This window comes from Helicobacter pylori, assembly GCF_014496485.1.
Taxonomy (GTDB): Bacteria; Campylobacterota; Campylobacteria; order Campylobacterales; family Helicobacteraceae; genus Helicobacter; species Helicobacter pylori_DD.
Genome location: NZ_JACTAX010000012.1, coordinates 1 through 48,388, shown reverse-complemented (window position 1 = coordinate 48,388; position 48,388 = coordinate 1). Strand labels below are relative to the sequence as shown.

The following is a 48,388-nucleotide window of genomic DNA, read 5'->3' as shown; positions in this document are numbered from 1 at the left end:
GCTTAGTTTTCAAAGATCGTTTGCTTTTAAACAGCTATCCTTGTAAGGTATCAAGCGGCTTTTTAAAAGCCCTTGCTGAAACAAGGAAATGAAAGTATAGTCATAGAAAGCTTAAGGTTTGCTTAAACTATAAAAATTTTTGACAGAGTAAGTTAAAATTTTAAAACGATTGGGTTTTGAGAAATCTAAATACCGCCAAAAACACGCACACATTCCCCATAAAACCACTACTATAAGCGCTAATTTATCTCCGTTTTCAAAAATCACTCCATAGTAGAGCAAAAAATGAAATCATGGATTAGAAAAATCCGCTTAAGCTAACCCTTTTAAATTGGGTGCTTTTTTGTCCCCTTGGTGGGGGGATCGTGTTAGTTCTTCTTAAAGAGTTGGTCTTTAAATGGGTTGTTAAAAGGCTCTTTGGGGGGAAAGTTCTTTTTCTTGGAGGTGTACTGATTTTTTGGCAAGTTATCTACAATGTCAGCGACACTGCGTTCTCTCACATTGCAAGACTTCTTCAAGTCTGAAGGGACAGAATTGGGGCTTTCTTGAATGTTGGCGATGAATACTTCAAAGCCTTTCTCCCAAGTGGCTTCTAACACAGGCACAAAATCGGTATCCCTGCTGAACAGCAAAATACACCCTCCTTGTTTGGTGCAATATAGCCTAGTAATATCGTGTGCCAACAGTGCATCAACTTGTTTTTGACGCAACTTTAAGTAAGGTATGAAAATCTTGGCTTCTAGACCATTATAGACTTCTTTGTCTTCGAACTTATATACGAATTTGAACTTTACCCGCCCGACTCGTAATTTCACTTGATTTTGTTGGGCGATCGCATGGTTGAAAGATTGGATAATCCCTGATTTATTCACTCTTTCCTCATAATCTTTAGGATTCTTCTCTTTATACTCCTCAAGTTCTTCGTTTTTATTGCCCTTGATTCTAGGTTCAACTTCTGTGAAAGGATCAGATACATAAAAATAGATCCGCTTCAATTCCTCTTCAGGCTCCAAAAACGAACGGATTAGCGCTAAGAGTTGATCGGGATTGTTGAAATTAAAATTAGGCTCTTTTAAACGCTCATCCGTTTCTTGGATTGCTTTCAAATCGGCGAGGAGATTTTCCCAATCCACAAAAATCGTGGTTTCAGTTTTTTCCATGCTTTCTCCCAAAATATGAATTTTGCCATAAGGGCTGAGTATAGCATGGGGATTTAAACATGCCTTGTTTTTTAAAATAAAATAAAGGTTCTGTTCTCATCAAACAGACACTCAAAGCCTTAATTAATTTCTTTCATTTTTTAAAAACTTTATAGTAAAACTTTCTTGAGAATATGAGGGGATATTTCGCGCTTTAATGTTCTTTCAAACCCTTTAAATCCCCCTTAACCTGATCGCTTTTTTTAAGGAGTTATCGTTTAACTTGCGTCAAGCTTTTTGTATTTTGATGGTAAAAAACGCTTTTTAACCTTTTTTAAAATTTGACAACCAACGCCCCATTAAAAAACAGAGCCAAAAATTCAGTTTAACAAACAGCAAGCTAGAAAAGAAGCGATTAAAGCTTTGCCTTAAAAAAAAACGAACACCAACGCTAAAAAGAGTTTAGAGTTTTAAAAAAGTCGGTGGTAAAACTAAAAAGGGATTAAAAAACTCTTTTTCAAGCCAATCCAATCCATTTAAAAAGTTTTACGCTAATTTTAAGAGAAGCGGTTAAAAACGGATTTCAACCCCTAAAGAGCGTTCTACCAATCAGCATTGATTGAAGCATGACTGATAAAAAGCCTTGAAGTTAATGGCGGACTTCTTTAATCCTTGCTGCCTTACCTCTCCTATCGCGCAAATAGTAGAGCTTCGCGCGGCGTACCCTGCCCACACGCAACACCTCAACGCTCGCCAAACTTTCGCTATAAAAAGGGAAAATTTTCTCCACGCCGATATTGTTAGCCCCTATTTTACGCACGCAAAAAGTCTTATCCACGCCATTGCCTCTAATCGCAATGCACACGCCTTCAAAATACTGAGTTCGTGTTTTTTCGCCTTCTTTAATAGTGATACCAAGCTTCAAAGTATCGCCAGCTTTAAATATTGGCATGGTCTTGTCTTTTAATTGAGCGTCTTCAAACTGCTGAATGTAGCGGTTTTTCATGTGTTTTCCTTAATGTCAATTTCATGATTTGTGCTGTTTGAATAAATCAAGGCGGTAGAATTTCGTCCTTAATTTTGACAAATCAAGTCTTAGTTGCTTGATTTTAGCATGATTTCCTTTAGAATATTCTAAAGGGGCAGGGATTTTATTGATTTCTTTGGATTTAAAAACAGCGTTAGCGAAATTAGGGGCTTCCAAATAATGGTTTTCAAAGCTCTCATTTTCTAAAGATCGGGCATTACCCAAAACCCCTTGAATGTAGCGAGCGATACTATCTATCAAGCACAACGCCCCAAGCTCGCCCCCTGTTAAAATAAAATCGCCTATACAAAAAACCTCATCAGCATCAAGTTCAATAGAGCGTTCATCAAAGCCCTCATAACGCCCGCACACCAAAACGACATGCTTTTTTTGAGCCAAACGCATCGCGTCTATTTGCTTGAAAGGCTTGCCCACCGCGCTTAAAAAAATCGTGTGTTTAGGGTTTTTAACAGAATGGAGCGCGTTTTCTACCATCTCAGGGTCTAAAATTTGCCCCGCACCCCCACCAATGAGCGTGTGATCCGCTTTTTGATATTTATTAGCGCTAAAATCTCTAAGGTTTAACACTTCTAATTCAAAAAGATTTTTTTCTAACGCTCTTTTTAAAATAGAATCTTCAAAATAAGGCCATACAAGTTGCGGGAAAAGGGTTAAAACGCTGAATTTCATTCAACTATTCTCTAAAAGCGTTTTAGCGTTATGGGTGGTTATTTTTTTGTCTTGCAAAAGGATTTCTTGGATATAAAAATCCCTATAAGGGATTAAAAAAATCTTAGCCAAACCTTTTTCAACCAAGTTCAGCGTGGTTTCAACCATGAAATAATCTGTTTGAGAAATCCTTTGGATTTCTATGACTTTTCCTAGAATCTCGTTTTCTTCCACCACGCTAAGCCCTACTAAATCGCAATAAAAAAACTCGCCCTCTTTTAAAACACAGAGTTTTTTACTCTCTGCTTCGCTCATAAAAAGCCCTAAATTAGTCAGCTCTTTAGCCTTTTCGGGCGTGTGGATAGTTTCTAAAAACAACAGATTTTTAGCATGCTCATAAGAATGGATCACATAGTCTTTAAAAGAAGAAGCGCGAGAGAAAGCGTTGATTGGAGCGGCACTCACCTTAACGCCCTTTTTTAAGCACTCCGGGAAATCGCTCTCTAAATGAAGCTTTAACCCCCCATTAAGCCCCACGCTTTTACCAATTCTGCCCACTAAAAGCATAGAAACCATTCAAGGCGTTTGATCGCCTAAAGCATGGGGATTTTTATCACCATTTTTATCGTTACTGGCAAAAACAACGATTTTATAAGAAAACCCATCTTTGGCTTTCACGCCGGAAACGAACGCCTTAATCGCACTCACCATTTTGCCTTCTTTACCAATCACATGCCCCATGTCTGATGGGTGGGTATAAATCGTGATTTGCTTGACTTTATCTTCTAAAAGCGTGTGTTCTACGCTCAAAGCTTGCGGAAAAGACACAACTTTTTTCAAATATTTTTCTAAAAAAGCCACCACGCAATACGAATAATCCTTACACTCAGCTTGAGAAAAAGGCGTGTTCAAAGGATCTGATTCGCGCATTTAGCCCCATAAAACCTTAGGCTTTTTGAGAAAGCTTTTCCACTCTCTCGCTCATTTTAGCCCCCACGCCTTTCCAATAATCCAAACGCTCCTTATCAATCTTAATATCTTTAGGCTCGCTTAAAGGGTTGTAATACCCAATGGATTCAATCCAGCCTCCATCCCTTCTTTTCCTAGAATCGGTTACCACCACCCTATAAAAAGGCTTTTTCTTTCTCCCGATGCGAGTGAGTCTAATGACTGTCATTATAAAAATCTCCTAAAATATTCGTATTAAATTTGAGATTATACAACAAAAGCGCCTAAAACATGCTTAAAACTTAACGCATTTTAGGGGGCGTTTGATTTTTAGCCTGACTCATTAGATTCATCAAATCGCTAATACCCTTTTTATTCGTGAGTCGTTTCGCCATTTTGCTCGCTTGATCAAAGCGTTTGATGATGCGATTGATTTCAGACACTTCTAAGCCGCTCCCTAAAGCGATCCTTTTTCTTCGGCTGCCGTTTAAAATCTCGGGGTTTTCTCGCTCTTTTTTCGTCATGGAATTGACCATAGCCTTGATTTTTTTCACTTCTAAAGAGCTTTCTAAATCCGTGTCTTTCAGCGCGCTTGCCATATTCCCTAAACCTGGAATCATAGAGATTAGAGAACTCATAGAGCCTAATTTTTTCACTTTTTCAATCTGGTTTAAAAAATCATTGAAAGTGAATTGCCCTTTTTTGAGCTTTTTGCTCAAATCTTTGGCTTCATTAGGGTTTAAAACGCTAGCGGTTTTTTCAGCGAGCGAGACAATATCTCCAGCCCCCATCAAACGCCCCACAATCCTTTCAGGCACAAACACATCTAAATCAGGGATTTTTTCCCCGCTCCCAATAAAACGCAAGGGCAAGCCTAATTGGTAAGTGATGCCTAAGGCGATACCCCCTTTAGAATCGCTATCAAATTTGCTTAACACCACCCCGCTCACGCCTATTTCTTCATTAAAGGTGTTCGCGCTTTTGACCCCATCTTGCCCGCTCAAAGCGTCTGCAACATACAGCACTTCATGGGGGTTTAAGACTTCTTTAACTTCCTTTAATTCTTGCATAAGCTCTTTATCAATGGCTAAACGCCCCGCGCTATCCACGAGTAAAACATCAAATTGCGCTTCTTTAGCCCTTTTTAAAGCGTTGTTAGCGATTTCTTTCACGCTTTTATTTTCTTCATAAAAAACTTCCACGCCCACCTGTTCGCCCAAAACCTTTAATTGCTCCACCGCTGCTAAGCGTTGCAAATCGCATGCGCATAAAAGCACTTTTTTATTTTTGGTTTTTAAATAATGAGCGAGTTTAGCGGTGGTAGTTGTCTTACCGCTCCCTTGCAAACCTGCCATTAAAACCACGGTGGGGGGCGTTTGAGCGAAAGTGAAACCACTGCTCCCTTTAGCGCTTAAAATTTCTAACAAACTCTTTTCTAAAGCGTCTAAAAATTGCTGCTTACCAATGCCATTAAGTTTAGTTTGACTTTCCACTTTTTTGAGCAATTCTCTAGCCACTTTATGATGCACATCGTTTTTCAAAAGCGTTTTTTTCAATTCATCTAACGCCCTGTCTAGCGCCTTTTCATCATCTTGAAAGCGGATTTTATTGAGCGCGTTTTTAAACCCATCGCTTAACGCTTGAAACATTTTCTATCCTTTTATTATGGTTGTTCTAACAAGTCCAATTCTTGCTTAATTTTACTTTCTTTTTCTAAAAGCGTTTTTAAACTCTCTTTGGCTTTTTCTAGCACGCTTTTAGGCGCGTTTTTGACAAAATTTTCATTGTGCAAATTGAGTTTTAGTTTTTCTTTTTCCAGTTTTTCTAGCTGCTTTTTTAAACGAGCAATGAGCGGGCTTAAATCAAGATTTTCTAAATTTGCATAAGTTTGGCAAAATTCCCCCACATCGCTCACGCTTTTTAAAGGCTTATAAGTTATCACGCTGACTTTTTCTAATTTCGCTAATTTTTGGGCGTAAGTTTGCAAACGCTCTGTGTTTTCTATTTTCTCCCTTAATCCCACGCTCGCTTCTTTTAAAACAATCGGTGGGGTTTCTAGCATGATTTTTAAACGCCTTAAAGACACGATGCAATCTTTGATCACTTCAAATTCATGCTCTAATTTTTCATCTTGCGCCAAATCTTTAGGGTAAGGCATGACCATGATAGATTCAGTGTTTTCTAGTTCCGTATTGCTGAGCTTGTGGTATAAGGACTCGCTGATAAAAGGCATGAAAGGGTGCAAGAGTTTTAAAGCTTCTTTTAACACGCTCCCTAATTCGTCTATCGCTCCATTTTCCACTTTAGAAAATTCAATGAACCAATCGCAAAATTCCCCCCACAAAAAGCGGTACAATAAAGTCGTCGCATCGTTAAAACGATAATTGTCTAAAGCGTTACGCACCTCTTTAGTGACAAGATTCAAGCGCGATTTCGCATAACGCCCTAAAGGCGTTTGGTATTCGTTCAAGCGCTCTCTATCTTTGAAAGCTTCTTGTTTGAATTTCAAATAACTCACCGCATTGAAAATCTTGTTGGCAAAATTCTTGTTATTTTCTAAATGCGTAGTAGAAAGCTTGATGTCCCTACCCGTAGCGCACAAATTGGCTAAAGTGAAGCGCAGGCTATCTGCACCGTATTTTTCTATCATCTCTAAAGGATCGATCACATTACCTTTAGACTTGCTCATTTTTTCACCCTTTTCGTCCCTAACCAAGGCGTGCAAGTAAATGTCTTTAAAGGGCAATTCGCCTAAAAGCGACTCGCTGCAAAAAAGCATCCTAGCCACCCAAAAAAAGAGGATGTCAAACCCGGTAATGAGCGTGGTGTTAGGGTAGAAATCTTTCAAATCGTTTTCATTAAACAAACCGCTTTTTTCTTGCCCCCACCCTAGAGTGGAAAACGCCCATAGCCCTGAACTAAACCATGTGTCTAGCACATCCTTATCTTGCTCCAGTTTTTCGCTCTTACAAGTAGGGCAATTTAAAGGAGTGTCTAGGCTTACGAACTGGTGGTTATTCTCGCAAGTAAACACCGGTATTTGATGCCCCCAAAACAATTGCCTGCTGATACACCAAGGGCGTAATTCCCTCATCCAAGCGTTATAATTATTGATCCAATTAGAAGGGTAAAATCGCGCCAAACCTTGTTGGATTTTTTCAATGGAACTTTGAGCGATTTCAGGCTTGACAAACCATTGCTTAGACACATAAGGTTCTACCACATTATGGCAACGATAGCAATGCCCCACTTGATGCGTGTGTTCTTCTATTTTTTCCAGTAAGGCGTTTTCTTTTAATCTTTCTACGACCTTATCTCTAGCTTCTAATCGTTCTAAATTTTCAAACTCCCCGCAATGCGCGTTTAAAATCCCCTTTTCATCAAAGATTTTAATCATTTCCAAATGGTGGCGTTTGCCCACTTCATAATCGTTAAAATCATGCCCAGGGGTAGCCTTCACACACCCTGTGCCAAACTCCATTTCCACATGTTCATCAGCGATAATAGGGATTGTGCGATTGATTAAAGGCAGGATCGCTTTTTGCCCCACTAAATGCTTGTATCTCTCATCGTTAGGATTGACCATAAGCGCGCTATCGCCAAACAAAGTTTCAGGGCGTGTGGTAGCCACCACCAAATAATCTTTTTGATTTTCTAAATAATATCTAATATAATACAACGCCCCCTTACGCTCTTCATATTCCACTTCAATATCGCTCAACGCCCCATCTTTAGTGCACCAATTCACCATGTAGTTATCTTGAACGATGAGACCCTTTTCATACCATTTCAAAAACGCCAATTTAACCGCTCTTTGCAAGCCCTTATCCATCGTGAAACGAGTCCTAGAAAAGGCCGCGCTCACGCCTAAACGCTTCATTTGCTCTAAAATCGCTCCCCCGCTCTTTTCTTTCCACTCCCACACTTTTTGAATAAACTCTTCACGCCCTAAATCTTCTTTTTTAATCCCTTGATTTAAAAGCTGCTTTTCCACAACATTTTGCGTCGCAATGCCGGCGTGATCAAGCCCTGGCTGATACAAGGTCTTATACCCATCCATGCGTTTATAACGCACTAAAATATCTTGCAAGCTTAAAGTTAAAGCATGCCCTATGTGTAAGATACCAGTCACATTAGGAGGGGGCATCATCAAACAAAATCGCTTGCCTTTTTCTTGGATTTTTTCATTGCCGTCAATTTCAAAATACCCCCTATGAGAGCAAATTTCATAAATCTTTTTTTCTATCTCTTGGGGTTGGTAGGTGGTGGGTTCTTGTTTCATTATTGTTATTATCCTAAAATAGAGCGTTCTTTCAAAAATGGTTGGTTTTTGGAACGCCTTTTGCTTTTACGCTTTTAATTGTTGCGTATTTTTTTAAAATTATACAACAAAGCATTTAAATTAAAAAGGATAGCCCAGTGAATTACTTTTTAAAAGCCCCTATTTTAGGATTTGAGCATATCAATGAAGTGCGTTTGGAAAAAATTGATTCCTTATTCAGCCGATTAATTGGCCAAACCAATTCACCCATGGCGTTGGATATGGTTTTAGTGAATCCCTATTGTTTGAGGGAATACAGCTTTGTGATACCCAAATACATAGAATTACTGCTAGAATTAGATTCTCATTCCAAAGTTGAGGTGTATTGCGTGGTCGTGTTGCAAAAAAATTTAGAAGATTCTATGGTTAATTTCTTAGCCCCCTTAGTGTTTAATTCCAAAAATGGCTTTGGCGCTCAAGTGGCGCTTTCTATGATGGATTATCCGGATTTTGGCTTTAGAGATCCTTTAAAAAGCTTTGTGGTTAAAGAAAGAGAACGAGCTTAAGGGTTTTTAGCATGAAATTCGCTCTTACAGGGGGAGGTACAGGGGGGCATCTCTCTATCGCTAAAGCCTTAGCCATAGAATTAGAAAAGCAAGGCATAGAGGCGATTTATCTAGGCTCCACTTATGGGCAAGATAAAGAATGGTTTGAAAATAGCCCCTTATTTAGCGAACGCTATTTTTTCAACACGCAAGGCGTGGTCAATAAAAGCTTTTTTAAAAAAATAGGCTCTTTATTTTTGCAAGCTAAAGCCGCTTTTAAGGCTAAAGAAATCTTAAAAAAACACCAGATCACGCACACCATTAGCGTGGGAGGGTTTAGCGCAGGGCCGGCGAGTTTTGCAAGCTTGCTCAATCATATACCCCTTTATATCCATGAACAAAATGCGATTAAAGGCTCTCTTAATCGCTACCTTTCCCCCAAAGCTAAAGCGGTGTTTTCAAGCTATGCTTTTAAAGATAAGGGAAATCATGTTTTAACCTCCTATCCCGTGCAAAACGCTTTTTTTGATTTTGCTAGGACTCGCACGGAAATCAAGCATATTTTATTTTTAGGCGGTTCGCAAGGGGCAAAAGCGATCAATGAATTCGCTTTATTAAACGCTCCCAAACTCACTAAACAAGGGATTAAAATCACGCACATTTGCGGCCCCAATTCTTATGAACAAGTGCGTTTTTTTTACCAGGAATTAGGGCTGTTGGATAAGGTAGAATTGTTCGCTTTCCACAACAACATCATAGAAGTCATGCACAGAGCGGATTTGTGTGTGAGCCGAGCGGGTGCTAGCAGCGTGTGGGAATTGTGCGCCAATGGCTTACCCACGATTTTTATCCCCTACCCTTTTGCGAGCAATAACCACCAGTATTACAATGTCTTAGAATTTGAAAAAGAAAACTTATGCTATGTCGTGCCTCAAAATGAATTATTGCCTAAAAAACTCTTTGAAGTCATTAGAAAGCTCAACCAAAAAGACGATCAAGGCAATAAAAACCTAACCACCATCAGCGCCAAATTGCAACAAAAAATCGCTAAAAATGGTGCAAAAACCATTATTGAAACGATTTTGAACGCTTAAAATAGCCCATTTTAATCAACAATTAAGCGACCAACCACTAAACTTAAGCGATAAATAAGATAAAATTTAGGATAGCTCAAATCTTTATAAAAAGAAAAGGATAACCCCTTGCAAAACTTTATTTTTAATAAAAAATGGCTTATCTATTCTAGCCTACTCCCCTTATTTTTTCTTAATCCCTTAGCGGCAGAAGATGATGGGTTTTTTATGGGGGTGAGTTATCAAACTTCTCTAGCCGTTCAAAGGGTGGATAACTCAGGGCTTAACGCCAGTCAAGACGCATCCACTTATATCCGCCAAAACGCTATCGCTCTAGAATCTGCGGCGGTGCCTTTAGCCTATTATTTAGAAGCGATGGGCCAACAAACGAGGGTTTTAATGCAAATGCTCTGCCCTGATCCGTCTAAAAGATGTTTGCTCTATGCGGGGGGCTATCAACAAAACGCCCAAAATGGCGATACAGGCAACAACCCCCCAAGAGGCAATGTCAATGCCACCTTTGATATGCAATCTTTAGTCAATAATTTAAACAAGCTCACCCAACTCATCGGCGAGACTCTAATCCGTAACCCTGAAAATCTTTCTAACGACAAAGTCTTTAACGTCAAATTTGGCAATCAAAGCACTGTTATTGCATTGCCTGAGGGTCTAGCCAATACCATGGACGCTTTAAACAATGATATTACCAACGCTTTAACCACGCTTTGGTATAACCAAACCTTAACGAATAAATCTTTTAATAGCGGTAATTCCGTGAATTTTAGCCCTGAAGTCTTGCAACACCTTTTACAAGACGGCTTAGCCACAAGCAATAATAATCAAACCATTTGTAGCACTCAAAACCAATGCACCGCTACTAACGAAGCTAAATCCATAGCCCAAAACGCCCAAAACATCTTCCAGGCTTTAATGCAAGCAGGGATTTTAGGCGGCTTAGCCAATGAAAAGCAATTTGGCTTCACCTATAACAAAGCCCCTAATGGCAGCAATTCCCAACAAGGCTACCAAAGCTTTAGCGGCCCGGGTTATTACACCAAAAATGGCGCTAACACCACGCAAACGCCCTTAAAAGAATTACCCGCTGGAGCGACAATTGGATCAGGAAATGGCCAATACACCTACCACCCTAGCTCTGCAGTCTATTATTTAGCCGATAGCATCATCGCTAATGGCATTACCGCTTCTATGATCTTTTCAGGCATGCAAAATTTCGCCAATAAAGCCGCTAAGCTGACAGGCACTTCAAGCTATAGCCAGATGCAAGATGCGATCAATTATGGGGAAAGCTTGCTTAGTAACACCGTAGCGTATGGGGATTTCATCACCAATTGGGTCGCCCCCTATTTGGATTTAAACAATAAAGGTTTGAATTTCTTGCCTAGCTATGGGGGGCAATTGAATGGCGCTAATAGTCAAACCCCACAATTAACCCCACAACAAGCCCAACAAGAACAAAAAGTCATCATGAACCAACTAGAGCAAGCCACAAACGCCCTCACCCCCGCACAAATAGACAAGATCTTAGCCAACCCCTATTCCCCCACGGCAAAAACTTTAATGGCTTATGGGCTTTATCGCTCTAAAGCAGTGATTGGTGGGGTGATTGATGAAATGCAAACTAAAGTGAATCAAGTCTATCAAATGGGCTTTGCTAGGAATTTTTTGGAGCATAACTCTAATTTTAATAACATGAACGGCTTTGGCGTGAAAATGGGCTATAAGCAATTTTTCGGTAAAAAGCGCATGTTTGGGCTTAGGTATTATGGCTTTTATGATTTTGGTTACGCTCAATTTGGCACAGGACATTCTTTAGTGAAAGCCATGCTCTCTAGCTATGGAGCAGGCACAGACTTTCTTTATAATGTTTTCACGAGAAAAAGAGGGACTGAAGCGATAGATATAGGTTTTTTTGCCGGCATCCAACTTGCAGGGCAAACCTGGAAAACGAACTTTTTAGATCAAGTGGATGGCAACCATCTTAAGCCTAAGGACACTTCTTTCCAATTCCTTTTTGATTTGGGCATAAGGACCAATTTTTCCAAAATCGCCAAGCAAAGAAGATCCCGTTTTTCTCAAGGGGTAGAATTTGGCCTTAAAATACCGGTGCTTTATCACACTTACTACCAATCAGAAGGCGTTACAGCGAAGTATAGAAGAGCCTTTAGTTTTTATGTGGGCTACAACATAGGCTTTTGATTAAACAAAATAAGGGAAAAATATGATAAAAAAAGCTAAAAAATTCATACCACTCTTTTTAATCGGCTCTCTCTTAGCTGAAGACAATGGCTGGTATATGTCTGTAGGCTATCAAATCGGTGGCACGCAACAATTCATCAATAACAAACAACTCTTAGCAAATGAAAACATCATCAACAGCGTTACTCAAAGCGCGATCAATATTGCAGGGCCTACTACCGGTTTAATCACTTTAAGCTCTCAAAGCGTCATTGACGCTTTAGGTTATGGCGTGAGTAACACGGTGGGCAACCAACTAGAGGGCATTTCTAATATCTTGAATCAAATTGGCAAAAGAAAAGACTTTTATTCTAGCCGTCAAATCTCTAGCATTTCCCAGCAAATCATAGGGCTTAAAGGAAGCTCTGACCCCTTAAAAGCCCACTCTTCACAAATCACAGCCAAACTCCTTTCCAACACCCAAAGCGCGTTTGATCAAGGCATCGCTCTAAGCACTAGCATCATTAGCTCTATCAATAGCCTTAATCCCAGCAACAACACCAAAGAAGTCAAAGCCCAGCTCCAAAACACCGCGCAATCCATGACAGAATTATTGCAACAAATTGAACACAGCATCACTAAAACCACTAGCACCACTTACGCGCAATCCTTACTCTCCAATCTAACCGATGCGGTGAATGCCTCTAGCGATAATACCACTTATGTGAGCGCTCTTGTTAACGCTTTAAACACTTTAGGGGTGGGGGTTTTCCCCACCACAACCTCAACGCATGTGGTGCTAAACCCACCGGGACAAGTCGTATTCTATCCAACTAATTCCCTTTTAGGCTCTACTTCTTCAAACAGCAACAACCAACAACAATACAACAACACCCTTTTAATGAACACCTTACAAGGGACATTAAGCGCTAATAATCAAAATAACCCCAATGGTTGCACCAATCAAGTCCAGTGTTTAGAGCAATTCATCCAAAATTTAGCCCCTTTAGCCGCAACCCCCACTTCAAACAACCAAGCCAACCAACAAGTCCAAGCCATTGCCCAAAAACTTCAAAGCGTGGCTATCAACACTTTAGACAACAATGCGATCAACAACACCACCTATAATTTAAACAACTTGCACAACGCCTTGAATTTCCAAGCCTATGAAAGCACGATAGAACAATACAATAACGCTTTAAAACAAATTTCTTGGATCAGTTTTAGCGAGCCTAAAAACTTGCTCAAAAACACTTCCAATAACTACCAAATCGGCACCGTTACCAACGCTCAAGGGCAAAATATCAGCGCCTATGATTGCATGAGCGCTACCGGAAGCCTTTCTAACGATGCTTCTATCGGGATTTCATGCTCAGCCACAAGTTCCACAAGCTCCACAAATAGCTCTACAAACAGCTTTGATAATTCTTTAGTCGCTACCTCCAAAGTCCAAACCATCAACGGCAAAGAGCAGATCGGCGTGAATTCTTTTAACCTGGTTTCTCAAGTGTGGAGCGTTTATAACTCTTTAAAAACTTCAGAAGAAAATTTGCAAAAAAACGCCAAAATCTTATGCACTAATGGATCGCCATCCGGGACAAGCCCATGCAATAGCTCTTCGGGGGGTTTGAGTATCAGCGGGAACGCCCAATTGCAAAACATTTTAAGCTCTACTAATGGGACTAACACTCAAGCTAAAAGCAACGCTCCCCAACTGAAAGCGATGGTGGTGGTGAATAATGAAGAAGAAGCTAAAACGACTAATTTAGCTCAAAGCGGCGGGGCAACCACACAATCTCCTAACAGCACGGTGATGGGCGCTTTAAACACCGTATTGCAAAATGTCAGCAATTTCCAACAAAGCATTCAAAGCGCTTTTCAAAGTCAAAGCAATAATATCCAAGCTTGGGCGAACGCACTCTATAACACTAATGGGAGTCAATCGCAAGAGATGACACCTAACAATAACCAAGATTTACGCATCCAATTGAGAGCGAATTTTTACCAGCTCATCAATACCATTAACCAGCAAGTGCCTACAGACATGAACGCTTTAATCAATCAAAGCCAACAAACCCAACAAACAAGTGGGGCAGCAAGCAACAATAACGCATGCGCGAGCGGAACGAATGGGAGTAATAGCAACTGGTGCTATCAGCAATGGTCCGATTCTAAGGCTTATTACAGCGGGTTGCAAAGCGCTTTAGGGTATCAAACACAAGCGACAACTCAAAGCGGGAGCAGTGGTGGGAACAGCATCACCTACAATGTCCAACAAATCACGCTCACTAGTAATGGTTTGCTCAATCAAATCATCACAAATCTTAAGGGCGTTAATGGGGGAAGCAGTGGAAATGGAACTAGTCAAATCAACACAGCCTACCAAATGCTCACAGACGCCAGCGATGGGAAATTAGGGACTTATAATAGTAATGGTAATAGTGGCAGTAATAACGACTATCAAACATGCAATAGCGGGAGCAATGGGACGAGTGGGAGCAATTGCTACACCCCTAGCAAAACGCAAAACACAACCACCACAACCACTAACGAAAATAATAGCTTGCAAAAAGTCTATAATGACGCCCAAAAAATAGCCAACATTATCGCCAGCTCTGGGAATAACAAAGGCGTTGAAAACGGCTTAAAACAATTCTTTGAAGCCTTAAAAAGCAGTAACGGCACGCTTAATAGCTTATGTGCTAATGGTAGTAGCGGTAGTAATGGTAGTAGTAATTGCTCCGGTGGACTTATCAACCTTTTAGGGGCAATCCCCACAAACGGGGTGAGCGATACGAATAATTTAATCCATTTGCTCACCGAATTTATCAAAACCGCCGGGTTTATCCAAAATAATGATAATAACGCCAGTAATGAAAGTTTAAAAAGCGCTTTTCAAGCCATTACGAGCGCTATTTCTCAAGGGTTTCAAGCCTTGCAAAACGATATTAGCCCTAACGCGATTTTAACCTTGCTCCAAGAAATCACTTCTAACACCACCACGATCCAAGCGTTCTCGCAAACCTTACGGCAGCTTTTAGGGGATAAAACCTTCTTTATGGTGCAACAAAAGCTCATTGATGCGATGATTAACGCCAGAAATCAGGTTCAAAACGCGCAAAATCAAGCCAATAACTACGGCTCCCAACCCGTTTTAAGCCAGTATGCGGCCGCTAAAAGCACCCAACACGGCATGAGCAATGGCTTAGGGGTTGGCATAGGCTATAAATACTTCTTTGGTAAAGCGAGAAAATTAGGCCTTAGGCATTATTTTTTCTTTGATTACGGCTTTAGTGAAATCGGCGTAGCCAATCAAAGCGTGAAAGCGAATATCTTTGCTTATGGGGTAGGCACGGATTTTTTATGGAACTTGTTTAGGAGGACTTACAACACTAAAGCGTTGAATTTTGGGCTATTTGCTGGGGTCCAATTAGGCGGTGCGACTTGGCTTAGCTCCTTAAGGCAACAAATCATTGACAATTGGGGGAACGCCAATGACATCCATTCAACGAATTTTCAAGTGGCGCTGAATTTTGGGGTGCGCACCAACTTTGCGGAGTTCAAGCGTTTTGCTAAAAAATTCCACAATCAAGGGGTTATCAGCCAAAAGAGCGTGGAATTTGGGATCAAAGTGCCTCTCATCAATCAAGCGTATTTGAGTAGCGCCGGGGCTGATGTGAGTTATAGGAGGCTTTATACTTTCTATATCAATTACATCATGGGGTTTTAAAAAAGGCGTTTTATGGAAATCTTACAATTCATCGGCTATGGGAACATGGCTCAAGCGATCTTAGAAGGCTCTCATGAAATTTTATCCAAGCGTTTTATTTTAGAAATTACCGGGCGAAACCCTGAAAAAATCGCCCCCTTTTTACAAGAAAAAAACATTCAAGCCCAAATCGTGCCTTACAAAGACGCTATTGATATACACCAAAAATTCGTGTTTTTACTTTTCAAACCTTATAACCTTAAGGATTTTAATTATCAAGGGCAAGCTAAAAGCGTTTTGAGCGCTTTAGCCGGGGTAAATTTTGAAGCTTTAAGTAATGCGATTAATTCTTTACATTACTTAAAATGCATGCCCAATATCGCGAGCAAGTTCGCCCTTTCTTCTACGGCGGTGTGCGAAAAATCGGTTGCGCCTTCAATAAGCGAGAAAGCTTTGAATATTATTGAGAGTTTTGGGAATTGCGTGCGAGTGGGTAATGAAGAGCAGGTGGATTCTAGCGTGGCGACAAACGGGAGCGCGCTCGCTTTTTTAAGCTTGGTAGCGAGCGGTTTGAAAGATGCCGGCATTAGAGAGGGCTTGAACGCTAGAGATTCTTTAGAATTGGTGAAAATGAGTTTTAAGGGTTTTGCCAAGCTGTTAGAAAAAGAACGCCCTGAGATGATCATGGAGCAAATTTGCACCCCTAAAGGTGCAACGATTGAAGGCTTGAGCGTTTTAGAAAAAAAAGGAGTTAGGGGAGCGTTCATCAAAGCATGCCACAAGAGCGTGAAAAAAATGCGCCTCTAAAAATTACACTCTTAAAAAATCAGCACGATGCATTTAGACAGACAGAGTTTAGAAAAAGCCAAGCATTTGATCCAAAGCGGTCTGATTGACACCATAGAGGTAGGCACGATCAAGGGCTTGCAAGAAATCCATCGGTTTTTGTTTGAAGGGCTGTATGAATTTGCCGGGAAAATCAGGGATAAAAACATTTCTAAAGGGAATTTCAGGTTCGCTAACTGCTTGTATTTGGATTTGATTTTACCCAGAATTGAAAGCATGCCACAAAGCAATTTCAATCAAATCATAGAAAAATATGTGGAAATGAATATCGCCCACCCTTTTTTGGAGGGTAATGGCAGAGCGACTAGGATATGGCTTGATTTGTTGCTTAAAAAGGAATTGAAAAAAATCGTGCTTTGGGAAAGGATTGATAAAGCCGCTTATTTGAGCGCGATGGAAAGGAGTCCTGTGAATGATTTGGAAATCAAAACGCTTTTAAAAAAACATTTGAGTTCTAATACCAACGATCCCTTAACTTTCATTAAAGGCATCACGCAGTCGTATTATTATGAAGGGCTTTGAAAAAATACTAAAATCATTTTTTATAATCCAATACGAAAGAGTTTGATGCTAGTCAAGAGATAGTTTTTTATAATGCGATCTTAGGGGATTAGTGGGATTTAGTTGGGGGTTGCAGGAGGAAATGTTTTACCTCCTATCCCCCTTTACTATAAAATAAAATTTAAAGTATAAGACAAAATAATTAAAGCCCCATTTTAAAAGAAATTAAAAGCTTTATTTGTCAGCATTAAAGCAATCTAAAACTAATCCTGTGTGCGTTCAATCAAACTCAAAGGCAAGTTAAAAGCCTTAATGAGTTCGCTCTCTTTTTGGCGTTGTTCGCCCTTATCTTTTTCATGGTCATAGCCCAACAAATGCAACACCCCATGGATGAATAAAAGAGCGATCTCATTTTCTAAGCTATATCCTAATTTCAGGGCGTTTTCTTGAGCTAATGGCGCATTAATCACCACGCTCCCTAAAGGGGTGTGAGGGATCGCTTCTAAAGGGAAACTCAAAACATCGGTAGCGTAATCGCAACCCCTTAAATCCCTGTTGATTTCTCGCATGGTTTCATCGCTCACCAAAACAAGCTCAATGATTTGAGTGGGGGCTAAAACATTTGCGATTTTTTCTAATAATAAAAAGTCTGATTCTAGCGGAGTTTGGTTGTCTATTTCTAGCATTAAAGATATAAAAAGAAGTTTAAAAAAGCCCTAAAATTTAGGGCTTAAAAGATTAAGCGAAAGAACCTTTAACTTGTTCTACCCATTTTGAAATCCTCTCATCAGTGAGATCATCTTGATTGTCTTCATCAATCACAAGACCCACGAATTTACCGCCTTCTACCGCTTTAGAAGCTTCAAAATGATAACCATCAGTGGGAGTTTGCCCTACCACTTTGCCGGCTTTAGCTTTTTCATAAATGTGGAAAATGCCTTCCGCGAAAGTTTCGCTGTAAGTGTCTTGATCGCCCAAGCCTACAAGCCCAATGGTTTTATTCGCAAAGTCGCTCGCTTCTAGTGTGCCTAAAAAGTCTTCCCAATCTGTTTGCAAATCGCCCGCACCAGCTGTTGGAGCGACTAAAATCACCTTTGTAAAGCTATTGAATTGCTCTTTAGAAGCTTTAGCCACATCAACCACTTCGGCATTACCAATAGCCTTGCTGACTTTTTCAGCGATAGCTTCAGCATTCCCGCTGTCTGTCCCAAAAAAGATACCAATTTTTCCCATGTTCTCAATCCTTGTGTTTAAAGATATTAACGCACCCACTTCATGCGAATGCTTGTGGGCGTAGTCTAGCGCATTTAATTAAACATCTTGCTTAAAAACCCATTTTGCGCGAATATCGTTTCAATAAAAACCATATTAAAAGCGCTATAAGAACAAAACTTATGACAAAAAACGAAGTGTAATGAGAAAGCCTTTCATACAGCGTTTTCACCCAATCGCTCGCTTGAAAAGAAACGCTCCCCACGATTAACGCCCACAAAAAACTGGAAAAAACATTAAGCCATAAAAATCTTTTTAAAGGGTATTTGCTAAAACCAATTGCCAAAGGCACAACGCTTTTAATCCCATACAAATATTTATTGATAAAAATCATGAGCAAGGCGTAGCGTTTCACCCACAAACTCGCTAAAGCAAGCTTTCTTCTATGCTTTTGGAAATACTTTAAAAACTCTCTTTTTTGATAGCGGGCAAAGACTACAAGAGCCCCACTCCCTACCATATTCCCTAAAAAAGCGACTAAAATCGTTATTTTTATATCTAAAGCGTGCGTGGTAGCGCTCAAAATAGAAGCGATGACAATCCCCACATACCCGCCCCCTAAAGAATATAAAAACAAGATAAGATAACCCCACTCCTTAAAACCCTCTTGAAAACGCAACAACGCTTCTTGCATAAAAGACCCTCTTTTGATTCGTTTTTATTTTCATGTTATCCAAACTTATTCAACCTGTTGGTGATTTAAACGCTATCTTTTAGTATAATAATCAGTTCATGCAATCCTAATCATAAAGATTAAAGAGATGAATACAGAAATTTTAACCATCATGTTAGTTGTCTCAGTGCTTATGGGATTGGTAGGCTTGATAGCGTTTTTATGGGGGGTTAAAAGCGGTCAGTTTGACGATGAAAAACGCATGCTTGAAAGCGTGTTGTATGATAGCGCGAGCGATTTGAACGAAGCGATTTTACAAGAAAAACGCCAAAAGAATTAAAAAATTAAAATAAAAGGATAGGAATGGATCAAGAAATTTTAGACGTGTTGATAGTGGGCGCAGGGCCTGGGGGCATTGCTACGGCCGTAGAATGCGAAATAGCCGGCGTTAAAAAAGTGCTTTTATGCGAAAAAACCGAAAGCCATTCAGGCATGTTAGAGAAGTTTTATAAAGCCGGTAAAAGGATTGATAAAGATTATAAAAAGCAAGTCGTAGAGCTTAAAGGGCATATCCCTTTTAAAGACAGCTTTAAAGAAGAAACTTTAGAGAATTTCACTAATCTTTTAAAAGAGCATCGTATCACGCCAAGCTATAAAACCGATATTGAGAGCGTGAAAAAAGAGGGCGAATACTTTAAAATCACCACCACTTCTAACACAACCTATCATGCTAAATTCGTGGTGGTTGCGATCGGGAAAATGGGCCAGCCAAACCGCCCTACTGCTTATAAAATCCCTGTTGCGCTCTCCAAACAAGTGGTTTTTAGCATCAATGATTGCAAGGAAAATGAAAAAACCCTTGTGATCGGCGGAGGCAACTCAGCGGTGGAATACGCCATTGCTTTGTGCAAAACCACCCCTACCACTCTCAATTACCGCAAAAAAGAATTCAACCGCATCAATGAAGACAACGCTAAAAACTTGCAAGAAGTCCTAGGCAATAACACGCTTAAAAGCAAGCTTGGAGTGGATATTGAAAGCTTAGAAGAAGATGGCACTCAAATTAAGGTTAACTTCACCGATAACACGAGCGAGAGTTTTGATCGCTTGCTGTATGCGATCGGCGGCTCTACCCCTTTAGAATTTTTTAAACGCTGTTCTTTAGAATTAGATCCTAGTACCAATATCCCTGTAGTGAAAGAAAATCTAGAGAGCAACAATATCCCTAATTTGTTCATCGTGGGCGATATTTTATTCAAATCAGGGGCGAGCATCGCTACCGCTTTAAACCATGGCTATGATGTCGCTTTAGAAATCGCTAAAAGGTTGCACTCTTAAAGCCGCTCACTCATCAAACGGCTTAGCCTTATACAAAAAGAAAAAGAGGATGATAAGCGTCAGGGTAAAATGCATGGTGATGATAGTTAGGGGCGAGAAGTAACACAGTTCCAAACTGCTGATCGATAAAACTAGCACAGAGACCACGCGCACGCAGCTTGATGAAAGCGATGAGAGCGAGGAAATGTTGTTTTTAGAAACGAATTTAGAGAATTGATACCCCAAGCAATAACTCATGTAAGCAAAAAACGCCACCATGAGCGCATACACCCCTATGAAACAATAAGGGATATTGCTAAGCAATAAGGGGCTAACGCCTAGCAATACCACGAGCGAACTCAGGGCGGTTTTTTGGCTGTAATTTTTGGCTTTTAAAAAATGAATGAGGATGGAAATCACTTGAAAAGCGATATAAAACACAAAAAGGTATTGCTCTTTAACGCCTTGTTTTAAAAAATACGCTTGCCACATTTGAAAATGGCTCATAAAAAAGACGGGCGTAATCAAATGCCCCACTAATAAAATTTTAAGCTTGGGGTTATCTTTAAGCTCTTTAAGGCTGCCTTTGACTTGCTCTTTAAGGAGTTTCAAACTTTTTTGGCTTTTAAAATCCCTTTCTTTTTCTTTAAAATAAAAAATGATCGTTAGCGCGCAGAGCATGATTAAAAAAATCCCCACGATATACAGCATCGCATGGACTTTGAGATACAAAAACGACCCCAAAGAGCTCCCTATAATCATGCCTAAATAAGTAATTTGATTGTTTTTAGCTAAAAACTGGGATAAATCTTTTTTATTTTCTTTAATGTCCGTGATGAGTGAAGCTTCAATCGTGCCGCTAGAGCATGCGCTATACAAACCATACAACCCCCACGCTAAAAGCATGAGAATAAAGCTATCAAAAAACAGCACAAACGAAAAACTAGCGATTAAAAACACATTAGAAACCAAGAATAAATTTTTCCGGCTCATCAAATCCGCTAAAACGCCGCTTGGGTATTCAGCCACTAACACGCAAAAGCTAAAAAAGGTTTGCACGAGCAAGATTTCACTCAAACTAAGCCCTTTAGAAAGCAACAAGGGGGTTAAAATCGCATGGGGCAAGCTTTGAGCGATGATTAAGAGAAAATTCGCCCCATAGTAAGCTAAAATGTTTTTTCTTAACATTTGAAAATTGTAATTAAAACTAGCTTATAATACAGCGTTATATCTTTTATTTAAGGGGTATTGATGCTAACCCAATTAAAAACTTATCCAAAATTACTCAAACATTATGAAGAAATCAAAGAAGCACACATGCGCGATTGGTTTTTTAAAGACAAAGGGCGAGCGAGCCGCTATTTCGTGCAATTGGAAAGCTTGAGCTTGGATTATTCCAAAAACCGCTTGAACGATACCACTTTAAAACTTCTTTTTGAATTGGCGAACGACTGCTCTTTAAAAGAAAAGATTGAAGCGATGTTTAAGGGCGAAAAAATCAACACCACCGAAAAAAGGGCCGTTTTACACACCGCCTTAAGAAGCTTGAACGACACAGAAATTTTACTAGACAACATGGAAGTGTTAAAAAGCGTTCGGAGCGTTTTAAAACGCATGCGAGCCTTTAGCGATAGCGTGAGGAGCGGTAAAAGATTAGGCTATACCAATCAAGTGATCACCGATATTGTCAATATCGGTATTGGGGGGTCAGATTTGGGCGCTTTAATGGTTTGTACCGCTCTAAAACGCTACGCCCACCCGAGATTAAAAATGCATTTTGTGTCTAATGTGGATGGCACGCAGATTTTAGACGTTTTGGAAAAAATCAATCCGGCCAGCACGCTTTTTATCGTGGCTTCTAAGACTTTTTCCACTCAAGAAACCTTAACCAACGCCCTAACCGCTAGAAAATGGTTTGTAGAAAGGAGCGGCGATGAAAAGCATATCGCTAAGCACTTTGTAGCGGTATCCACCAATAAAGAAGCCGTGCAACAATTTGGCATTGATGAGCATAACATGTTTGAATTTTGGGATTTTGTAGGGGGGCGTTATAGCTTGTGGTCAGCCATTGGCTTATCCATTATGATCTATTTAGGGAAGAAAAATTTTAACGCTCTTTTGAAAGGAGCGTATTTGATGGATGAGCATTTTAGAAACGCCCCTTTTGAAAGCAATTTGCCCGTTTTAATGGGATTAATTGGCGTGTGGTATATCAATTTTTTCCAATCCAAAAGCCACTTGATCGCTCCTTATGATCAGTATTTAAGGCATTTCCCTAAATTCATCCAGCAACTAGATATGGAAAGTAATGGCAAACGCATCAGCAAAAAAGGCGAAACCATCCCCTATGACACCTGCCCTGTTGTTTGGGGCGATATGGGTATTAACGCTCAGCACGCTTTTTTCCAACTCTTGCATCAAGGCACGCATTTAATACCCATTGATTTTATCGCCTCTTTGGATAAAAAACCTAACGCTAAAGGCCATCATGAGATTTTATTCAGCAATGTTTTAGCGCAAGCGCAAGCTTTCATGAAAGGCAAAAGCTATGAAGAAGCACTTGGGGAATTGCTTTCTAAAGGCTTAGACAAAGATGAAGCCAAAGACTTGGCCCACCACAGGGTGTTTTTTGGCAACCGCCCCTCTAATATCCTTTTATTAGAAAAGATTTCACCAAGCAATATTGGGGCGTTGGTGGCTCTTTATGAGCATAAAGTCTTTGTGCAAGGGGTTATTTGGGATATTAACAGCTTTGATCAATGGGGCGTGGAGCTTGGGAAAGAACTGGCCGTGCCGATTTTACAAGAATTAGAAGGGCATAAAAGCAACGCTTATTTTGACAGCTCCACTAAGCATTTAATAGAATTGTATAAGAACTATAACCAATAGGTTTTTTTGCGGCAAAGTGAAACCTAAAAACAATGAAGCGAAGCTTAACCCCATTCTCAAGCGATCCATTCAAAATAATCCGTTAATCGTAACGGATTTTAGCGCCATATATTAGCCATTTGAGTTTAAAGGGAGTAAATTTTCTACAAATTAATCGTTTTTAGCCTTTAAAAGCTTGACTTTCTCATCGTATGCATTATTTTACATATTATAATTACTTCAAAGCTAAGAATAATAAAAACTAAAGAATAGATTTATCTTTAAAAGCATTTGCATTTATTAATCTCATTTTAGGAGGCATGCATGAAAAAGGCAAGTCAGGTTTTATTCTTTGGAGCGTTTTTAAGCACTTCTTTACAAGGTTTTGAAGCTAAGCTCAACGGCTTTGTGGATCAATCCAGCACTATCGGTTTTAACCAGCATAAAATCAATAAAGAAAGAGGCATCTACCCTATGCAGCAATTCGCAACGATTGCGGGCTATTTAGGGCTTGGTTTTAGCCTGTTACCCAAAAAGGTTTCAGACCATGTTCTAAAAGGCAAAATAGGGGGCATGGTGGGATCTATCTTCTATGACGGCACGAAGAAGTTTGAAGACGGATCTGTGGCTTATAACCTCTTTGGTTATTACGATGGGTTCATGGGGGGCTATACGAATATCTTACAAAGCGATGATTTAGCGACACAGAACATGAAACACAACAAAAATGTCCGCAATTATGTCTTTAGCGATGCGTATTTAGAATACGCTTATAAGAATTATTTTGAAATAAAAGCCGGACGCTATTTATCCACTATGCCTTATAAAAGCGGTCAAACGCAAGGCTTTCAAGTTTCTGGGCAATACAAGCATGCGCGTTTGACTTGGTTTAGCTCTTTTGGGAGGGCGTTCGCTTACGGTTCGTTTTTAATGGATTGGTTTGCCGCTAGGACCACTTATAGCGGAGGCTTCACCAAAAACGATAAGGGAGGTTATGATAGCCATGGGCGAAAGGTGCTTTATGGCACGCATGCGGTGCAACTCACCTATAAACCTCATCGTTTCCTCATAGAAGGCTTTTATTACCTTTCGCCTCAAATCTTTAACGCTCCAGGCGTTAAGATTGGTTGGGACTCTAACCCCAATTTTAGCGGCACAGGCTTTCGCTCTGATACGGCTATCATAGGGTTTTTCCCCATTTACTACCCTTGGATGATCGTTAAATCCAATGGAAGCCCGGTCTATAGATACGACACGCCTGCCACTCAGAATGGGCAAAATCTCATTATCCGCCAACGCTTTGACATCAATAATTACAATGTTTCCATCGCTTTTTATAAAGTCTTTCAAAACGCTAATGGTTGGATAGGCAATATGGGGAATCCAAGCGGTGTGATCATGGGGAGTAACAGCGTGTATGCGGGTTTTACAGGCACAGCCCTTAAAAGAGACGCCGCTACCATTTTCCTTTCTTGTGGCGGCACTCATTTTGCCAAAAAATTCACATGGAAATTCGCCACGCAATATTCCAATTCAGTGGTCTCTTGGGAAGCGAGAGCGATGATCTCTTTAGGCTATAAATTCACTGAATACTTGAGCGGTAGCGTGGATCTTGCGTATTATGGCGTGTATACTAACAAAGGCTTTAAACCGGGTGAAAACGGGCCTGTGCCTAAAGACTTCCCCGCCCTTTATTCTGACAGGAGCGCGTTATACACGGCCCTAGTAGCGTCTTTTTGATGCTACCCCCTATGAATATGGTAGGCGTCTTTTGTACTACCCTACGAATATAGTAGGCGTTTTAACGCTGTTTCTCTAATCTCTATATATCAAATTTCTTTTCAAGCAAAAGCCATTTTTGAAATCGCATACCCATTATGTGAGTGGGGTGGTAAGTAAAATACAAGTTCATTTTTAATTTAAAGCAAGCGATAGCTTTTTAAAAGCGCTTCTTTTAGAGTTAGGCGGATTTAGTTGGGGGTTAAAAGGAGGAATGATCTCAAAATACCCCCTATCCCCTTCAAGAAATGGGTTTAAAACGAAGCAGCCAAAACCCCATTTTTAAGAGATTAAAATAAAGTTTTAATACCCCTATTAAATTAACAGAGCCAAAATTTTAATCGCTTCTTGTAAGGATAGGGTCAAATTTTTCAATGGATTTAAAGGGGGTTAAAACCCCTTTTTATTCAAGCGGCTTTGATATAGGGCGTTTCAGCCAGCGGCGGGTAAATTTGATTTTTAAAATAAGCGTTTGAGCAAATCCTAACGCTCACGATCAACACTAATAACGCTACCAGCATGAAAAACACGCACAAAATCGCATCAATAGCGTGGTTAAAAAAGGATTTTTGGAGCGTTTTTAGCGCTTTTTCATCGGTAGTGGTAGACATTTTTTCTTTGATGATTTGCATTTGCGCCACATGGGAAACATTATTCAGCACGCTATCATTACTCTTTGGCATCACTTTTAAAATACCGCTATAAAAAGTGATTGCTAAAATCAAAACTGCCGGCAAGGTGCTTACCATTGCCCCCTTAAAACGCCCCATTTTAAACAACACCACCGTAACCAACAACAACGCCATGCCCGCTAGCATCTGATTGCTCACGCCAAATAAAGGCCATAGCGTATAAATCCCCCCTTTAGGATCAATCGTGCCTTGATACAAGAAATACCCCCACCCTGCCACGCACAAAAGAGTGGCAAAAATCCCAGCCTTATAAGAGCTAAGATTACCCAAAGGCTTATAAACGTTACCGAGCAAATCTTGGATCATGAAACGAGCGGTTCGTGTGCCAGCATCCACAGCGGTTAAAATGAACAAAGCTTCAAACAAAATCGCAAAATGATACCAAAACGCCATCACGCTTGGATCCCCTAAAATGTGATACACAATCATCGCTAAACCGATCGCAAAAGTGGGTGCCCCACCGGTGCGGCTCAAAATGGAGCTTTCACCGATGTTTTTGGTCATCTCACTGATTTCTTCAGCGCTAATGCTAAACCCCCATGAGCTAATCACTGAAGCCGCATCAGCTATATCTTTACCGATGCTCACTTCTGGCGAATTGATAGCGAAATAAAGCCCTGGGTGCAAGATCCCTGCACACACCAACGCCATAAGAGCCACAACGCTCTCCATCACCATAGAGCCATAGCCCACTAGCCTGGCGTCGCTTTCTTTAGCGAGCATTTTAGGGGTCGTTCCTGAAGAAATTAAAGCATGAAAGCCGCTAATCGTCCCGCAAGCCACCGTGATAAACAAGAAAGGGAACACGCTTCCTGCAAACACAGGCCCACTGCCATCTACAAAGGGCGTGATTTTAGGGATTTGTAAAGGCGGAGCGACAAAAACAATCGCCACAACCAACACCCCTATAACGCCAATTTTTAAAAAAGTGCTTAAATAATCTCGTGGAGCGAGTAAAAACCATACCGGTAAAATAGAAGCCACAAAACCATAACCCATGATCATCCACGCTAAAGAATTGGCCTCAAAGGTGAATATTGACGCTAATTTAGGATCTAAAGAAATGTATTTACCCGCATAAATCGCTATAATCAATAGGATAAAGCCAATAACAGAAACTTCCAAAATCTTATGCGGCCTGAAAAACCGCATGTAAAGCCCCATAAGAATCGCAATGGGAATAGTCATAGCGATCGTAAAAAAGCCCCAAGGCGAATGCGCTAAAGCCTTCACCACCACCATCGCTAAAATCGCAATGATAATGAGCATGATCCCTAAAATGCCCAGACTTGCGATCATGCCTACAAATTGACCCATTTCAAGCTTGATCATTTCGCCTAAAGACTTGCCATCGCGCCTAATAGAAGCAAAAAGCACCACAAAATCATGCACGCAACCCCCTAAAACCGAGCCTATCAAAATCCATAAGATAGAGGGCAAGTAACCCATTTGAGCGGCTAGTATCGGGCCTACTAAAGGGCCAGCCCCAGCAATAGCAGCAAAATGATGCCCAAAAGTGATGGCTTTATCGGTTGGCACAAAATCCTTGCCGTCATTCCTTATACATGCGGGCGTGGCTCTGCTATCGTCTAGCTTTAACACCCTATAAGCGATAAAATGGCTATAAAAACGATAGCCTATGCTATAAATGCAAGCGCTCGCTACTACAAGCCATAGCGTGTTAATGCTCTCGCCCTTATGTAAGGCTAACACCCCTAAACAGATCGCTCCTAAAATAGCGACAAAAACCCAAGCCAAAGAAACTAAACTTTTTTGCATGTCCTCTCCATTTAATGATTGTTTAATCATTGTTGTTAATTTCAGCCAGTTTTTTTATTATAATCCAAAATTTCTTTGAATAGTGGCAAAACGGCTCATAAACTTCCCATAATAAGGGCTTGGGTTTTCCAAACTTCTAACAATTAGGGTGAATAAGAGCTGTTTTTAAACATGATGCTTTAAAGCGTCATTAATTTTAAGGTATAGCGTTATGGCATTAGATTGGGATTTTATGTTTCACTCCATCCCCGCGTTTTTTAAGGGATTAGAACTCACGCTTTATATTTCTTTTTTTGGGATTTTACTCTCTCTTTTGGTAGGGTTTTTGTGCGCGATCGTTTTGTATTTTAAAACGCGCTTTATCTCTCCTATTATCTATATCTATGGCGAAATCGCTAGGAACACGCCCCTACTCATCCAGCTTTTCTTTTTGTATTACGGGTTGAATGAAATCGGTTTGAGCGCTTTAGAGTGCGCGATTTTAGCGTTAGGGTTTTTGGGTGGGGGGTATATGAGTCAAAGTTTTTTGCTTGGGTTTAAAAGCTTGGCTTCCATTCAAAGAGAAAGCGCTTTGAGTTTGGGGTTTGGCCCTTTGAAAATGATGTATTACATCATTCTGCCTCAAAGTTTAAGCGTTTCTATGCCTTCTATAGGGGCGAATGTGATTTTTTTACTCAAAGAAACTTCTGTGGTGGGCGCGATAGCCCTAACCGATATTATGTTTGTGGCGAAAGATTTGATTGGCATTTATTATAAAACGACTGAAAGCCTTTTGATGTTAAGCCTCACTTATTTGATCGCTTTGCTCCCTTTAAGCGTTTTGTTTGTGATCTTAGAGCGTTTCTTTAAAAAGAAAGTGGCTTAAAATGGGAGTTTTACTAGAATTAGACAATCTCAAGCGTTTGTTAGAAGGGTTTGAAACCACTCTTTTGATCGCTCTTAGCTCTGCAATGATTTCAATCATTGTTGGAATGCTTTTAGGAAGTTTGATGGCGTTTGGCTCTCAAATAATGGTTTTGGCGTGTCGTGTGTATTTAGAAAGCATTCGCATTATCCCGCTTTTAGCATGGCTTTTTATTGTGTATTTTGGGTTAGCGAGCTGGTTTGATTTGCACATTAGCACGGTTTTAGCGAGCATCATTGTTTTTAGCTTGTGGGGGAGCGCTGAAATGATGGATTTGACTAGAGGGGTTTTAACTTCCGTGAGCAAACACCAAGTAGAAAGCGCTCTAGCTTTAGGCTTAGATTCAAAAAGGGTGATTTTTAATATTATTTTCCCCCAAAGCTTTTTGTCTTTATTGCCCTCAAGCCTTAATTTATTCACGCGCATGATTAAAACCACAGCCTTAGTCTCTCTCATTGGAGCGATTGATTTGCTAAAAGTGGGCCAGCAAATCATAGAGCTTAACCTCTTACGCATGCCCAATGCAAGCTTTGTGGTTTATGGCGTTATCTTAATGTTTTATTTTAGTTTATGCTATAGTTTGAGCCTGTATAGTTCCTATTTAGAAAAAAAATTCCAACACATTAGAGGGTAAAATGAGCGTGATTTTAGAAACCAAAGGGTTAAAAAAAACCTATCAAAACCATTTGGTTTTAGACGGTATCAATTTCACTTTAAATAAGGGTGAAGTGGCAGTGGTTTTAGGGCCTAGCGGGTGCGGGAAAAGCACTTTTTTAAAATGCCTAAACGGGCTTGAAAAGATTGATGGAGGTGAAATCCTTTTTGAAAACACTAACCTTAATACGCCAGCCACTAACTGGAATCAAATGCGCCAAAAAATAGGCATGGTGTTTCAAAATTATGAATTGTTCCCGCATTTAAACGTGCTGGATAATATCTTACTCGCCCCCTTAAAAGTGCAAAAACGATCCAAAGATGAGGTCATTTCTCAAGCCGTAGAGCTTTTAAAGCGAGTGGGTTTGGAGCATAAACAACAAGCTTACCCTAAAGAATTGAGCGGCGGGCAAAAACAACGAGTAGCCATTGTGCGCTCTTTGTGCATGCGGCCAAAAATCATGCTTTTTGATGAAGTAACCGCCTCATTAGACCCTGAAATGGTTAAAGAAGTTTTAGAAGTGATTTTAGAATTAGCCACAACGGGCATGAGCATGGTGATTGTAACGCATGAAATGAAATTCGCGCAAAAAATCGCTCACAAAATCGTGTTTTTTGATAGCGGTAAAATCGCTGAAGAAAACAGCGCTAAAGAATTTTTTAACCACCCGAAATCTCAAAGAGCGCAAAAATTTTTAGAAACTTTCCATTTTTTAGGGAGCTGTTAAATAAAGTTTGCTAAAAAGATGATTTTAATTTCAAAAAAAGGTGTTTTTATGAAAACGAACGGGCTTTTTAAGGTATGGGGGCTGTTTTTAGTTTTAATCGCTTTAGTCTTTAGCGCATGTTCTGATAGCCATAAAGAAAAAAAGGACGCTTTAGAAGTCATTAAACAAAGAGGGGTTTTAAAAGTGGGGGTTTTTAGCGATAAGCCTCCTTTTGGCTCTGTGGATTCTAAAGGGAAATATCAAGGCTATGATGTAGTCATTGCCAAACGCATGGCCCTTGATTTATTGGGCGATGAAAATAAGATTGAGTTTATCCCTGTAGAAGCTTCAGCTAGGGTGGAATTTTTAAAAGCCAATAAAGTGGATATTATCATGGCTAATTTCACGCGCACTAAAGAAAGAGAAAAAGTCGTGGATTTCGCTAAGCCATATATGAAAGTCGCTTTGGGGGTGATTTCTAAAGATGGGGTCATTAAAAATATAGAAGAGTTGAAAGATAAAGAGTTGATTGTGAATAAAGGCACGACAGCGGATTTTTATTTCACTAAAAATTACCCCAATATCAAACTTTTGAAATTTGAGCAAAACACAGAGACTTTTTTAGCCCTTTTAAACAATAAGGCTACCGCTCTAGCCCATGATAACACTTTGTTGCTCGCTTGGGCGAAACAGCACCCTGAGTTTAAATTAGGCATTACAAGCCTTGGCGATAAGGATGTGATCGCTCCAGCGATTAAAAAAGGCAACCCTAAGCTTTTAGAATGGTTGAATAACGAGATTGATTCTCTCATTTCTAGCGACTTTTTAAAAGAAGCTTACAAGGAAACTTTAGCGCCTGTTTATGGCGATGAAATCAAACCGGAAGAAATTATTTTTGAATGATTTCTTTAGGCTTTGAATTCTTGACAGGGTGCGTTTTTATTGCTAAATTAGCAATTTTGTGATCTTTTTGTTTTTCATTTTGGGATATATTTGTTTGATTTTACATTGAAAGGATTTGTTGATGAGTTATTTTTATAAGCGTTGTTTGAAATTTTCATTAATTGGGTTGCTAGGGCTTTTGAGCGTTCAGCTTGACGCTAGGAGTTTTGTTGATGGGGATTTAGACATTCAAAAATTCAGCTATGAAGATTCTCTGCTTAAAAAGGGAGACCCTAATGGTGTGCATAAGGTGCAGGTGCGAGATTATAAAGGCAAAATGCAAGAAGCTGAGATCCACTCAGAAATACGCATTGCGCTTAAACCGGGGGTTAAAAAAGAAGTTAAAAAAGGCAAAATTTATAGCGCTCAAATCAATGATGGCATGTGCTATGCTTTTAGAATGCTCCAAACCGGCGATAATACCACAGGTCTTGATTCTAAAGAGTTCCCCAAGCAAAGCCGTGAAAAAAAGGGGCGAGTGATCACCTTAATCGGTAAAGATGAAGTGCCTTATCTTATTTTAGAAACCGATTGCCAAGTGGGTGATATTGCAAAGATCTCTTTGGTGGGTAATTTTGATGGCACTGGGTTTCTTACGGAATACAAATTCAAAGACGCTAAACCCATTTACTAGTCTTTATTCTTTGCTTCATTCTTAAAATCTCTTAATCTTTTGTGGTTAGGGGATTTTTCTTATTCGTTGGGGATATTTTTTTATTGCATCTTAAAAATTTTAAAAACCCTGTTTGTGTTTTTGCCTCAAGTTGTTAAAAAAGCTCTGTCCTCATCAAATACTGACAAATAAAACCTTTTATAGAGCGCTTGCTTGATTAAAGTCAAGTTCTTTAATTATTGATTTTTAAAACAAGCTAAAAGAAAGAAAATAAAAGAGAAACCCCCCCCCTTTTTTTTAGGAGTTTTCTTCTTGTTTATACCCCTTAAGCGCAAAGAAGAGGATATAAAAATAGCATAACAACGGCACACCATAAGCGTAGAGTAAATTCAAATCAGCTGCCGCTAGCATGTCTGTAACCGCACCTTGAATGGGGGGGATTAACGCTCCTCCCACAATCGCCATGCTAATCACCCCAGAAGCCTTAGAAGTGAGATGCCCTAAATTGAGCGTAGCCAAAGAAAAGATGGTAGGGAACATGATAGAGTTGAAAAAGCCCACAAAAGTCAGAGCGAATAAAGCGATCTTGCCTCCAACGATAATGGCTAAAGCAATGAGAATAATAGAGCTTAAGGCGTTGAAAGCCAAGTATTTATTAGGGGCAATTTTATTCATCAACACACTGCCTAAGAAACGGCCCACCATCGCGCCTCCCCAATAATACACCAAGTAATGCGCGCTTGATTGAGGGTCTAAATTCAAAAGCTTTTCAAAGCTTAGCACCAAGAATGAGCCAATCGCCACTTCTCCTCCCACATAAAAAAAGATCCCCAAAGCCCCAAAAACAAAGTGTTTGTGCGAAAACAGGCTTTTTTGCGTCGTTTCTTTAGGCATTTCTTTTTCCACATCAGGCAATTTCAAAAGATACATGATGAGCGCTAAAAGAAGCGAAAACGCCGCCAAGCCCAAATAAGGCATTTGAACGCTTTTAGCGTCCGCTAATTTATCTATCAAACTTGCATTATCGCCCATTTTAGTCGTGCTAAAAATCAACAAGCTCCCAAAAATAGGCCCTAAAGTTGTGCCAAGCGAATTGAACGCCTGGACTAAAACCAGGTTTCTGGCTTCTTTACCTTTAGAAAGCAAGGTTACAAAGGGATTACCAGCGGTTTGTAAGCACACAATCCCGCTCGCTAAAATAAACAACGCTCCTAAAAAAAACCCATAGGAGCCAAAATGCGCTGCCGGATAAAACAACGCGCACCCCGTCGCTGTGATCACAAAACCAAGCACCACGCCAAAAGGGTAGCCGATTTTACTGATCACATTCCCAAAAACTCCTCCCATGATGAAATACGCCCCAAAAAAGCAAAATTGAATGAGCGAAGCTTCAAAATAGGTCAAGTCAAAAATGGGCTTTAAGTGTGGGATTAAAATGTCGTTTAAAACCGTGATAAAACCCATTAGAAAGAATAGCGCTGTCAAACTCCCCAGCGCCAAAGTGTTAGAAGTTTTTTGCATACCTTCTCCTTTTTTATTGAGTTAATATAATAATAATGATATTACAATTATTTTAAGATAATAATCTGTCTAAATAAAGAAAAAGAGGCATGAAATGGGTAAAAAATGCAAAGCCCCTTAAAAAGAGCTTAACGAAAGATAAATACAGAAACAGAAATGATGCAGAGAATGATGATGCCTGAATTGAGCGCTTTGAAGTCTTTTTGAACCAATTTGATGATACTATAAGACAAAAAGCCAAAGGCTAAGCCATCGGCAATGGAGAAGGTTAAAGGCATCATCACCACGGTTAAAAAAGTGGAAACGCTAATGGCCATGTCTTTAAAATTCACCCCCTCTAACACGCTAAACATCAAAACCCCTACTACCACCAGCACCGGATAAATCGCATTGCTAGGAATAGCTTTTAAAAGAGGCAAGCAAAAGAGCGTTAAAACAAAAAATAATCCGGTAAAAACCGCTGTAAGCCCTGTGCGGCCCCCCTCTTCAACCCCACTCGCACTCTCTATAAAAGCTGTCGTGGTAGAAACGCCCACCACCGCGCTCCCTAAAGAAGCCACCGCATCCGCTTCCAAAGTCTTTTCCAATTCCTTATTTTTTTCTTCATCATTGAAAAAATCAGTCTTGTGGCCAATCCCTGCAAGCGTGCCTAAAGAATCAAACAAATCGGTTACAAAAAAAGTGATGATGACTGGCACTAACGCTAAAGTGAAAGCCCCACTCGCATCAAAAAAAATGCCCTTAAAGTCTAATTGAAAGGCGATAGGGCCAATGCTAGCGGGCATGGAAAAAAACTCGCTAGGGTAAGGGGCTAGCTTTAAAATCCATGCGAGAATGGAAGTGATTAAGACCGCTATAATGAAAGAACCCCTGATTTTGAGCGTGTAGAGCGCGAAAGTCAAAATGATCCCCACAACCCCCAATAACACATGCGGATCGCCAAAATCGCCTAAGGTTACAAGCGTAGCCTTATGGGTAACGACAATATGCATTTCTTTAAGACCAATAAATGCGATAAAAGCCCCTATCCCCGCGCTCACCGCACGCCTTAAATCGCTAGGAATGCTTCGCATGACCCAACTTCTAAATTTAGTGAAAGACAAAATCACAAAAATCGCTCCCGAGAGCGCTACGATGCCTAAAGCGCTCTGCCAAGGGAGTTTTAGCCCCTGAACCAATCCAAAGCTAAAATAAGCTGACAACCCTAAGCCCACGCTCATAGCGATGGGGGTGTTTGCCCATAACCCGTTAAACACGCTCGATAAGATAGTGATAATGGCAGTCGCGCTCAAAAGGGCTTCATAAGGCATGTTGGCGTGAGAAAGGATAAGAGCGTTTAAGGGCACGATGTAAATCATGGTGATAAAGGTCGTTAAACCCGCTCTAAACTCGGTGGCAATGTTCGTGTTGTGTTCTTTAAGCTTGAAAAACCCCATGTTAGATAACTCCTTACTATTTGGTATAGATTAATTTAATAAGGGGCTTTGGGGTCATGCTAGCGCTATTTTATTTTAAATTGCCTTAAGATGCTTGATTGTGTTGTTTCAATCAAAAGAAGTGAGTAAAAAACCCTTTTTTTAAAAAACTCCGCTAAAAAATAATCGTTTTAACGAAAATCGCAAAAAAGCTCATCTTGTAAGGTAATTTCACTCTTTAATGGTTTTTGAGAGCGTTTTTTAAATTTGAAAAGATTGTTGCAAAATAACCCCCATAAGTCGGATTATGGGGGTAAATTCTAAAAAGGAGTTTGCCATGGAAAACTAAAAACGAAAAATAAAAATGGCGAAAGCATTATACCTTAAAGTTTCTTTTTTTAGGTTTAATAACTATTTTTTTGAAAATTTTTAGCTTTAGAGGTTTTTTAGAAGTTTAACCCCCCCCTTTTTTTTAAAAAAGAGAGCTTTTAATAAGCAAACACATAATTGAGATACACGCTATAAAGCCTTCTATATTCTAGTTTAGTGTCTAGAAAAGAATAGTAATTCGTGTTAATGGTAGGGATTTTCACGCCCAATTCCATGCCATGTTGAGCCGCATGATGGCTATCTTTTTTCTTAGGTCTAGCGAGATTGGTTCTCAAGCCTAAATTGAATAAAAATTGGAAATTAGCCGTATTCACTTTAGCGCTATAGACATTGCTGATGGTTTTTAAATTCACGAATTGAGAATTAAGCCATGAAGTCCCTGCTAAGGCGATTCCTCCAAAAAGCCCAAAAGAAATCTGGTTATTCTTGCCTAAAAAGTTGGTGTTTTTATCATTGATGAAATTAAACAATAAATCGCTGCCCACCCCATAAGTCCACACATCAGAAGCCGAGTTAAAGAAATTGGATTTGATATAGGCGTGGTTGTAATCAAAGAAACCATAATACCTTAACCCCCATCTTTTCTTTTCTCCAAAAAATTGCTTATAACCCACTTGCACCCCAAGACCATTCATCGCTCCGTTATTGGTTTGAGAGCTAATGATGCCCACCCGTTTGAAAGGGTTATGACCGAGTTCTTGAACAATAGCGTTGGCTAGGGTTTGCGCTTGATTGATTTGAGGCGTTTGGCTAGAAAAAGAAGCGTTGTTATTTTCTAGCGAAGCTAGAGTTTGTTTCACGCCCGCGCAACCTTTCCCCCAAGTGTTACTAGAAACGCTTTCACTTGAAGCATTCGCGCTGCATTCTTCTATATAGTTTTTAAGAACTCCTGTAGAAATCCTGTTAAAATCGCTCCCCACTTGATTGGCCAGTTTTAAAACCGCTGCTTGGGATTGAGCGTTTTTGAGCATGTTTTGAGCCAAAGCGATACTATTAGGGGAGTTAAGGTTGAAATTGTTGGGTTGCGCGATGCTTTTTAGTGGGGTAGTATTAAGCTGTTGGGTTTCTTGAACGATGTTTTGAGCGTTATTAATCATCTCTGAAATAGCGCTAAATTCCGTGCCAAAAACGCTGCACGAATTTTGGTTAGCGCTTGTTTGCCATGAAGGGGTGTTTGCGCCATTAGTTCCACCATTACTACTAGAAGATTTCCCTTTCAGCATCGGGCAATTGTCTTGAAGGGTGTTGATGATGGTTTGCGCTTGGGTTAAAAGGTTTTGCGCATCGTTAATATAAGTATCAGTTATGCTAACTGTAGTGTCAGCAGCATTGTTATTGTCATTATTGACATTAATATTTTTAGCGTTGGTTGCTGTTTTAATGGTTACTTCCACCGTTTTTTTTGTATCGCTTAAAGCAGGGAGACCTTGTTTCAAAGCGGCTTGGATAATTTGATACGCTTTATTGAGCGTTGCAAATTGTTCAATGGACAGATGAGAATTTTTGCCCGCTGGAAGAGTCCCTAAACCATTACTACCGCAAGTGATCGAATCTGAATTTTGTCCTGGTTGGTTGTAAAAAGTTTCCGTGGTGTTGTGATTGGGTTTATCCGTATAGCCTCCGCATATAACCGCATAGGCTATGCTATTCCATAACCCCACCGTGGATTTTAGCGCTAAAAGCGTGGCTTGATAGGCAGGGGAATTGTCTGTTTTATCAATTAAACTTTGCGCGCTTTTGTTTAAATTACCAATCGCTTGATTGATCGCTGTGGCGCTGTTTGTATTAATCGCTTCTGGATTGGAGTGGCTGTGATTAGCCAAAAGCTTGTTCAAGTTTTCATAAGCGTCTGAAAGTTTTTGCACCTTGTCGGCGTTTTTCACTTTTTGAACCGCTTCACCGATTTGATAACCCACGCTTAAAAAAACGCCGTTGTCTTCAGCATGGATCAATGACGATGCAAGAGTTAGAGAAAGCAGAATCGTTTTTTTCGTTTTTTTCATAAAATGTTCCTTAAAGTAATGTTTTATTGCAAAAAATGTATCAAAATGAGAATTTATTTACAATGCGTTTAATTTTACCACAAATTTATTGGATTTCAAAAAAAGTTTTAGGGTGTTTTGATGCGTTCAATCAAGCTTGTAAGAGTGTTTTTAATTTAATTGGGATTTGGTTTTAGAAAGATTGTTGTAAAATAAACGCCCCCATAAGTGCAATTATGGGGATAATTTTTAATGGGAGTTTGCCATGAAAACAGAAAATGGTAAAAACTCTTGGAAAACATTATACCTTGAAATTTCGTTTTTGGGGTGTAAAGTTGTTGTTTTATTGAAGCGATAGTTTTGTCAAACGAAGTTTCTGTAAAACGATAGCTTTAGTTTTTCCAAAGTTCCCTTAAGGCTTTTAGCTTTAAGGGTTTTCCTTTAAAGCTTATCCTTAACTTATGGGGGCAACAAAAAAGGCTAACTCATCATCTCTAAAGCCAAAATTATCATGTTATCAAAGCTTTCTATTCTTTCTTTAGGGCTTAAGGCTTCTTTAGTGATTAAGTGATCTGAGACTGAGCATAAGCATAAAGCCTTAGCGTTTAGTTCCATCGCCGTGGCGTATAACCCTGCCGCTTCCATTTCAATAGCCAAATGGTTGTATTGGGCCATTAAATCAAAGGCATGCGTTTCAAAAGAATAGAAAAAATCGCTTGAAAAAATATTACCCACTTTCAAATCAATACCCAAACGCTTTGCTGTTTGATACGCTCTTAAACTCAATTCAAAATCAGGCGTTGCGCTCAAATCGTGGTTTAAGAAACGCACCCGATTGGTTTTAGAATCCGTTGAAGCCCCCATCGCCATGATAATGTCTTTCAGGCCAACTTTTGGGCTAATCGCCCCGCAAGTGCCAATCCTTAAAAGCTCTTTAACCTGATAGGTTTTAATGAGTTCGGTTACATAAATCGTGCATGATGCAATGCCCATGCCATGCCCCATTAAAGAAATCCCCTTACCCTTATACTTCCCGCTAAAGCCTAGCATGTTACGCACATTCGTGATCTCTTTAGCGTCTTGTAAAAAATTTTTCGCAATGTAGCTCACCCTTAAGGGATCGCCGCATAAAAGGCATTGAGGATAAAAATCGCCGATTTTGGCGTTGATGTGAGGGGTCATGGTTGTCCTTTAAATTTTAGTAAGTTTTTGCCATAATCTAGGGGGCTTAATCCCAAAAAATAAGCGATACTCTGCCCAATATCCGCAAACGACTCGCTCTTGCCTAAAAAGGCTGGTTGCAAATCTTTGTGATAGAACAAAACAGGAATGTATTCTCGTGTGTGATCGGTGCCTTTAAAGCTGGGATCACACCCATGATCGGCGCAAAGAATGAGCAAATCGTTTTCCCTTAAATTGTCTAAAACCTCTTTTAAGCGCATATCAAAATACTCTAAAGCGTTAGCATACCCGCTAATATCGCGCCTATGCCCATAATCGCTATCAAAATGCACAAAATTCGTAAAAATCAAGCTGTTGTTTTTAGCGTTTTTGACTTGCTCTAAAGTAACATCGCATAACTCCATCAAACTACCGGCTTTGAACTTTTGAGTGATCCCCACATGAGCGTAAATATCAGCGATTTTCCCAATGCTAATGACTTCGCCCTGCTTTTCTTCAATGAATGTTTCAAAAAGCAATTTTTTATGGGGCTTTATCGCATAATCTTTGCGATTAGCGGTGCGTTTGAAATCCTCTCTATTTGCGCCAATAAAGGGGCGTGCGATCACTCTAGCGATCTTTAAAGGCTCTAGAATTTGAAACGCTTCTTCACAAAGAGCGTATAAGTTATCCAGCCCAAACTTTTCTTCATGCGCAGCGATTTGAAACACTGAATCCGCTGAAGTGTAAAAAATGGGGTATAAAGTTTCTAAATGCTTTTCGCCTAAATCTTTAATGATTTCTGTCCCTGATGCGTGGCAATTCCCTAAATAGCCCTTAATCTTAGTTTTGTGCATGATTTCATCTAAAATTTCTTTAGGAAACGAATCATTTTTGTCTTTAAAATACCCCCATTCAAAAAGAACGGGCGCGCCCATCATCTCCCAATGCCCAGAAATCGTATCCTTAGCGCTAGAAAGTTCTTTGGCGTAAGCGTAAGCCCCTATTAAATTAGGTTGGGATTGAAAGCCTAAGGGCAATTTATTTGTGGCTTTTAAAGCGCTCAACCCTAAACCCAAACTCTCTAAATAAGGCAGTTTCAAAGCCCCATTGCGATCGTTAGAATCAGCCAGGTTATTGAAACAAGCCTTAGCGATATTGCCTAAAGTGTTCGCCCCCAAATCGCCAAAATCTTTAGCGTCTTCGCTAGCCCCTATACCAAAAGAATCCAATAATAAAACCACCACTCTTTTTTGCATGTTTTGTCCTTTTAATGAGCGTTTAGCCCTATGAATAACCCGGCGATAGTCGCGCTCATGAAATTAGAAAGCGTGCCTACAAGCACCGCTTTTAAAGCAAACCTTATAATGAGATCCTTCTTTTTAGGCACTAAACTACCAAGCCCCCCAATGAGCATAGCGACTGAGCTTAAGTTAGCAAACCCGCACAACGCAAAAGTGATGATCGCTTTAGTTTTCTCGCTCAAGATTAAAGGAGGGTTATCGCCCAAATAAGGCAATAACTGCATATAGCCCACAAATTCATTGAGCGCGATTTTAATACCTATGATTTCTCCAGCAATCCCGGCCTGACTCCAAGGAATGCCTAACATAAAGGCTAAGGGTTTTAAGAGCGCGCCTAAAATCAACCCTAAAGACAAATGCTCCATGCCTAAAACCCCCCCTATAACCCCTAAAAGCCCGTTAATGAGTGCGAGCATCCCCACAAAGGCTAAAAGCATCGCTCCCACATGCAAGGCTAAATTTAGCCCTGTGCTTGCCCCATTAGCGATAGCTTCTATGGCATTGACATGCTTTTCTACCGAAACATCTGCATGGCTAGAAATGGTTTCGTTTTGCGGGTAAATGATTTTAGCGAACAACAAACCCCCAGGAGCGGACATAAACGAAGCAGCGATCAAATAAGGCAAAGGAATGCCCATGCTCGCATACCCGGCTAACACAGGCCCCGCAACGCTAGCCATGCCCACGCACATGACCGCAAAAATCTCTGAATCGCTCATGCTTTTCAAATAAGGTTTAATGACTAAGGGCGCTTCGGTGTGCGCTACAAAAATATTAGCCGCTGCACTCATGCTTTCTGCTTTAGAAGTGCCTAAGCATTTTTGCAACGCCCCACCAATGAGATTGATAAATAAAGGCATGATTTTTAAATAATATAGAAGTGAAATCAAGCTAGCAAAAAAGATAATGATCGCTAAAACATTGATCGCAAAGATAAAGCCTCCTATCCCTTGATCGCCTTTAGCGTTTGGAGCGAGATTGCCAAATAAAAAACGCACCCCCTCATAGCCGTAAGAAATCACGCTTTGTATGCCGCTGGCTAAGCCTTGCAACATTTCCCTACCCAAAGGCACATATAAAGCCAACGCCCCTAAAGCCACTTGGATCACAAAGGCGCTGACAATCGTGCGATAATTTATAGCCCTTTTATTGCTAGAAAACACCCAAGCAATAAGAAAAAGCACCGCCATCCCTACAACACTAAAAAGAGAGCTAAAAATCATCGTCAAATCCCTAATGTTAAGAAATTAAAAGATGCAAGGTTATTGTAGTTTAGGTTTGCTAAAAAAAAGATTAAACGAAAATTAAATGAAGATTAAATCAAATCATGGTGTCAAGAGGGGGACTTGAACCCCCGACCTCCGGCTTATGAGACCAGCGCTCTAAACCAGCTGAGCTACCTTGACACAAGCAAAATACAAAGCAAAAAATAAAGAATAAGATTATACAAAAAATTTTCTTAAAAATCCATTAAAATTCCATTAAACTTTTATTATCAATCCTACTTTCTCAAATTGATGACAAAAGTTGGGCGTTTTCTTGTAAAATAACCCGCATGTTTAAGAAAATTTTTCCATTAGCGTTAGTGTCGTCGTTGCGGTTTTTAGGGCTTTTTATCGTTTTGCCTGTCATCAGTTTGTATGCGGATAGTTTCCATTCAAGCAGTCCCTTGCTTATAGGTTTGGCTGTGGGTGGGGCGTATCTCACGCAAATTATTTTTCAAACCCCCATGGGCATTCTTAGCGATAAAATCGGCCGTAAAGTGGTCGTTATGGTGTGCTTGTTATTGTTTTTAATTGGCTCGTTAGTGTGCTTTGTGGCGAACGATATTATCATGCTCGTTATCGGGCGCTTCATTCAAGGCATGGGGGCTTTAGGGGGGGTCGTTAGCGCGATGGTGGCGGATGAAGTGAAAGAAGAAGAGCGCACCAAAGCGATGGCCATCATGGGGGCGTTTATTTTCATTAGTTTTACCATAAGCATGGCAATAGGTCCTGGGGTTGTGGCGTTCTTTGGGGGGGCAAAATGGCTCTTCTTGCTCACGGCGATCTTAACCTTATTGAGTTTGTTGATGCTTTTAAAAGTCAAAGACGCCCCCAAAATTTCTTACCAAATCAAAAACATAAGGGCTTATCAACCCAACTCTAAAGCCTTGTATCTCTTGTATCTAAGCTCTTTTTTTGAAAAGATGTTCATGACGCTTATTTTTGTATTAATCCCTTTAGCCTTAGTGAATGAATTCCATAAAGATGAAAGCTTTTTGATCTTAGTGTATGTGCCTGGAGCCTTATTGGGGGTTTTAAGCATGGGGATAGCGAGCGTTATGGCTGAAAAATACAACAAGCCTAAGGGGGTGATGCTTTCTGGCGTGTTGTTGTTTATTGTGAGTTATTTGTGCTTGTTTTTAGCGGACTCTAGCTTTTTGGGTAAATATTTATGGCTTTTTATTCTTGGGGTGGCGTTTTTCTTTATTGGCTTTGCCACCTTAGAGCCTATCATGCAATCTTTAGCGTCCAAATTCGCTAGAGCAAATGAAAAAGGCAAGGTTTTAGGGCAATTCACTACTTTTGGCTATTTAGGGAGCTTTGTTGGGGGCGTGAGTGGGGGGTTAAGCTATCATCATTTAGGCGTTTCTAACACAAGCTTAATCATTGTAGGTTTAGGGCTTATTTGGGGCTTATCGCTCTTTTTACTCCATAACCCTTCCAAGCAAAAAAATGTCTATTTCCCTTTAGACGCTTATAATGAGGAACAATTTGAAACTTTAGGGGACAAAATCATTGAATGGTATGTCAATATTAGCGAAGAAATCATTATTGTGAAATATAATTCCGATCACATCAGCGAAGAAGAAATCATTCACTTAGCGCGAAACTTTAGAAAATAAAACAATTAAGGATCAAAAATGGCCTATGAAATTTCTAAAAAAGTCTTGCACATTGTAGGCAAGACCAACGCCACTTACAAACTCATAGAAGAAGGCGATAAAATCTTATTAGGATTGAGCGGGGGCAAGGATTCTATCATGCTCGCTTGCATCTTAGCCAGGATGCAAAAACATGCCCCTTTCAAATTTGATTTTAAAGCGGTTACTGTGCATTATGGTTTGGGCGAAGATTTGAAATGGTTGAGCGATTTGTGCCAAGAGCAAGGCATTGAGCATGAGATCATTTACACCCAAATCGCTGCCACGATCAACGAAAAACGCCGTGAAAAAAGCTCGTTTTGTTCGTTTTGCTCTCGTTTGAGGCGAGGGACTTTGTATTCTAAGGCTTTAGAAGAAGGCTATAATAAAGTCGCTATCGCGCACCATTTAGATGATGCGGTGGAAAGCTTTTTTATGAACTTCACTTATAACGGGAGTTTAAGGAGCATGCCCCCCATTTATAGGGCTGAAAACGGCTTGTTGGTGATCCGCCCTTTGATTAAGGTTCGAGAAGCTAGTAGTATCCATTTTGTTACTTCTCAAAATATCCCCGTCGCCCCTGATTGCAATTGCCCAGCCAAACAGCCCACCTCTGATAAGCCCCCTATCGCGCGATTAGCCACTAAAAATTTCTTAAAAGAAATGCAAAACTTGCACCCTCATTTCTTTGACAGCTTAGAAAACGCGTTTAATAACGTTCAAGCGAACAGCTTTAGCGACGCTAAATATTTAGACGCTTAAAGCTTTAAGCTTTTTTGTTGAGCATTTTAATCGCAATGGTGAATAACACCCCTTCAAAAATAGCCGCCATGAGCAACGCGTAGTAGGTGTTTTGCGAGATCGCTTGCGCTTTTAAACCCACTGCGGCGGTGGTTACTAAAAAAGTCAAAGGCATAGAAGCCCCTAAGGCGAATGAAAATAAATGCTTGGCTTCTTTAAAGTATTTGCGCCACAATAAGGTTGAAGTGATCAAGTGCAAGCTTAACATCGCTATGACAATCAATATCCCTTGAAGGATCAAATGCGGGTTTAAAAACACTAATTTTAAGTCTAAAGTAGAGCCTACGTGGATGAAAAACAAAGGCACAAAAAACCCAAAACCCACATCATTGAGCTTGTGGATCAGCTCTGATTTATGAGGGAAAAAAGTAGAAACGACTAACCCCGCCAAAAACGCCCCTAAAACCATTTCTATTTTGAGCCACACCACGATCGCAACCAGTGAAAAAAAGAGCATGAGCGAAAAACGCACGTCTTGGTTGAACTGACTGCTTTTAGGCATCACAAAAAGCTTTAAATGCGGGAACCACCAAAACAAAGTCTTAAAGATTTGAAACGCCACGATAATTAAGATGAGAAAAACAATGAGAATGCCCAAATCTTTAATCAAATCCACGCCCAAACCATGCGAATACACCCCATCCACGACCACCAAACCAAAAATACTTAACAATTCCCCAATAACGCCCACTTTTAAAACTAAATCAAGCCACAAAATCTCTTTACGATAATCTTTGACTAAAGTCATGATCATGCCCAAACTAATGATAGGGAAAATCACCATAAAAATAGGCTCTAAATTAAGGCTAAAAGTAAGGATGAATGAAAGCGTGTATAAGATCAACAGATAAGCAAAAATGCGTTTTAAAAGAGAAACCCCTAATTTTTTAAACAAATAAATTTCCACTTCCAAACCGCATAAAAACATTAAAAACAAAAAGCCAATTTCAGACATGATTTCAAAGCCTTTAGTTGGCTCAATAAAACCCACATACGCCCCAACAGACCCGAATAAAATCTCCACAACCGTGATAGGCAAACGAGAGATTCTAGACACATAAGGGGCTATCACGATTAAAAGCATAATGAGTGCGAAAGTGAAAAATTCTGCATGCATGTCTTAATTTTACCTTATTTATTGGTTAAGTTTTCAAAATAACGAGATTTTGCTCTTTATAAGTGGTGAAAACCCCTTTTTTGATTTCATAATAAGTTACCCCTAACGCTACCAAAAACGCTAAAAATTGCGCGATAGGGTAAGTTACCCAAATGCCATTAATCCCATAGAAATGACTTAAAATCGGCAATAGGACAATAATAAACCCCAGCGTGTGCGAAAGGGTGATGATAAACGAACTTTTAGTGCGTTGAATGGATTGGAAAAACACCGCGCACAACAAAGTCATGCCTAAAAAAACATAGCCAACGTAGTAAATATTCATCGCCCTTTTAGTCTCTTGCATAAAGAGTGCGTCTTGTTCGCTTGGCTGCAAATAAAGCTTGATTAAAAATTCATCTAAGAAATAATAAGCGCCATAGAAAACAATCCCTATACAAAACGCTGCTTTCAAACCAAAAACAAACACCTCTTTCACGCGCTCTAAATTTCTAGCCCCATAGCTAAAGCTCGCAATCGGTTGGATGCCTTGAGAGATCGCAAACAAAGTCGTAAAAAAGATAATCGCATTATACATAACGATCCCATACATGCTCACAAACCTTTCCCCAGCCGTGTGCATGATAGCGGTATTAAACAATAAAATCATAATAGAAGCGCTAAATTCTGCCGTGCTTTGAGGCACGCCGCTTTTAGCTGAAGAAATGACTGAAGACAAAGAAAATCGTTTGATGAAATACAATTGCCCTTTTTTAAACCAAAAATGCTGCATTAAGACTAAAACCCCTATCGCATGCCCTATCACGGTGGCTATCGCGCTGCCTTGAACCCCCACTTCCAAAACAAAAATAAACAAGTAGTTGAAAAAGATATTCGCTAACGAGCCAATCAGCATCGCTACCATCGCTAAAATGGGGCGTTTGTCATTCACCACAAAAACATCCGCTAAAGGGTGGAGGACCATAAAAACCGCACCCATTAAAATGATTTCAATGTAGCGTTTGGACATGCTCAATAAAGCGTCATTGCTCCCAAAAAAACGCGCGATAGTTTCGCTAAAAGGCAATAACGCCATGCTCAAAATAAAGGTGCTTAGAGCGACAAAATAAAACACGCTGCTAAACACAAGCCTAGCCCTATGGGTTTTATTTTGACCTAAAAAATACCCCACAATACTCGCTGCCCCAAAACCAAAAAGCAATTCATACGCAATAAGCCCTGGAAAAATAGGCCATGCGATATTGACCGCAGCAATAGCTTCTTTACCCAGTTTCTTGCCCACAAACATGCCATCTATCATAGAATAAGTGGAAAGTGAGATCATAGAAAAAGCTAAAGGGATAAAATAATAAAAAAAGAGCTTCCTTATCGAATCTTTATGCAAATCAATCTTTTTTTTGAGCATTTAAACCACACACCGCTTAAAATTTATGACAAATTTTTCTATTTTAACATAAAAAGAGAGACAATCTGTCCGTTAGCGCGGTTATTAAGCGGTATCATTAAATTTTAAAAAATGGTTTTTAGCGCGAAAGGGATTCTCCTTTATTGGGCTAATCCTTTTAACGCTCTTTATGTTTTTTTAAACTTTATCGTAATGAATCTAAGCCAAAACAGCGCCAACAACCCTAAAGCCCCACCCACAAAGCCAATATACCCTAGCCCTAATTGGTGGATCACAATACTGCCAAACAACGCACCTGATCCAATCCCCACATTATAGCTCCCCGAAAAAATCGCGCTCGCGACATCCGTAGCATCTGGGGCGAGTTGCAACACCCTCATTTGCAACGCAATGGTGAGTGAAGTGATCCCTATTCCCCACAAGAAAATTTGCAAAAAGATCACCCACTCCAAGTTTTTAAACACAAAAAGCAAGAGTTGCGGGCAAATGACTAAAACCATTGCAAAAGCGATGAATTTTCTTGAATTTTTCGCATACAAACGGCCGAATAAAAAACTCCCCGCCACGCCTGCTAACCCAAAAACAAACAGCATTAGCGTCGTAATGTCAGGAGAAAATTGGCTGATTTGAATGATAAAAGGCTCAATATAACTATAAGTGGTGAAATGCCCAGAAATAACCATGATCACAAGCAAATAAATCCCCACTAAAAGCGGGCGTTTCATTAATATAGGGACACTTGCGAGCGTGCCGGCGTTTCTACTCGGCAAAGATGGGAGCAATCTCCACATAAGCAACATGATCAACAAAGCAACGCCCCCGATCACGCCAAAAGTAGAGCGCCAATCTAGAATTTGCCCGATGATCCTCCCAAGCGGTAACCCTAAAATCATCGCTAACGAACTCCCTAACGCTAACAGCCCTAAGGCCTGTTGTTTTTTATTTCTTGGCGCGACACGAATGACTAAAGAAGCCGTGATGGACCAAAAAATAGAGTGGGCAAAAGCGATACCCATACGAGAAATGAGAAGCACCCAAAAATTCCACGCTAGTGCTGAAAGGATATGGCTAGCAATAAAAAGGGTGAAAAGAAAAAGCAATAAGCGTTTCCTTTCAATTTTAGCGCTAAGCAGCATCAAGGGCAATGAGCCAAGAGACACCACCCACGCATAAGCAGTGATCATAAGCCCCACTGTTGCGCTCTCCATTTCAAAACTTTTCGCAATGTCTGACAGAAGTGCGACAGGGACAAACTCCGTGGTGTTAAAAATAAACGCCGAAAGCGAAAACACAAAAACCCGCATTAAGGCGAATCTTTGATACGATTGTTTGGTTATCATCATTTAAATCTTAAGGGGTTAAATTTTATTCAATTTGAAAACCTAGAGTATAAGACAAAAATTTTAACCGCTTGTAAATTAGGGGCTGATTGAAACAAATATTCCCGCTCCATAGGCGCATTAATTTAATAAAGTTGTTACCATATAAAACAGAATTTAAAATCATTTTCAACTTTTAACCAATCTGTTTTTTGTAACTGCGGTCATTGTTGATTAAGCGCTAAAATTAAGCCGTTGCCTTTTTATAATTTTAGAATTTTAGAATAAAGGATAATTAGAATGAAAAAAACTTTTTTGATCGCTTTAGCGTTAGCCACTTCTCTTATAGGCGCTGAAAACACCAAATGGGATTATAAAAATAAAGAAAACGGCCCGCACCGCTGGGACAAATTGCACAAAGATTTTGAAGTGTGCAAAAGCGGTAAAAGCCAATCGCCCATCAACATTGAGCATTATTACCACACGCAAGATAAAGCCGATTTGCAATTCAAATACGCCGCTTCTAAACCTAAAGCGGTCTTTTTCACTCATCATACTTTAAAAGCTTCGTTTGAGCCGACTAACCACATTAATTATAGAGGGCATGACTATGTGTTGGATAATGTGCATTTCCACGCCCCTATGGAGTTTTTAATCAACAATAAAACCAGGCCTTTGAGCGCGCATTTCGTGCATAAAGACGCTAAAGGGCGTTTGTTAGTGTTAGCGATAGGTTTTGAAGAAGGGAAAGAAAACCCCAACCTTGATCCTATTTTAGAAGGCATTCAAAAGAAACAGAATTTTAAAGAGGTGGCTTTAGACGCTTTCTTACCTAAAAGCATCAATTACTACCATTTTAACGGCTCTCTCACCGCTCCTCCTTGCACAGAAGGGGTGGCATGGTTTGTCATAGAAGAGCCTTTGGAAGTCTCTGCCAAGCAATTGGCTGAAATCAAAAAACGCATGAAAAATTCGCCTAACCAACGCCCCGTCCAACCTGACTACAACACCGTGATCATTAAAAGCTCAGCTGAGACCCGCTAAAGATCCGCTAAAATGAAGACTCTCTCTTTATAAAGAGGGAGATAAAAATTATTCCAATAAAACACCGCTAAAAATTGCAACCACACAATCTAAAGTGAATTTGTATTGTCAAAAGAGAGACTATCATTCTCTTAATGAATTGAAAGCGTTTGCTAAAGAGTTGATTAAATCTTATATGGAATACAAGGCGTAAAATGGGCTACAATCAATCTTTAGCTAAAATTAGTATAATTTATCGCTCTCTAACAAAAGAGCGGTTAAAATCAATTTAAAGCGAAAGGACACAAAATGCTATTGAATTACGACTTTTTAGAATTTGTTGATGAACCACAAAGAAACAATTCTCTATCTTTGACAGCATCTATTGATAAGGCGTTAGCGGACAAGAAATTAGCTAGACAAAATAAACCTAAAGTGAGAGTGAAAGACAACTTATCTTTAAGAGCGACATTAGATGCCTTTGGCGAGGAACTCTCACGACTTAAAAGAGAACAAAACACACAGACTATTAAAGGCTCTACAATTGAGAGCGCTAATCTCAATAGCATTGTCAATAAAATCAAAAGCGGGCTACCTTTTGGGACTATTTCAGCGTTTAGACCTTTTAAACCTGTCTTTGAAAAAGACTTTACTGAAAAACAACAAAAAGCGTTAATCAGTGCGTATAAAAGCGGATTTGACCCTAAAAATGCGGACAAAGTCGCTCAATATTGGCAAAACAAACCCACTAAAATAGACTTACATGAACCTATAAAAGCTAAAGACTTCTTTAAAGGGAATACTAATATTTATAGGACACTTCGCAATTTATTTGGACAAAAATTTATGAATAGCTATATTGCTCCTAAAAGTGAAGCCACAATGAAAGACCTTATGTCTAGTAAAGAATTTGTTGAGAGATACCGCTACACTCAAAAAGACAATATGAAAAGGACACAACAGCTAAAATCACTATTGGATAGTAAGCGAG

Annotated in this window: 40 protein-coding genes, 1 tRNA gene and 1 pseudogene; 19 read left to right on the top strand and 23 right to left on the bottom strand. The window is 39.9% G+C overall.

The features are described from left to right. Positions 1-368: 368 nt before the first annotated feature. The 8 genes from IC572_RS06755 to valS all read right to left on the bottom strand — a co-directional run bounded on the left by IC572_RS06755 (position 369) and on the right by valS (position 8,065). On the bottom strand, positions 369-1,160 hold the full coding sequence (locus tag IC572_RS06755; protein ID WP_187855560.1) for an NYN domain-containing protein: 792 nt from the start codon (positions 1,158-1,160) through the stop codon (positions 369-371). 628 nt (positions 1,161-1,788) lie between these two features. Next, positions 1,789-2,145: a 50S ribosomal protein L19 gene (gene rplS, locus IC572_RS06750; RefSeq protein WP_000797705.1), complete on the bottom strand. Its 357-nt coding sequence runs from the start codon at positions 2,143-2,145 to the stop codon at positions 1,789-1,791. Positions 2,146-2,166: 21 nt separating this feature from the next. Further along, positions 2,167-2,856, bottom strand: coding sequence for a tRNA (guanosine(37)-N1)-methyltransferase TrmD (gene trmD / locus IC572_RS06745; RefSeq protein WP_187855559.1), 690 nt, complete (start codon positions 2,854-2,856; stop codon positions 2,167-2,169). Continuing rightward, positions 2,857-3,411 carry a ribosome maturation factor RimM gene (rimM, locus tag IC572_RS06740; protein WP_187855558.1) on the bottom strand — a complete coding sequence of 185 codons (555 nt, stop codon included), beginning with the start codon at positions 3,409-3,411 and terminating at the stop codon, positions 2,857-2,859. Continuing rightward, entirely contained in the window at positions 3,412-3,765 is a 354-nt protein-coding gene (locus IC572_RS06735) for a KH domain-containing protein (RefSeq protein ID WP_187855557.1), read from the bottom strand. Between the two features lie 16 nt (positions 3,766-3,781). Then, on the bottom strand, positions 3,782-4,012 hold the full coding sequence (gene rpsP / locus IC572_RS06730; protein WP_000216122.1) for a 30S ribosomal protein S16: 231 nt from the start codon (positions 4,010-4,012) through the stop codon (positions 3,782-3,784). Positions 4,013-4,085: 73 nt separating this feature from the next. Continuing rightward, positions 4,086-5,432, bottom strand: coding sequence for a signal recognition particle protein (gene ffh / locus IC572_RS06725; RefSeq protein ID WP_097552270.1), 1,347 nt, complete (start codon positions 5,430-5,432; stop codon positions 4,086-4,088). 14 nt (positions 5,433-5,446) lie between these two features. Further along, positions 5,447-8,065 (bottom strand): valine--tRNA ligase, encoded by a 2,619-nt coding sequence (gene valS / locus IC572_RS06720; RefSeq protein ID WP_187855556.1) that lies wholly within the window; start codon positions 8,063-8,065, stop codon positions 5,447-5,449. Between the two features lie 137 nt (positions 8,066-8,202). Between valS and fliW the strand changes: the two genes are divergently transcribed. From fliW to fic, 6 genes are all read left to right on the top strand, one after another. Next, a complete protein-coding gene (gene fliW, locus IC572_RS06715; RefSeq protein ID WP_001105852.1) occupies positions 8,203-8,610 on the top strand; it encodes a flagellar assembly protein FliW in 408 nt (135 codons plus the stop codon). Positions 8,611-8,621: 11 nt separating this feature from the next. Beyond that, complete coding sequence (gene murG, locus IC572_RS06710) at positions 8,622-9,683, top strand: undecaprenyldiphospho-muramoylpentapeptide beta-N-acetylglucosaminyltransferase (RefSeq protein ID WP_187855554.1); 1,062 nt, start codon at positions 8,622-8,624, stop codon at positions 9,681-9,683. Positions 9,684-9,791: 108 nt separating this feature from the next. After that, positions 9,792-11,879, top strand: coding sequence for a Hop family outer membrane protein HopI (gene hopI, locus IC572_RS06705; protein ID WP_187855552.1), 2,088 nt, complete (start codon positions 9,792-9,794; stop codon positions 11,877-11,879). A gap of 22 nt (positions 11,880-11,901) precedes the next feature. Further along, on the top strand, positions 11,902-15,588 hold the full coding sequence (gene hopL / locus IC572_RS06700) for a Hop family outer membrane protein HopL (protein WP_187855550.1): 3,687 nt from the start codon (positions 11,902-11,904) through the stop codon (positions 15,586-15,588). Between the two features lie 12 nt (positions 15,589-15,600). Beyond that, entirely contained in the window at positions 15,601-16,374 is a 774-nt protein-coding gene (proC, locus tag IC572_RS06695) for a pyrroline-5-carboxylate reductase (protein WP_187855548.1), read from the top strand. A 27-nt stretch (positions 16,375-16,401) separates the two neighbouring features. Continuing rightward, a complete protein-coding gene (gene fic, locus IC572_RS06690) occupies positions 16,402-16,935 on the top strand; it encodes a protein adenylyltransferase Fic (RefSeq protein ID WP_000549918.1) in 534 nt (177 codons plus the stop codon). Positions 16,936-17,177: 242 nt separating this feature from the next. Here the strand turns inward: fic and ybeY are convergent, their stop codons facing one another. The 3 genes from ybeY to IC572_RS06675 all read right to left on the bottom strand — a co-directional run bounded on the left by ybeY (position 17,178) and on the right by IC572_RS06675 (position 18,820). Next, complete coding sequence (gene ybeY / locus IC572_RS06685; RefSeq protein WP_187855546.1) at positions 17,178-17,600, bottom strand: rRNA maturation RNase YbeY; 423 nt, start codon at positions 17,598-17,600, stop codon at positions 17,178-17,180. Between the two features lie 52 nt (positions 17,601-17,652). Beyond that, entirely contained in the window at positions 17,653-18,147 is a 495-nt protein-coding gene (locus IC572_RS06680; RefSeq protein ID WP_038417948.1) for a flavodoxin, read from the bottom strand. Between the two features lie 91 nt (positions 18,148-18,238). After that, positions 18,239-18,820, bottom strand: a complete 582-nt coding sequence (locus IC572_RS06675) for a DedA family protein (protein WP_187855544.1) — start codon at positions 18,818-18,820, stop codon at positions 18,239-18,241. A 127-nt stretch (positions 18,821-18,947) separates the two neighbouring features. On the opposite strand from IC572_RS06675, the gene ccoS reads away from it, so the two are divergent. Next, positions 18,948-19,139: a cbb3-type cytochrome oxidase assembly protein CcoS gene (gene ccoS / locus IC572_RS06670; protein ID WP_001090949.1), complete on the top strand. Its 192-nt coding sequence runs from the start codon at positions 18,948-18,950 to the stop codon at positions 19,137-19,139. A 23-nt stretch (positions 19,140-19,162) separates the two neighbouring features. Continuing rightward, positions 19,163-20,137 (top strand): NAD(P)-binding domain-containing protein, encoded by a 975-nt coding sequence (locus tag IC572_RS06665; protein ID WP_187855542.1) that lies wholly within the window; start codon positions 19,163-19,165, stop codon positions 20,135-20,137. 6 nt (positions 20,138-20,143) lie between these two features. On the opposite strand, the gene IC572_RS06660 is transcribed toward IC572_RS06665, so the two are convergent. Further along, positions 20,144-21,304: an HP1165 family MFS efflux transporter gene (locus tag IC572_RS06660; protein WP_187855540.1), complete on the bottom strand. Its 1,161-nt coding sequence runs from the start codon at positions 21,302-21,304 to the stop codon at positions 20,144-20,146. Between the two features lie 63 nt (positions 21,305-21,367). Here IC572_RS06660 and pgi point away from each other — a divergent pair, with 63 nt between their 5' ends. Beyond that, positions 21,368-23,005: a glucose-6-phosphate isomerase gene (gene pgi, locus IC572_RS06655; protein WP_187855538.1), complete on the top strand. Its 1,638-nt coding sequence runs from the start codon at positions 21,368-21,370 to the stop codon at positions 23,003-23,005. Positions 23,006-23,308: 303 nt separating this feature from the next. Further along, on the top strand, positions 23,309-24,724 hold the full coding sequence (gene hofH / locus IC572_RS06650) for an outer membrane beta-barrel protein HofH (protein ID WP_187855536.1): 1,416 nt from the start codon (positions 23,309-23,311) through the stop codon (positions 24,722-24,724). Between the two features lie 446 nt (positions 24,725-25,170). On the opposite strand, the gene IC572_RS06645 is transcribed toward hofH, so the two are convergent. Beyond that, positions 25,171-27,264, bottom strand: coding sequence for a carbon starvation CstA family protein (locus IC572_RS06645; protein ID WP_187855534.1), 2,094 nt, complete (start codon positions 27,262-27,264; stop codon positions 25,171-25,173). Between the two features lie 181 nt (positions 27,265-27,445). Here IC572_RS06645 and IC572_RS06640 point away from each other — a divergent pair, with 181 nt between their 5' ends. From IC572_RS06640 to IC572_RS06620, 5 genes are all read left to right on the top strand, one after another. Further along, positions 27,446-28,099 (top strand): amino acid ABC transporter permease, encoded by a 654-nt coding sequence (locus IC572_RS06640; RefSeq protein WP_187855532.1) that lies wholly within the window; start codon positions 27,446-27,448, stop codon positions 28,097-28,099. Position 28,100: 1 nt separating this feature from the next. Beyond that, entirely contained in the window at positions 28,101-28,772 is a 672-nt protein-coding gene (locus tag IC572_RS06635; protein ID WP_187855529.1) for an ABC transporter permease subunit, read from the top strand. 1 nt (position 28,773) lies between these two features. Next, the gene (locus IC572_RS06630; RefSeq protein ID WP_165513851.1) at positions 28,774-29,520 is read left to right on the top strand and encodes an amino acid ABC transporter ATP-binding protein; all 747 of its coding nucleotides are present in this window, start codon (positions 28,774-28,776) and stop codon (positions 29,518-29,520) included. Positions 29,521-29,568: 48 nt separating this feature from the next. Then, positions 29,569-30,402 carry a transporter substrate-binding domain-containing protein gene (locus IC572_RS06625; RefSeq protein WP_187855527.1) on the top strand — a complete coding sequence of 278 codons (834 nt, stop codon included), beginning with the start codon at positions 29,569-29,571 and terminating at the stop codon, positions 30,400-30,402. A 121-nt stretch (positions 30,403-30,523) separates the two neighbouring features. After that, positions 30,524-31,075 (top strand): hypothetical protein, encoded by a 552-nt coding sequence (locus tag IC572_RS06620; protein ID WP_000120138.1) that lies wholly within the window; start codon positions 30,524-30,526, stop codon positions 31,073-31,075. 276 nt (positions 31,076-31,351) lie between these two features. Here IC572_RS06620 and IC572_RS06615 read toward each other — a convergent pair whose 3' ends face one another. The 7 genes from IC572_RS06615 to IC572_RS06585 all read right to left on the bottom strand — a co-directional run bounded on the left by IC572_RS06615 (position 31,352) and on the right by IC572_RS06585 (position 40,233). Beyond that, positions 31,352-32,575, bottom strand: a complete 1,224-nt coding sequence (locus IC572_RS06615) for a sugar MFS transporter (protein WP_187855525.1) — start codon at positions 32,573-32,575, stop codon at positions 31,352-31,354. Between the two features lie 128 nt (positions 32,576-32,703). After that, positions 32,704-34,011 (bottom strand): NCS2 family permease, encoded by a 1,308-nt coding sequence (locus tag IC572_RS06610; protein WP_000505424.1) that lies wholly within the window; start codon positions 34,009-34,011, stop codon positions 32,704-32,706. A 467-nt stretch (positions 34,012-34,478) separates the two neighbouring features. Continuing rightward, positions 34,479-36,383, bottom strand: coding sequence for an outer membrane protein (locus IC572_RS06605; RefSeq protein ID WP_187855523.1), 1,905 nt, complete (start codon positions 36,381-36,383; stop codon positions 34,479-34,481). A 459-nt stretch (positions 36,384-36,842) separates the two neighbouring features. Further along, on the bottom strand, positions 36,843-37,544 hold the full coding sequence (gene deoD, locus IC572_RS06600) for a purine-nucleoside phosphorylase (RefSeq protein WP_187855521.1): 702 nt from the start codon (positions 37,542-37,544) through the stop codon (positions 36,843-36,845). Further along, positions 37,541-38,782 (bottom strand): phosphopentomutase, encoded by a 1,242-nt coding sequence (locus IC572_RS06595; RefSeq protein WP_187855519.1) that lies wholly within the window; start codon positions 38,780-38,782, stop codon positions 37,541-37,543. The genes deoD and IC572_RS06595 overlap by 4 nt, the downstream gene beginning before the upstream one ends. Positions 38,783-38,793: 11 nt before the next feature. Beyond that, positions 38,794-40,050: a NupC/NupG family nucleoside CNT transporter gene (locus tag IC572_RS06590; RefSeq protein WP_187855517.1), complete on the bottom strand. Its 1,257-nt coding sequence runs from the start codon at positions 40,048-40,050 to the stop codon at positions 38,794-38,796. Positions 40,051-40,155: 105 nt separating this feature from the next. Beyond that, positions 40,156-40,233 (bottom strand) — tRNA-Met (locus tag IC572_RS06585). Between the two features lie 188 nt (positions 40,234-40,421). Between IC572_RS06585 and IC572_RS06580 the strand changes: the two genes are divergently transcribed. Together IC572_RS06580 and IC572_RS06575 are read left to right on the top strand one after the other, a co-directional pair. After that, entirely contained in the window at positions 40,422-41,714 is a 1,293-nt protein-coding gene (locus IC572_RS06580; RefSeq protein ID WP_332246605.1) for an MFS transporter, read from the top strand. A gap of 18 nt (positions 41,715-41,732) precedes the next feature. After that, entirely contained in the window at positions 41,733-42,494 is a 762-nt protein-coding gene (locus tag IC572_RS06575; RefSeq protein WP_000312853.1) for a tRNA 2-thiocytidine(32) synthetase TtcA, read from the top strand. Positions 42,495-42,498: 4 nt separating this feature from the next. Here IC572_RS06575 and IC572_RS06570 read toward each other — a convergent pair whose 3' ends face one another. From IC572_RS06570 to IC572_RS06560, 3 genes are all read right to left on the bottom strand, one after another. After that, complete coding sequence (locus tag IC572_RS06570; RefSeq protein WP_000542850.1) at positions 42,499-43,650, bottom strand: cation:proton antiporter; 1,152 nt, start codon at positions 43,648-43,650, stop codon at positions 42,499-42,501. A 25-nt stretch (positions 43,651-43,675) separates the two neighbouring features. Continuing rightward, positions 43,676-45,055, bottom strand: coding sequence for an HP1184 family multidrug efflux MATE transporter (locus IC572_RS06565; RefSeq protein WP_187855513.1), 1,380 nt, complete (start codon positions 45,053-45,055; stop codon positions 43,676-43,678). A gap of 167 nt (positions 45,056-45,222) precedes the next feature. Then, on the bottom strand, positions 45,223-46,398 hold the full coding sequence (locus IC572_RS06560) for a sugar transporter (protein WP_187855511.1): 1,176 nt from the start codon (positions 46,396-46,398) through the stop codon (positions 45,223-45,225). Positions 46,399-46,674: 276 nt separating this feature from the next. Here IC572_RS06560 and IC572_RS06555 point away from each other — a divergent pair, with 276 nt between their 5' ends. Next, entirely contained in the window at positions 46,675-47,418 is a 744-nt protein-coding gene (locus IC572_RS06555) for a carbonic anhydrase (RefSeq protein ID WP_002203616.1), read from the top strand. 288 nt (positions 47,419-47,706) lie between these two features. Next, positions 47,707-48,388 (top strand): annotated as a pseudogene (locus IC572_RS06550) (hypothetical protein); the annotation flags it as partial.

Excerpts from the sequence above, each read along its gene's own strand:
- IC572_RS06755 (WP_187855560.1), bottom strand. The coding sequence starts at position 1,160 with ATGGAAAAAACTGAAACCACGATTTTTGTGGATTGGGAAAATCTCCTC.
- IC572_RS06565 (WP_187855513.1), bottom strand. The coding sequence starts at position 45,055 with ATGCTCAAAAAAAAGATTGATTTGCATAAAGATTCGATAAGGAAGCTC.
- rplS (WP_000797705.1), bottom strand. The coding sequence starts at position 2,145 with ATGAAAAACCGCTACATTCAGCAGTTTGAAGACGCTCAATTAAAAGAC.
- rpsP (WP_000216122.1), bottom strand. The coding sequence starts at position 4,012 with ATGACAGTCATTAGACTCACTCGCATCGGGAGAAAGAAAAAGCCTTTT.
- IC572_RS06645 (WP_187855534.1), bottom strand. The coding sequence starts at position 27,264 with ATGATTAAACAATCATTAAATGGAGAGGACATGCAAAAAAGTTTAGTT.
- trmD (WP_187855559.1), bottom strand. The coding sequence starts at position 2,856 with ATGAAATTCAGCGTTTTAACCCTTTTCCCGCAACTTGTATGGCCTTAT.
- ybeY (WP_187855546.1), bottom strand. The coding sequence starts at position 17,600 with ATGCTAGAAATAGACAACCAAACTCCGCTAGAATCAGACTTTTTATTA.
- IC572_RS06675 (WP_187855544.1), bottom strand. The coding sequence starts at position 18,820 with ATGCAAGAAGCGTTGTTGCGTTTTCAAGAGGGTTTTAAGGAGTGGGGT.
- proC (WP_187855548.1), top strand. The coding sequence starts at position 15,601 with ATGGAAATCTTACAATTCATCGGCTATGGGAACATGGCTCAAGCGATC.
- IC572_RS06610 (WP_000505424.1), bottom strand. The coding sequence starts at position 34,011 with ATGGGGTTTTTCAAGCTTAAAGAACACAACACGAACATTGCCACCGAG.
- IC572_RS06640 (WP_187855532.1), top strand. The coding sequence starts at position 27,446 with ATGGCATTAGATTGGGATTTTATGTTTCACTCCATCCCCGCGTTTTTT.
- IC572_RS06680 (WP_038417948.1), bottom strand. The coding sequence starts at position 18,147 with ATGGGAAAAATTGGTATCTTTTTTGGGACAGACAGCGGGAATGCTGAA.
- IC572_RS06625 (WP_187855527.1), top strand. The coding sequence starts at position 29,569 with ATGAAAACGAACGGGCTTTTTAAGGTATGGGGGCTGTTTTTAGTTTTA.
- deoD (WP_187855521.1), bottom strand. The coding sequence starts at position 37,544 with ATGACCCCTCACATCAACGCCAAAATCGGCGATTTTTATCCTCAATGC.
- IC572_RS06660 (WP_187855540.1), bottom strand. The coding sequence starts at position 21,304 with ATGTTAAGAAAAAACATTTTAGCTTACTATGGGGCGAATTTTCTCTTA.
- valS (WP_187855556.1), bottom strand. The coding sequence starts at position 8,065 with ATGAAACAAGAACCCACCACCTACCAACCCCAAGAGATAGAAAAAAAG.
- rimM (WP_187855558.1), bottom strand. The coding sequence starts at position 3,411 with ATGGTTTCTATGCTTTTAGTGGGCAGAATTGGTAAAAGCGTGGGGCTT.
- fic (WP_000549918.1), top strand. The coding sequence starts at position 16,402 with ATGCATTTAGACAGACAGAGTTTAGAAAAAGCCAAGCATTTGATCCAA.
- IC572_RS06590 (WP_187855517.1), bottom strand. The coding sequence starts at position 40,050 with ATGATTTTTAGCTCTCTTTTTAGTGTTGTAGGGATGGCGGTGCTTTTT.
- IC572_RS06665 (WP_187855542.1), top strand. The coding sequence starts at position 19,163 with ATGGATCAAGAAATTTTAGACGTGTTGATAGTGGGCGCAGGGCCTGGG.
- ffh (WP_097552270.1), bottom strand. The coding sequence starts at position 5,432 with ATGTTTCAAGCGTTAAGCGATGGGTTTAAAAACGCGCTCAATAAAATC.
- IC572_RS06615 (WP_187855525.1), bottom strand. The coding sequence starts at position 32,575 with ATGCAAAAAACTTCTAACACTTTGGCGCTGGGGAGTTTGACAGCGCTA.
- IC572_RS06595 (WP_187855519.1), bottom strand. The coding sequence starts at position 38,782 with ATGCAAAAAAGAGTGGTGGTTTTATTATTGGATTCTTTTGGTATAGGG.
- IC572_RS06605 (WP_187855523.1), bottom strand. The coding sequence starts at position 36,383 with ATGAAAAAAACGAAAAAAACGATTCTGCTTTCTCTAACTCTTGCATCG.
- IC572_RS06560 (WP_187855511.1), bottom strand. The coding sequence starts at position 46,398 with ATGATGATAACCAAACAATCGTATCAAAGATTCGCCTTAATGCGGGTT.
- IC572_RS06735 (WP_187855557.1), bottom strand. The coding sequence starts at position 3,765 with ATGCGCGAATCAGATCCTTTGAACACGCCTTTTTCTCAAGCTGAGTGT.
- IC572_RS06575 (WP_000312853.1), top strand. The coding sequence starts at position 41,733 with ATGGCCTATGAAATTTCTAAAAAAGTCTTGCACATTGTAGGCAAGACC.
- ccoS (WP_001090949.1), top strand. The coding sequence starts at position 18,948 with ATGAATACAGAAATTTTAACCATCATGTTAGTTGTCTCAGTGCTTATG.
- murG (WP_187855554.1), top strand. The coding sequence starts at position 8,622 with ATGAAATTCGCTCTTACAGGGGGAGGTACAGGGGGGCATCTCTCTATC.
- IC572_RS06555 (WP_002203616.1), top strand. The coding sequence starts at position 46,675 with ATGAAAAAAACTTTTTTGATCGCTTTAGCGTTAGCCACTTCTCTTATA.
- IC572_RS06620 (WP_000120138.1), top strand. The coding sequence starts at position 30,524 with ATGAGTTATTTTTATAAGCGTTGTTTGAAATTTTCATTAATTGGGTTG.
- IC572_RS06570 (WP_000542850.1), bottom strand. The coding sequence starts at position 43,650 with ATGCATGCAGAATTTTTCACTTTCGCACTCATTATGCTTTTAATCGTG.
- hofH (WP_187855536.1), top strand. The coding sequence starts at position 23,309 with ATGAAAAAGGCAAGTCAGGTTTTATTCTTTGGAGCGTTTTTAAGCACT.
- pgi (WP_187855538.1), top strand. The coding sequence starts at position 21,368 with ATGCTAACCCAATTAAAAACTTATCCAAAATTACTCAAACATTATGAA.
- IC572_RS06630 (WP_165513851.1), top strand. The coding sequence starts at position 28,774 with ATGAGCGTGATTTTAGAAACCAAAGGGTTAAAAAAAACCTATCAAAAC.
- hopL (WP_187855550.1), top strand. The coding sequence starts at position 11,902 with ATGATAAAAAAAGCTAAAAAATTCATACCACTCTTTTTAATCGGCTCT.
- IC572_RS06635 (WP_187855529.1), top strand. The coding sequence starts at position 28,101 with ATGGGAGTTTTACTAGAATTAGACAATCTCAAGCGTTTGTTAGAAGGG.